This window comes from Nocardiopsis sp. SBT366 (assembly GCF_001083815.1).
GTDB lineage: Bacteria > Actinomycetota > Actinomycetes > Streptosporangiales > Streptosporangiaceae > Nocardiopsis > Nocardiopsis prasina.
Genome location: NZ_LAVM01000029.1, coordinates 1 through 57,671, shown reverse-complemented (window position 1 = coordinate 57,671; position 57,671 = coordinate 1). Strand labels below are relative to the sequence as shown.

47 protein-coding genes and 2 riboswitches (1 of these 49 running past the window's edge) are annotated in these 57,671 nt (G+C 72.4%); of the genes, 22 read left to right on the top strand and 25 right to left on the bottom strand.

The genetic code is table 11. From position 1 onward, the window contains the following. A protein-coding gene (locus ADX84_RS11275; protein WP_049571809.1) for a BTAD domain-containing putative transcriptional regulator crosses the window boundary here: on the bottom strand, positions 1 to 654 show its beginning. The gene continues 1,407 nt to the left of window position 1, outside the view; only the first 654 of its 2,061 coding nucleotides appear in the window; the start codon lies at positions 652 to 654; its stop codon lies off the left edge, out of view. A 310-nt stretch (positions 655 to 964) separates the two neighbouring features. Here ADX84_RS11275 and ADX84_RS11270 point away from each other — a divergent pair, with 310 nt between their 5' ends. Further along, positions 965 to 1,843: an alpha/beta fold hydrolase gene (locus tag ADX84_RS11270; protein WP_049571807.1), complete on the top strand. Its 879-nt coding sequence runs from the start codon at positions 965 to 967 to the stop codon at positions 1,841 to 1,843. A gap of 40 nt (positions 1,844 to 1,883) precedes the next feature. On the opposite strand, the gene ADX84_RS11265 is transcribed toward ADX84_RS11270, so the two are convergent. From ADX84_RS11265 to ADX84_RS11255, 3 genes are all read right to left on the bottom strand, one after another. Then, a complete protein-coding gene (locus ADX84_RS11265) occupies positions 1,884 to 2,702 on the bottom strand; it encodes an ABC transporter ATP-binding protein (protein WP_049571805.1) in 819 nt (272 codons plus the stop codon). A gap of 62 nt (positions 2,703 to 2,764) precedes the next feature. Continuing rightward, positions 2,765 to 3,859, bottom strand: coding sequence for an iron chelate uptake ABC transporter family permease subunit (locus ADX84_RS11260; RefSeq protein WP_049571802.1), 1,095 nt, complete (start codon positions 3,857 to 3,859; stop codon positions 2,765 to 2,767). Further along, positions 3,856 to 4,890: an iron ABC transporter permease gene (locus ADX84_RS11255; protein ID WP_049571799.1), complete on the bottom strand. Its 1,035-nt coding sequence runs from the start codon at positions 4,888 to 4,890 to the stop codon at positions 3,856 to 3,858. The genes ADX84_RS11260 and ADX84_RS11255 overlap by 4 nt, the downstream gene beginning before the upstream one ends. Positions 4,891 to 5,053: 163 nt before the next feature. Between ADX84_RS11255 and ADX84_RS11250 the strand changes: the two genes are divergently transcribed. Next, entirely contained in the window at positions 5,054 to 6,073 is a 1,020-nt protein-coding gene (locus ADX84_RS11250) for an iron-siderophore ABC transporter substrate-binding protein (RefSeq protein WP_049571794.1), read from the top strand. Between the two features lie 56 nt (positions 6,074 to 6,129). Here the strand turns inward: ADX84_RS11250 and ADX84_RS11245 are convergent, their stop codons facing one another. From ADX84_RS11245 to ADX84_RS11235, 3 genes are all read right to left on the bottom strand, one after another. Continuing rightward, positions 6,130 to 6,897 carry a TSUP family transporter gene (locus tag ADX84_RS11245; protein WP_049571791.1) on the bottom strand — a complete coding sequence of 256 codons (768 nt, stop codon included), beginning with the start codon at positions 6,895 to 6,897 and terminating at the stop codon, positions 6,130 to 6,132. 318 nt (positions 6,898 to 7,215) lie between these two features. Further along, a complete protein-coding gene (locus tag ADX84_RS11240; protein WP_049571788.1) occupies positions 7,216 to 7,860 on the bottom strand; it encodes an alpha/beta hydrolase in 645 nt (214 codons plus the stop codon). After that, complete coding sequence (locus ADX84_RS11235) at positions 7,857 to 8,807, bottom strand: ring-cleaving dioxygenase (RefSeq protein ID WP_049571840.1); 951 nt, start codon at positions 8,805 to 8,807, stop codon at positions 7,857 to 7,859. Before ADX84_RS11235 ends, ADX84_RS11240 begins: the two co-directional genes overlap by 4 nt. 257 nt (positions 8,808 to 9,064) lie before the next feature. On the opposite strand from ADX84_RS11235, the gene ADX84_RS11230 reads away from it, so the two are divergent. Continuing rightward, on the top strand, positions 9,065 to 9,268 hold the full coding sequence (locus tag ADX84_RS11230; protein ID WP_049571784.1) for a hypothetical protein: 204 nt from the start codon (positions 9,065 to 9,067) through the stop codon (positions 9,266 to 9,268). A gap of 150 nt (positions 9,269 to 9,418) precedes the next feature. Here the strand turns inward: ADX84_RS11230 and ADX84_RS11225 are convergent, their stop codons facing one another. Both ADX84_RS11225 and ADX84_RS11220 read right to left on the bottom strand, forming a co-directional pair. Then, entirely contained in the window at positions 9,419 to 9,922 is a 504-nt protein-coding gene (locus ADX84_RS11225; RefSeq protein ID WP_234003924.1) for a hypothetical protein, read from the bottom strand. 119 nt (positions 9,923 to 10,041) lie between these two features. Further along, positions 10,042 to 10,578, bottom strand: coding sequence for an NUDIX hydrolase (locus ADX84_RS11220; protein WP_049571781.1), 537 nt, complete (start codon positions 10,576 to 10,578; stop codon positions 10,042 to 10,044). A gap of 135 nt (positions 10,579 to 10,713) precedes the next feature. Then, positions 10,714 to 10,821, top strand: a riboswitch (SAM riboswitch). 170 nt (positions 10,822 to 10,991) lie between these two features. On the opposite strand from ADX84_RS11220, the gene ADX84_RS11215 reads away from it, so the two are divergent. Continuing rightward, positions 10,992 to 12,983, top strand: coding sequence for an FAD/NAD(P)-binding protein (locus ADX84_RS11215; protein WP_082206398.1), 1,992 nt, complete (start codon positions 10,992 to 10,994; stop codon positions 12,981 to 12,983). 46 nt (positions 12,984 to 13,029) lie between these two features. Here the strand turns inward: ADX84_RS11215 and ADX84_RS11210 are convergent, their stop codons facing one another. The 7 genes from ADX84_RS11210 to ADX84_RS11180 are packed head-to-tail and all read right to left on the bottom strand — an operon-like array spanning position 13,030 to position 22,295. Next, positions 13,030 to 14,304 carry an amidohydrolase gene (locus tag ADX84_RS11210; RefSeq protein WP_199776555.1) on the bottom strand — a complete coding sequence of 425 codons (1,275 nt, stop codon included), beginning with the start codon at positions 14,302 to 14,304 and terminating at the stop codon, positions 13,030 to 13,032. Beyond that, entirely contained in the window at positions 14,301 to 16,325 is a 2,025-nt protein-coding gene (locus ADX84_RS11205) for a hydantoinase B/oxoprolinase family protein (RefSeq protein WP_049571777.1), read from the bottom strand. The genes ADX84_RS11210 and ADX84_RS11205 overlap by 4 nt, the downstream gene beginning before the upstream one ends. After that, entirely contained in the window at positions 16,322 to 18,436 is a 2,115-nt protein-coding gene (locus ADX84_RS26595) for a hydantoinase/oxoprolinase family protein (protein WP_049571773.1), read from the bottom strand. Before ADX84_RS26595 ends, ADX84_RS11205 begins: the two co-directional genes overlap by 4 nt. Then, positions 18,433 to 19,266 (bottom strand): ABC transporter permease, encoded by an 834-nt coding sequence (locus ADX84_RS11195; RefSeq protein WP_049571770.1) that lies wholly within the window; start codon positions 19,264 to 19,266, stop codon positions 18,433 to 18,435. Before ADX84_RS11195 ends, ADX84_RS26595 begins: the two co-directional genes overlap by 4 nt. After that, positions 19,259 to 20,125 carry an ABC transporter permease gene (locus tag ADX84_RS11190; RefSeq protein WP_049571766.1) on the bottom strand — a complete coding sequence of 289 codons (867 nt, stop codon included), beginning with the start codon at positions 20,123 to 20,125 and terminating at the stop codon, positions 19,259 to 19,261. Before ADX84_RS11190 ends, ADX84_RS11195 begins: the two co-directional genes overlap by 8 nt. Next, complete coding sequence (locus tag ADX84_RS11185; RefSeq protein ID WP_053107284.1) at positions 20,125 to 21,201, bottom strand: ABC transporter ATP-binding protein; 1,077 nt, start codon at positions 21,199 to 21,201, stop codon at positions 20,125 to 20,127. The genes ADX84_RS11190 and ADX84_RS11185 overlap by 1 nt, the downstream gene beginning before the upstream one ends. After that, positions 21,198 to 22,295: a PotD/PotF family extracellular solute-binding protein gene (locus ADX84_RS11180; RefSeq protein ID WP_049571759.1), complete on the bottom strand. Its 1,098-nt coding sequence runs from the start codon at positions 22,293 to 22,295 to the stop codon at positions 21,198 to 21,200. Before ADX84_RS11180 ends, ADX84_RS11185 begins: the two co-directional genes overlap by 4 nt. A 58-nt stretch (positions 22,296 to 22,353) precedes the next feature. Beyond that, positions 22,354 to 22,472: riboswitch (SAM riboswitch) on the bottom strand. A 162-nt stretch (positions 22,473 to 22,634) separates the two neighbouring features. On the opposite strand from ADX84_RS11180, the gene ADX84_RS11175 reads away from it, so the two are divergent. Then, complete coding sequence (locus ADX84_RS11175; RefSeq protein ID WP_049571756.1) at positions 22,635 to 23,411, top strand: thioesterase family protein; 777 nt, start codon at positions 22,635 to 22,637, stop codon at positions 23,409 to 23,411. Between the two features lie 188 nt (positions 23,412 to 23,599). Here ADX84_RS11175 and ADX84_RS11170 read toward each other — a convergent pair whose 3' ends face one another. Further along, positions 23,600 to 24,829: an MFS transporter gene (locus ADX84_RS11170; RefSeq protein WP_049571753.1), complete on the bottom strand. Its 1,230-nt coding sequence runs from the start codon at positions 24,827 to 24,829 to the stop codon at positions 23,600 to 23,602. A 69-nt stretch (positions 24,830 to 24,898) separates the two neighbouring features. Between ADX84_RS11170 and ADX84_RS11165 the strand changes: the two genes are divergently transcribed. Next, a complete protein-coding gene (locus ADX84_RS11165) occupies positions 24,899 to 25,831 on the top strand; it encodes a LysR family transcriptional regulator (protein WP_049571751.1) in 933 nt (310 codons plus the stop codon). Between the two features lie 73 nt (positions 25,832 to 25,904). After that, the gene (locus tag ADX84_RS11160) at positions 25,905 to 26,702 is read left to right on the top strand and encodes an SDR family oxidoreductase (protein ID WP_049571748.1); all 798 of its coding nucleotides are present in this window, start codon (positions 25,905 to 25,907) and stop codon (positions 26,700 to 26,702) included. On the opposite strand, the gene ADX84_RS11155 is transcribed toward ADX84_RS11160, so the two are convergent. Next, positions 26,699 to 28,159: an aldehyde dehydrogenase family protein gene (locus ADX84_RS11155; protein WP_049571745.1), complete on the bottom strand. Its 1,461-nt coding sequence runs from the start codon at positions 28,157 to 28,159 to the stop codon at positions 26,699 to 26,701. The genes ADX84_RS11160 and ADX84_RS11155 overlap by 4 nt on opposite strands. A gap of 11 nt (positions 28,160 to 28,170) precedes the next feature. Next, a complete protein-coding gene (locus ADX84_RS26000; protein ID WP_156208062.1) occupies positions 28,171 to 28,329 on the bottom strand; it encodes a hypothetical protein in 159 nt (52 codons plus the stop codon). A 391-nt stretch (positions 28,330 to 28,720) separates the two neighbouring features. Between ADX84_RS26000 and ADX84_RS11150 the strand changes: the two genes are divergently transcribed. Beyond that, positions 28,721 to 29,662 carry a sucrase ferredoxin gene (locus tag ADX84_RS11150; RefSeq protein ID WP_049571742.1) on the top strand — a complete coding sequence of 314 codons (942 nt, stop codon included), beginning with the start codon at positions 28,721 to 28,723 and terminating at the stop codon, positions 29,660 to 29,662. Between the two features lie 80 nt (positions 29,663 to 29,742). On the opposite strand, the gene ADX84_RS11145 is transcribed toward ADX84_RS11150, so the two are convergent. Beyond that, entirely contained in the window at positions 29,743 to 30,789 is a 1,047-nt protein-coding gene (locus ADX84_RS11145; RefSeq protein WP_082206394.1) for a hypothetical protein, read from the bottom strand. Positions 30,790 to 31,001: 212 nt separating this feature from the next. Here ADX84_RS11145 and ADX84_RS11140 point away from each other — a divergent pair, with 212 nt between their 5' ends. From ADX84_RS11140 to ADX84_RS11120, 5 genes are read left to right on the top strand one after another with little or no spacing between them, the layout of a single operon-like run. Beyond that, positions 31,002 to 32,084 carry a LacI family DNA-binding transcriptional regulator gene (locus ADX84_RS11140; protein ID WP_049571739.1) on the top strand — a complete coding sequence of 361 codons (1,083 nt, stop codon included), beginning with the start codon at positions 31,002 to 31,004 and terminating at the stop codon, positions 32,082 to 32,084. Between the two features lies 1 nt (position 32,085). Then, on the top strand, positions 32,086 to 33,708 hold the full coding sequence (locus ADX84_RS11135) for an FAD-dependent oxidoreductase (protein WP_049571736.1): 1,623 nt from the start codon (positions 32,086 to 32,088) through the stop codon (positions 33,706 to 33,708). A 50-nt stretch (positions 33,709 to 33,758) separates the two neighbouring features. Further along, positions 33,759 to 35,939 carry a hydantoinase/oxoprolinase family protein gene (locus ADX84_RS11130; RefSeq protein ID WP_049571733.1) on the top strand — a complete coding sequence of 727 codons (2,181 nt, stop codon included), beginning with the start codon at positions 33,759 to 33,761 and terminating at the stop codon, positions 35,937 to 35,939. Next, a complete protein-coding gene (locus ADX84_RS11125) occupies positions 35,936 to 36,622 on the top strand; it encodes a hypothetical protein (protein ID WP_199776554.1) in 687 nt (228 codons plus the stop codon). The genes ADX84_RS11130 and ADX84_RS11125 overlap by 4 nt, the downstream gene beginning before the upstream one ends. Next, positions 36,619 to 37,950, top strand: a complete 1,332-nt coding sequence (locus ADX84_RS11120) for a transporter (protein ID WP_049571730.1) — start codon at positions 36,619 to 36,621, stop codon at positions 37,948 to 37,950. Before ADX84_RS11125 ends, ADX84_RS11120 begins: the two co-directional genes overlap by 4 nt. Positions 37,951 to 38,020: 70 nt before the next feature. On the opposite strand, the gene ADX84_RS11115 is transcribed toward ADX84_RS11120, so the two are convergent. Continuing rightward, entirely contained in the window at positions 38,021 to 39,859 is a 1,839-nt protein-coding gene (locus ADX84_RS11115) for a serine/threonine-protein kinase (protein WP_049571727.1), read from the bottom strand. Between the two features lie 296 nt (positions 39,860 to 40,155). On the opposite strand from ADX84_RS11115, the gene ADX84_RS11110 reads away from it, so the two are divergent. From ADX84_RS11110 to ADX84_RS11100, 3 genes are all read left to right on the top strand, one after another. Then, the gene (locus ADX84_RS11110) at positions 40,156 to 41,409 is read left to right on the top strand and encodes a cytochrome P450 (protein ID WP_049571724.1); all 1,254 of its coding nucleotides are present in this window, start codon (positions 40,156 to 40,158) and stop codon (positions 41,407 to 41,409) included. Positions 41,410 to 41,505: 96 nt separating this feature from the next. Next, positions 41,506 to 42,576 (top strand): endo-1,4-beta-xylanase, encoded by a 1,071-nt coding sequence (locus ADX84_RS11105; RefSeq protein WP_234003923.1) that lies wholly within the window; start codon positions 41,506 to 41,508, stop codon positions 42,574 to 42,576. A 62-nt stretch (positions 42,577 to 42,638) separates the two neighbouring features. After that, positions 42,639 to 43,565, top strand: coding sequence for an aminoglycoside phosphotransferase family protein (locus tag ADX84_RS11100; RefSeq protein WP_049571721.1), 927 nt, complete (start codon positions 42,639 to 42,641; stop codon positions 43,563 to 43,565). 196 nt (positions 43,566 to 43,761) lie between these two features. Here the strand turns inward: ADX84_RS11100 and ADX84_RS11095 are convergent, their stop codons facing one another. After that, positions 43,762 to 44,769, bottom strand: a complete 1,008-nt coding sequence (locus tag ADX84_RS11095) for an AraC family transcriptional regulator (protein ID WP_049571718.1) — start codon at positions 44,767 to 44,769, stop codon at positions 43,762 to 43,764. Between the two features lie 82 nt (positions 44,770 to 44,851). Here ADX84_RS11095 and ADX84_RS11090 point away from each other — a divergent pair, with 82 nt between their 5' ends. Next, the gene (locus ADX84_RS11090) at positions 44,852 to 45,715 is read left to right on the top strand and encodes an NAD(P)H-binding protein (RefSeq protein ID WP_049571820.1); all 864 of its coding nucleotides are present in this window, start codon (positions 44,852 to 44,854) and stop codon (positions 45,713 to 45,715) included. 375 nt (positions 45,716 to 46,090) lie between these two features. Here the strand turns inward: ADX84_RS11090 and ADX84_RS11085 are convergent, their stop codons facing one another. Together ADX84_RS11085 and ADX84_RS11080 are read right to left on the bottom strand one after the other, a co-directional pair. After that, positions 46,091 to 46,795 carry a pentapeptide repeat-containing protein gene (locus ADX84_RS11085; RefSeq protein WP_049571714.1) on the bottom strand — a complete coding sequence of 235 codons (705 nt, stop codon included), beginning with the start codon at positions 46,793 to 46,795 and terminating at the stop codon, positions 46,091 to 46,093. A gap of 51 nt (positions 46,796 to 46,846) precedes the next feature. Continuing rightward, complete coding sequence (locus ADX84_RS11080) at positions 46,847 to 48,430, bottom strand: PucR family transcriptional regulator (protein WP_049571711.1); 1,584 nt, start codon at positions 48,428 to 48,430, stop codon at positions 46,847 to 46,849. Between the two features lie 293 nt (positions 48,431 to 48,723). Between ADX84_RS11080 and ADX84_RS11075 the strand changes: the two genes are divergently transcribed. From ADX84_RS11075 to ADX84_RS11055, 5 genes are all read left to right on the top strand, one after another. Then, entirely contained in the window at positions 48,724 to 49,593 is an 870-nt protein-coding gene (locus ADX84_RS11075; protein WP_049571708.1) for a xanthine dehydrogenase family protein subunit M, read from the top strand. Continuing rightward, positions 49,584 to 50,102, top strand: a complete 519-nt coding sequence (locus tag ADX84_RS11070) for a (2Fe-2S)-binding protein (RefSeq protein WP_049571705.1) — start codon at positions 49,584 to 49,586, stop codon at positions 50,100 to 50,102. Before ADX84_RS11075 ends, ADX84_RS11070 begins: the two co-directional genes overlap by 10 nt. After that, positions 50,099 to 51,457, top strand: coding sequence for an 8-oxoguanine deaminase (locus tag ADX84_RS11065; protein WP_049571701.1), 1,359 nt, complete (start codon positions 50,099 to 50,101; stop codon positions 51,455 to 51,457). Before ADX84_RS11070 ends, ADX84_RS11065 begins: the two co-directional genes overlap by 4 nt. Beyond that, positions 51,457 to 53,892: a xanthine dehydrogenase subunit D gene (gene pucD / locus ADX84_RS11060; protein ID WP_049571698.1), complete on the top strand. Its 2,436-nt coding sequence runs from the start codon at positions 51,457 to 51,459 to the stop codon at positions 53,890 to 53,892. Before ADX84_RS11065 ends, pucD begins: the two co-directional genes overlap by 1 nt. A gap of 212 nt (positions 53,893 to 54,104) precedes the next feature. Then, positions 54,105 to 55,547: an NCS2 family permease gene (locus ADX84_RS11055; protein ID WP_049571696.1), complete on the top strand. Its 1,443-nt coding sequence runs from the start codon at positions 54,105 to 54,107 to the stop codon at positions 55,545 to 55,547. A gap of 385 nt (positions 55,548 to 55,932) precedes the next feature. Here the strand turns inward: ADX84_RS11055 and dctA are convergent, their stop codons facing one another. Further along, the gene (gene dctA / locus ADX84_RS11050) at positions 55,933 to 57,351 is read right to left on the bottom strand and encodes a C4-dicarboxylate transporter DctA (protein ID WP_049571817.1); all 1,419 of its coding nucleotides are present in this window, start codon (positions 57,349 to 57,351) and stop codon (positions 55,933 to 55,935) included. Positions 57,352 to 57,671 lie beyond the last annotated feature (320 nt).

Genomic DNA, 57,671 nt, shown 5'->3' with positions numbered 1-57,671 from the left:
CACTCCCAGGGCGTCCCCTTGGCGGCCGGTGCGGTACAGGGCCAGGGCCAGCAGTCGCCAGGCGTCCTCGCGCCAGGGGTGTTCGGCCACGTGGGCGTCCAGGTCGGGGACGGTCCGGGCGGCCAGTCCCAGGTCCAGTCGGGTGCGGGCGAGGTGTTCGAGGGCTCCCAGGCGCAGTTCGGCCAGGCGGGCGCGTTCGGTGCGGGCCCAGGGGGCTTCGGGGAAGTCGGCGTAGGCGGGGCCGCGCCAGGGGTCCAGGGCCTGCTGGAGTCGGGGCAGGGCCTGTTCGGGAGGCAGGGCGGCGGCGTGCTGGAGGCGTTGTTCGAACAACCAGGAATCGACGGTGTCGGGGGCGGCGTCGAGGGCGTAGCCGGGGCCCCGGGTGGTGAGCAGGGTGGCAGGGGTGCGCGGTGGCCGGTCGGGTTCCAGTGCGCGGCGGAGCGCGGCGACGAAGGTGCGCACGGCGCTGATGGCCCCGGGGGGCGGGGCTCCCTCCCACAGGTCGTCGACGAGGAGGTCGACGGGCACGACGCGGCGGCGGGCGAGGATCAGTCGTGCCAGGACCGCGCGGTGGCGCGGTCCGCGCAGCGCGAGTTCCTCCCCGGTCCCGTCCCAGGCGGTGACGGGGCCGAGCACCCCGAAGCCGACCCGCACCGGCACCCCTCCCCCGTGTTGGTCGTGTGCGTCGTGGTCAAGGTACCGGCTGGTCAGCGATGACGCGGTCCGGTGTGCGGCGGCTGCGCGGGTCCGTGGCGCGCTCCGGCCGGGTCCGGGGGTGTCGATCGTGACTGTTGACGGCCGGTGGGTGCGGCCTCCGACCGTGGGCGGCACGGGACGGTCCGGGGGGGGGTGGTCCCACGGCCGAGCGCACCCGTGCGCCAGCCCGTGCGGTCGCTCATCGGTTGCTCATCGGGGGGCGAAAGGCTGGGTTCGACCCCGGAAGGAACGAGTGAGAGGCGGACGTATGGCTCCGGTCATCGAGGGATTCGAGTACGAGCGGGTGCGGGTGGCGCCCGAGGTGTCGCTGAACGTGGCTGTCGGAGGGTCGGGGCCGCCCCTGGTGCTTCTGCACGGGTTTCCGCAGACCCACCTGATGTGGCGGCACGTGGCCGCCGACCTGGCGGCCGACCACACGGTGATCTGCCCTGACCTGCGCGGATACGGGGACAGCGACAAGCCCGAGGCAATCGGGCCCGAGGTCTACTCCAAACGGACCATGGGCGCGGACGTGGTGGAGCTGGCCCGGGCCCTGGGCCACGACAGGTTCGCGCTGGCCGGTCACGACCGCGGGGCGCTGGTGGCCGTGCGCACCGGCCTGGACCACCCCGACGTGGTCACGCACCTGGCCAGCCTGGACGTGCTGCCGACCCTGGACATGTGGGAGGCGCTGAGCGGGGTGCGCGGCGCGGTCGGCTTCCACCTGTACCTGATGGCCCAGCCTCCGGGTCTGCCAGAGCGGATGATCTCCGCCAGCGCGGAGGAGTTCTTCGGATACTTCCTGGACGCGTGGGCCACCGAGCCGGGCGCGATCCCGGGCCAGGTGCGCCGGGCCTACCTGGACGCCAGTGCCGGGGCGGTGGACTCGATCGTGGCCGACTACCGTGCCTCGGCCGGGATCGACGTCGAGCACGACGAGGCCGACCGGGCCGCCGGGCGGCGGCTTCGGATGCCGGTGACGGTGCTCCAGCAGGACTGGGGCGCGGCCCTGGGGTACGACGCCGCCGCGCTGTGGGGCGCGTGGGCCAGCGACCTGCGGCACGCCACGGTGAGCAGCGGACACTTCATGGCCGAGCAGGACCCGGCCGGGGTGGTGGCGCACCTGCGCGGTCTCCTGGAGCGCTGAGCGGGGACGGCGTCCGGTCCGACCGGACCGGACGCACTCCTCAGTGGCCCTCGCGGCCCCTGCCCCTGCGGTCGACCGGGACGATCATCGGCGTGTGGGTCTCGGGGTCGGGGATGATCCGCACCGGCAGCCCGAACACCTTCTCCACCAGGTCGGCGGTGACCACCGTGGCGGGTTCGCCCTCGGCCACGATCTCACCGTCCTTCATCACGATCAGGTGGGTGGCGTAGCGGCACGCGTGGTTGAGGTCGTGCAGGACCGCGACCAGGGTGTGCCCCTGCTCGGCGTGCAGGTCGGCGCACAGGTCGAGCATGTCCATCTGATGGGCGATGTCCAGATACGTGGTGGGCTCGTCCAGCAGCAGCAGCGGGGTCTGCTGGGCCAGGACCATGGCCAGCCACACCCGCTGGCGCTGGCCACCGGACAGCTCGTCCACGGACCGGTCGGCCAGCGCGCTGATCCCGGTGGCCGCCATCGCCTCGGCGACCACGGCCTCGTCCTGGGAGGACCACTGGCGCAGGAAGCTCTGGTGCGGGAACCGGCCCCGGGCCACCAGGTCGGCCACACCGATGCCGTCCGGGGCGATGGAGGACTGCGGCAGCAGGCCCAACCGGCGGGCCACCTCCTTGGCCGGGTAGGAGCTGATGACCTGCCCGTCCAGGAGCACGTTGCCCTGCGCGGGCTTGAGCGTGCGCGACAGCGCGCGCAACAGCGTCGACTTGCCGCACGCGTTGGGCCCGACGATGACCGTGAAGGAGTTGTCGGGGATGCGCACGGCCAGGTCGCGGGAGATGACGCGCTGGTCGTAGGACAGGGTGAGGTCCTGGCCCGAGAGGCGGTTGCTGGCGTCGTCGGTCATCGTTCTCTTTCGGGTGCGGCTCGGCGGTGGCGGCTTGGGAACAGGATGCGGGGCGCGGACGGTCAGGCCCGGCCACCGCGCCATTCGGTGTAAAGCAGCCAGATGAGGTAGCTGCCGCCGATGACGGCGGTGACGACCCCCACCGGCAGCTGGGTGGGAGCCAACAGGCGCATGGCGACGAGGTCGGCCAGGACCAGCAACGCGGCACCCATGAGCGCGGCCCCGACCAGGGTGGTGCCGCCGGTGCGGGTCAGGCGCCGGGCCAGCTGGGGCGCGGCCAGGGCCACGAAGCCGATCGGCCCGGCCACGGCGATGGCCGCACCGGTCAGGGCGCTGGCGGCGGCCAGGGCGATGATCTGCGTGGACTGCGCGTTCACGCCCAGGCCCCGGGCGGTGTCCTCGCCCAGCTCCAGGAAGCGCAGGCGTTGCCCCACGGCGAAGATGACCGGGGCCAACACCACCAGGCCGATCCACACGGCGGCGGTCTCGCTCCACCCCCGGCCGTTGAGGCTGCCGATCATCCAGATCTGCGCGCCCAGGGCGTCGGTGAGTTCGGCGCGGGTCATGAGGTAGTCGCGTACCGAGGCCAGCATGGCGCTGATACCGATGCCGACCAGGACCAGCCGGTACCCCTGGACACCGTTCTTCATGGCCAGCAGGTACACGACACCGGCGGTGATCAGACCGCCCGCGACGGCCCCCAGTGAGACCACCACCCGTCCGGCGCCCAGGATGAGGATGGCGGCCACGGCACCGGTGGCGGCACCGGAGGTGAACCCGATGATGTCGGGACTGCCCAGGACGTTGCGGGACAGGCTCTGGAAGACGGCCCCGGCGATGCCCAGGGCGGCTCCCACACCGATGGCGGTCAGCGCCCGGGGCAGGCGCACCCCCTGCACGAAGAACACGTCGAGCCGTTCGCCGTACCCCATGAGGGCGGCGGGGACCGCCGAGAGCGGGATCTCGTAGTCGCCGACCGCCACCGACACGACCAGGGTCGCCAGCGTGAGGGCGATCAGGGTCAGGCTGATCACGAGGGTGCGCGGGCGCATCAGGAAGGAGACCCGGCCGCCGCGGGAGCGCCAGGCGCGGGTGCCGCGAGGGGTGAGGCGCTCGGGCCCGCCGGTGCGGGGTGGATGTGTCAGGGTGTCGCTCACAGCTGGGCCATCTTTCTGCTGCGGACCAGGGCGATGAACAGGGGCGCCCCGACGAGTGCGGTGATGATGCCGACCTCCAGTTCGGAGCTGGGCAGGATGACACGTCCGACGGTGTCGGCGGCGGTGAGCAGGATGGCGCCCAGGACGGCCGCGTAGGGCAGGAGCCAGCGCTGGTCGGGGCCGGTGATCACGCGGGCGGCGTGGGGGATGATCAGGCCCACGAACCAGATGGGTCCGGCCGCGGCGGTGGCGGCTCCGCACAGCAGGATGACGCCCACGGCCGTTCCGGCTCGGATCAGGGGGATCCTGGCGCCCAGGGTGGCGGCGAGGTCGTCGCCCAGGGCCATGGCGTTCAGGGAGGGGCCCAGGGCCAGGGTCACCAGGATGCCGACGATGAGGAAGGGCGCGACCTGGAGGAAGAGGTCGAGGTCGCGTCCGGTCAGCGAGCCGACCTGCCAGAACCGGATGCGGTCGAAGACGAAGTCGTTGAGGACGATGACGCCGTGGATGATCCCCTGGAGGACGGCGGCCAGCGCCGTTCCGGCCAGCGCCAGGCGCACGGGGGTGGCGCTGGCGCGGCCGCGTGAGCCCAGGGCGTAGACGGCGATCGCGGCGATGGCCGCGCCGAGGAAGGCGGGCCAGACCAGGGAGGAGCCGCTGGCGCCGAAGACGAAGGCGGCCACGACCACGGCCGCCGCGGCACCGGAGTTGATTCCGAGGATGCCGGGTTCGGCCAGGGGGTTACGGGTCAGGGCCTGCATGAGGGCACCGGCCAGCCCCAGCGCGGCGCCGACGAAGATCCCGATGATCGTGCGGGGGACGCGCAGGGTGCGGATGACGTCGTGGTCGTAGGAGCCGTCGTAGTTGGTCAGGGCGGCCCACACGTCGGCACCGGGGATGGGTTTGGCCCCGACAGTGATGCTGAGGAGCGCGCAGACGGCGAGAACGCCCAGGGCGATGATGAGGCCGATGGGGCGGATGACGCGTCTGGTGAGGGTGGGGCGCGTTGGCGCGGGCGCGCGCAGGGCCACGGGTTCCCCGTTCATCTTACTGGGTGTGCTGGGTGTGTTGTGGAGAGGCTCGCCCGTGGTGGGACCGGCGGAGCGTCGCGGAGGTCCTGGTCGGAATCGGCCAAAACCCACCCGGACAGGTTAGCCTTACCTACATCCTGTTCGCACGGAAGGGTCCCCTCAGATGCCCGAACTCACACGCCCGTCGCGCTCTCTGAGCGTGTTCGCCCTGGCCGGGGCCCTGACGCTGACCGCCTGCGGCTCCGAAGGCGTGGGTTCCGACGTCGGTGCCGACGGTGGGTCCGGCGGCACCCGGACGGTCGAGGGCGCCAACGGGAGCGTGGAGATCCCCGACTCCCCCGAGCGGATCGCCGTACTGTGGCGCCCCACCCTTGCGGCCCTGACCCTGTTGGGCCACGACGCGGTCGCAACCATGGGCACCCCCGGTGAGGCCGACCAGGGCCTGGCTCCCTTCCTACCCGAAGACGCGGACGGCGCCGAACTGACCCTGGTGACCAGCTCGCCCGTGGAGGACGACGTCAACATCGAGGAGCTGGCCAACGCCGCGCCCGACCTCATCATCGGGGTGAGCACGCCGAACGGCACCCAGGCCCAGATGGTGGACCACCTGGAGGCGATCGCGCCCACGGTCCTTGTGGAGTGGGAGGGGACCGGTTCCTGGCGCGGTCATCTGGAGGAGGTCGCACGGATCCTGGACGCGCAGGACGGGGCCCAGGAGGCGGTGGCCTCCTATGACGCGGCGATCGAACGGGCCCGGACCGACCTGGCCGGGGCCGGGGTGGATCCGGCCGGGACCGAGTTGTCCCTGGTGCGTCTGCAGAGCGACACCGAGATCCGGTTGGAGACACCGGAGTCGTTCCCGGGGCAGATCGTGGCGGACCTGGGCTTCGCCCGCCCGGACACCCAGGTGGAGGGCGGGGGCGACACCGACTTCATCCCGCACAGCTACGAGGACCTCGAGCGGGCGGACGGTGACGCGGTGTTCGTCCTGGCCGGTTCCGGGTATCCGGACGCGCCCACCACCTTCTCCGGCGGACTGTGGGCGAACCTGGGGGCTGTCGAGAACGAACGGGTGTACCGGGTGGACCACGACTTCTGGGGGTCGGCCAACTACCACGGGGCCCACCGGATCATCGAGGACGTCACCGCGGCGCTGACGGGCGGGGCCGACCCGGCGGTGTAGGGGCCGGTACGGCCGGGCCCGGTTGCCTCGGTGGTGGGCAGCCGGGACCCGTGCGCTCAGGCGAAGACGTCCCAGCCCATGCGGGCGAGCAGGGCGAGCACCACCACGAGCAGGACCCCGCGGACGAACCCCGATCCCCGCTGGAGGGCCATGCGGGCGCCGACCTGGGCTCCCAGGATCGTGCAGACCGCCAGCCCGAGGCCCAGCAGCCAGTCCACGTGGCCGCCGAGCCCGAAGACCACCAGGGCGCCGAGGTTGGTGCACACGTTGACGATCTTGGCCGAGGCGGAGGCCTGGAGGAAGTCCATGCCCAGCACCGCGGTGAAGGCGATGATCAGGAACACGCCCGTGCCGGGGCCGATGATGCCGTCGTAGAAGCTCACGCCGACCCCGGCCAGGGCCAGGGCCGCCAGGATCCGGTTGCGGGTGCGCAGGGCCGGGTCGGGTGAGGTGCCCATGGCGGGTCGGAACACCACCAGCAGGGCGACCCCGGCCAGGACGACCATGATGATCGGTTTGAGCACGTCGGCGGTGAGCGCCGTGGCCAGGGCGGCGCCCAGCCCGGAACCGAGCAGGGCCAGCCCGGCGGTGGGGACCACAACACGGCGGTCGATCCTCACCTTGCGGGCGTAGGCGATGGCCGCGGAGGTGGTGCCGAAGACGGCGCCGAGCTTGTTGGTGCCCAGCAGCGTGGCCAGGGGCGCGTTGGGGGCGGCGACCATGAGGGCCGGGAGCAGGAGCAGGCCCCCTCCCCCGACGACGGCGTCGATCCAGCCCGCGGCGACGGCTGCGAGCAACAGCAGTCCGAGGATTTCGGGGTCCATCACCGGAGCCGTGCGGTGTGAGAAGAGAGGATCATCGGGTGTCTTCCATGACGGGGAACGGGGCGCGAGCCAATCTAGCCACTGACGCGTACCGCTTTGTCACGGGACCGGAGCGGTGGTCCCCTTACACAGGTTGGAATGGTTTCGTCCGTTGCTGCCTCGTTGCTTCCAGGGGCGCACACCCCTTGGAACGGCCAGCTTTACGACGTAGATTCACTTTTGGCCGAAGAGAAGCGGTGACGCCCGGGTGCAGGGGGCGTCACCGCGGCTGGGCGGTCCCCGAGGGCCAGGCCCCCGTGCCTGTCCCTCGGGGCGAGCTCAGAACTCCTCGTGGGCGAACCAGTCCCGGGCCTCGGCCAGCACCTCCGGCGTCAGCTGGTGTCCCCCGGCGTGCTCCCGGACCAGGACCCGCGCGCCCCGCTCCCCCAGCTGGGAGGCGAGCAGGCGGGACTGGTCGATGGTCGTGATGGGGTCGGCCACGCCGTTGCCGAGGAACACCCGCGTCCCCGACAGGTCCACCGGAGCGGGTTCGCGCCCCTGGAGCGGGGCGCCGCCCGCGAACAGCGCGGCGCCCGCGACCAGTCCGGGGTGGAGCAGCAGCAGCCCGGCACCCGTGTTGGCACCGTTCGAGAACCCGCTCACCACGATCCGCGCGGGGTCGAGGTCATAGGCCTCGGTGGCGGCCTCGACGAAAGCGGCCAGCTCGGCGGTGCGCCCGATGAGGTCCTCGACGTCGAAGACCCCCTCCCGCAGACGACGGAACCAGCGGTTCATGCCGTTCTCGTCGACCCTGCCGCGCGGGGACAGCAGCGCGGCGCCCGGCGCCAGGGCACGGCCCAGGGGCAGCAGGTCGTGTTCGTCGGCGCCGGTCCCGTGCAGGAGAAGCAGGGTCGGCGCGTCCGGCGCGGTGGCCGGTTCGAAGACGTGGACGAAGTCCTCGACCGAGGTCGCGGGTGTGGTCACTGGTCGACCTCCACACGCGGCAGGCGGGCGGCGATCTGTTCGTGGCTGGGCTCCAGCCACGGCGGCAGCTTCAGCGAGCGACCCAGTTCGAGCAGGGGTTCGTCGTAGTCGAACCCCGGGCCGTCGGTGGCGATCTCCAGCAGCACGCCGCCGGGCTCGCGGAAGTAGATCGACGTGAAGTACGTCCGGTCGCGGATCTCGGTGACCCCCACGCCGTCGTCCTCCAGGCGCTGGCGCCAGGACTCCTGCACGGGTGTGTCCGGGGCACGGTAGGCGACGTGGTGGACGGTTCCGGCGGCGACCACGCCCCGCTCGGCCCGGGGGTCGGCCACGACGTCGACGATGGTGCCGACGCCGTCGCCGGTGTCGTTGGTCCGGAACCGCATCCGGTTGCCGTTCTCGCTCTGCAGGTGGAAACCGAGCTGGTCACCGAGCATCAGGGCGGTGCCGTCCGCGTCGTGTTCGGTGAGGGTGACGGCGCGGATACCCCGGATGGCGTGGTCGACGGGGACCGCTCCCCCGTCCCAGGGCTCGGTGTCGTGGTGGTCGGCGCTGGCGGCAAGCTCGATGACGAGTCCGTCCGGGTCCCGCAGGGTGAGGACGTCCTCCTCACCGCGTTCGGTCGGGCGGGAGGCCGGCACGTTCAGCGCGGCCAGGTGCCCGGCCCACCAGCCCAGGGAGCCCTCGGGGACGGAGAAGGTCGTGGTGGTGGCCTGACCTGCGCCGATCCTGCCCTTGGGCGCGTCGGGCCAGGGGAAGAAGGTCATGATGGTGCCGGGATTGCCCGCGCGGTCCCCGTAGTAGAAGTGGTAGGTCTCCGGGGCGTCGAAGTTCACCGTCCGCTTGACCATGCGCATGCCCAGCGCGTTCAGGTAGAAGTCGGCGTTGGCCTGTGGGTCGCTCGCGATCGCTGTCACGTGGTGAATCCCCGAGGGACGCACGTCCATGTCCTTCACCCTTTCTCGTCCGGCTGGCCACTCAGTGCAACAAGTTGAATCTTAAACTACTTGTGGTCCGCTGTCTCCCCCATCCCTTCCCACACGGGTTCCCCCTCCATCACGGCGCGGGGGAACCTTCTCCGGCCCGGGTGCCGGACGCGCGTCCGACGGTCGGGCACTTCTCCCCAACCGTCGGATGCGGCGCATTCGGTGACGTTCCGGAGGCACCCTTCCCCGTCCGTGTACTCCACGGTTACGGTGTCCTCATGAGCACGAGCGACCCCACCCGCATCCTCCCCTCGGGGATCTGCCGCCGCGGCCATCACGAGTGGCGTCACGACCCACCGGGTGGCAGGCGTCTGGTGTGCGTCCGCTGCAAGTCCATGAGCATGAACAACTTCGGCGCCCCGTGCCGGACCGACTGCGCGGACTGCGACCGCGTGGCCGTTCGGGCCGTGGAGACTCAGTAGTTCCGGGACCGAATGGCCCCGCAGTTCGAGCACTGCTCCGTTCCGCCGTTGGGACCTGAGGTCCAGTCGTGATCGCATGCGGCCATAGATCCTCCTCGTTTCACGGGAGGACCTACCCACACCGGCGGCGTGCCGCCACCGGAGGCGCCGTCAGTACACGGGACAGATCGCGGTCTCGCGAAGCACGGATCCGGAAAGCAGCTTGTCGCAGACCGCCCGCCAGCCGGGATGGTCGTCGACCAGGACATGACCCTCGGGCGGATGGAAGCCGTCGAGCATCCGGTCCAGCTCCGGGTCGGAGAAACCGGAGAACTCCCGCACCCGCCGGACGGGCATCGCGTACCCCACCTCACCGCCCCCGGCCAGGTACTCCTCCACGAGGGCCCCCTCACCCGGGCTCTCGCGCTCGGCGATCCGCGCGATCTCGCGCGGGGTGTCCACGATCGCCGCCCCCAGGTCGATCACCGCGCACAGCCGCCCCTCGGGGCGGGTGAGGTACACGAACCACTGGGCGGGCGCCCCGGTGAGGAAGCGGCGCCGGAACTCGTGGGTCCTGTCGCCACTCCACATCCGCTCGTACCGCTGGGCGTCCAGGCTCATCACCACCGGCACCGGGGAGAGTTCGGGGAGACCGAACAACGACTCGTGAACCAACGGGCCACCTCACGATCGCAGGGACGAGTGGGGCCACAGTAGCCATTGGAATCCTGACCTCGCAGGCGGTTGCCCAAGTTCTCACCTTCGCCCGCCAGGCCACCGCACGGCCCGCGGGTTCACGGGGTCGGGCGCCCCACCCCGTACAGGTACAGCAGGGCCGTCATCGAGGTTCCCGCCACCAGACTCCTCCCCGCCACGAGTCCGGGCACGTCGGCGAGCGGCACCCACTCGACACGCTCCGACTCCCAGTCCTGCGCGGGATCGCCCACGTACTCGGCGGTGTCGGCGAAGAAGACGTGGTGGGCGGAGTCCGAGATCCCCGGGGTGGGCTGGACGTACACCAGCGGACACAACGGTCCCGGCCGCCAGCCCGTCTCCTCCAGCACCTCACGCGCCGCCGCGTCCTGGGGACTCTCACCGGACTCGACGCCGCCCATGGGGATCTCGTAGGCCCACGTGTCGGTGATGAACCGGTGGCGCCACTCCAGGAGCACCCGGTCCTCCTCGTCCATGACGACCGCGCCCGCCCCGGGCGACGTCCGGATCAGCCGGTGCTCCAGGTGCCGCCCGCCGGTGATCTCCACGTCCGCGATCCGGACGTCCAACCACTGGTCGGTGTACAGCGGCTTCTCGGAGTGAACGGTCCAGCGCACGGTTCTCCCCCGGTGTCGTGTCGGCGCACAGCGGACCCACCCAATCACGGCCCGGCCTGGAGCGGAGCTCTGTAGCCTTCCTCACTCACCCGATCCCTTGTAGCGAATATTTCCTATCGCCTAAGTTGATTTTCAGGTCAAGAGTTCCAGCGCGAAGTTCCGGCTCGCTGGACGGCAACCCTCCTGCACGGTGGGGTGCCCCGGAGACGACGACCCGGCTGCGTGAGGCGGCAAGCGTGCGACACCCACTACATCGTCGCCGACGGTCCCCCCTCGCAGGCCTACGACCCGCGGGTGCTGAGCTCGGTGTACGGGTTGGACGTGCGGGTGACCAGCGGCGATGGTGGAGTGGTGGAGGTACGGCCGTCCGTGCTGGAGCCCTCCCCTGCCGGAGCGAACGGAACGGACGGGCCATGAGCGGTACACAGGACACCGGCGCACCGGCGCGCGACGACCTCGCCCGGATCGCCGGGCACGGTGCGCACGAGCGCTACGACGCGGTCGTGGTGGGCGGCGGCCCCCGAGCCGTCGCGGTGGTGGTACGGCTCGCCGCCCGGCTGGGCGGGGGCGAGCGGCCCGTGCGTGTGGCCGTGGTCGACCGGGTGGAGGTCGGTCCTGGCGCCACCTGGCGCACCGACCAGTCGCCCCTGCTGCTGAACAACACCTACAGCGCGCACACCACGATCCACGCTGACGAGAGCACCCCCATGGACGGGCCCGTCGTGCCCGGCCCCGACCTGGTGCGGTGGGCCTCGGACGACCGTGTCCGGGCCGACCGCCCGGCGTGGGCGGCGCGGGAGATCGCGGAGCTGCGTCCCTGGACCTACCCCTCCCGGCGTCTCCAGGGCGTCTACTACGACGAGCAGCTGGCGGACGCGGTGGCGACCGGCCGGGTCGAACTGACCCCCGTCCTCGGCACGGCCGTGGACCTGGAGTCCGCCGGGAGCGGTTGGCGCACCGTGGTGCTGGAGGACGGCCGCAGGCTGGCGGCGCCCTCGGTGGTCCTGGCCCAGGGCATGGTGCAGACGCGTCGTTCGCCCCGGGTCCGGTCCCTGTCGACGTCAGCGGAGCGGCACGGACTGGTGTACGTGGAGCCGGGCATGCCCGCCGAACGTGACTGGGACCGTGTGCCGGGCGGTGAGACCGTGCTGGTCACGGGGCTGGGCGCGAACTTCTTCGACGTGGTGGCGCTGCTGACACAGGGTCGGGGCGGACGCTTCGTCCCGGCCGGGGATCCCGCGCGTCCGGCCCGGCTGCGCTACCTGCCCGGCGGGGACGAACCGCTGCTGGTCGCGGGGTCGCGCCGCGGGCTCCCCTACCGCGCCAAGGCCGCCTACGCCGACAGTTTCCCACCACGCTACGAGCCGGTGCTGGCGACGCGGGAGTGGTTCGCGCGGGTGGCCACCGGGTCCTCGCAGGACTTCCGGACGGCGGTGTGGCCGCAGCTGGCCCGCGAGTTCGCCTGGGCCCATCTGTCGGTGCTGTTGGAGCACCGGCCGGAGGCCGTGCGCGATGGCCTGGGGCGCGGTGAGCTGCTGTCCGCGCTGGAGGAGGCCGACGCCGACGGCGTGGACGCGGTGGTGGCGGAGGCGGTGACCGACCCTCGGCTGCGTCTGTGGACGGGACGGCTGGACCGGCCCTCACCGTCGTCCCCCGGAGGGGCGGCGATGTCGGAGGCGAAGTGGCGTGCGGAGGTCGCGCGCTTCGCGGAGGAGGAACTGGAGACCATCGACGACCCCGAGAGGAGTCCGCGCAACGCCGTGAACCGGGCGATGGCGGCGCTGCGTGGGCCGGTGCAGCGCCTGGTGAAGCTCGGCGCGCTGGACGGCGTGAGTGTGGCGCGCGACGTCGCGGGCTGGTTCACGCCGCTGGGACTGGCCCTGGCGTCGGGGCCGCCTCCGCACCGGGCCGCCCAGGTGCTGGCGCTGATCGACGCGGGCGTGGTGGAACTCCTGGGCGAGGGCTCCTCCGTGGAGTTCGAGGACGGGCTGTTCGTCGGCCGCTCCACGTCGGTGCGGCGCGCACCCGTGCGGGCGCGGGCCTTCGTGGAGACGCGCATGTCCAAGGGGGTGGTCACCGACACCGACGATCCGCTCTTGCGGACACTGCTGGGTTCGGGGCGGGCGCGTCTGCACCGGTGGCCCGGCTCGGGCGGCGCCGCGGTCTCCAGCGGCACACTCGACGTGACCTCTGAGGGGTTCCACCTCGTCGGTGACGACGGCGCGGCGGACGAGCGCGTGACGGTGCTCGGCATCCCGGCCGGCGCCGTGCAGCCCGGGTCGGCCATCGGGGCCACGCCCGGTGTGCCCTCGCCGCTCCTGGCCGGGGCGGACGTGGCCGCCGCCGGGATCCTGGCCGCCCGTGCCTCCCTCGGAGCGGGCGAGGCGGTGGCGGCGCGGGGCTGACGCGAGGGGCCTTCGGTCCGGTTCGTCCGCGACCGAAGGCCCGACCTCACGCTCCCGGGGGCGGACCCAGGCCGCTGAGCGCCGCGAGCGTCATCGCCCGCACCCCCGTGGACAGGGTCGGCTCCACCGCCGGGGCGAAGTAGGGCGAGTGGTTGCCCGCCCCGGCGCTCTCGGGTGCGGGCGCGGTGCCCGGGGCGAGGGCCCCCAGACCCCAGAAGACCGACGGCGCCCCCGCGTCGGCCCCGAAGTGGCCCACGTCCTCGCTGCCGATCATGCGGTCCAGGGGCACCACCCGGTCCGTGCCCAGCACCTCGCCGAAGACGTCCTCGAGTGCCGCGGTGGAGGCGGGGTCGTTGACGGTGACAGGAAAGGCGCCCAGGCGTTGGTAGGTCGGAGGCACCGGTGCTCCGGAGACCGCCGCCTCGCCGTCCAGGACGCGGCGCGCGGCCGTCAGCACCCGGTCGAGCACGTCGCGGTCGAAGGCGCGCGCGTTGAGGGTGAGCACCGCCTCGTCGGGGATGACGTTCTCGGCGTGCCCGGCCCGCAGGCGCGCCACGGTCAGCACCGCCTGTTCCTCCGGGTCCAGTTCCCGCGCCACCACCCCTTGGAGGCGCATGACCGAGGCGGCCGCCATCACGACGGGGTCGACGGTGCGGTGCGGCTGCGAGCCGTGCCCGCCGCGGCCGGTCAGCGTCACTTCCAGGTTCTCGGTGGCGCCCAGCACCAGGCCGGGGCGCAGGGCGAGAACCCCTGCCGGGAGGGGGAACACGTGCTGGGCGAACACCGCGGACGGGGTGCCGAAACGGCGGTAGAGGTCGTCGTCGAGCATCGCCCGCGCCCCGGCCCCGTTCTCCTCCGAGGGCTGGAGGACGGCCATGACCGTCCCGCTCCAGTTCCCCCGCGCGGCGGCCAGGACGGAGGCCGCGCCGACCAGGCAGGTGACGTGCATGTCGTGCCCGCAGGCGTGCATGAGGGGGGTGCGGGGGTCGCCGGGGGCGCCCACACGCGAGGCGTAGGGCAGCCCCGTCAGCTCGCGGACCGGCAGGGCGTCCATGTCGGCGCGAATCAGCACCGTGGGACCGGGGCCCGAGCGGAGCACGCCCACCACGCCGGTTCCGCCCACGCCGGTGGTGACCTGGTAACCCGCGTCCGCCAGGGCGGCGGCGCCCACGGCGGCGGTCCGCTCCTCGCCGAAACCCGGTTCGGGGTGGGCGTGCAGGTCCCTGTACAGGTCGGCCAGCGCCGCGGGGTCGGTTCCGGGTGCACCCGAGCCGTAGCGGGAGAGCACGGCGCGGGCGCGCGCCCCCTCCACTGCGGTCACGGCAGCTCTCCCTCGCCACGGGCCGCGTCGTCCTCCACGGCCGCCACCGCGTCCAGCAGAGCGGCGCGGGCGCCCGTCAGCTCACGGTCCGTGGCCGGGACCGAGGGGAAGCCGTCCGGCAGCAGGTCCAGGGCCTCGCCGAGCACGCGCACGCGGCGCCCGTGCCGGGCGGGTGCGGGCAGGCGGAACAGGGCCGCGATCAGCCGGTCTGCGGTGGTCTCGTCATAGAGGGCGTCCCACCGGTCCCGTTCGGGACCAAGGACGTGGGCTCCGTTCGCGGGGGTTCCCGCGGCCCTCAACTCGACGGTGCCCTCGGGGTCCACGGCGGCCCTGGTGCCCTGGCCGGTCACCGCGACCCCGTAGTCGCGGGCCGCGGCGCCGGGGCTGACAACACCGCTCACGACGTCGCGCAGGACCTCGGACTCGGGTCGCTCGAAGGGGTCGCCGTAGCCTCCGGCACCCGAGGTGCGCAGCGTCACGGTGTCGCCCCGGCGCAGGGCCAGGACGTCGATCTTGCCCACCCGTCGCTCGACGCCCTCGGCGGAGGCGACGACCAGTTCGGCGGGTGCTCCGGCGCCGCCGCCCTCGCGTCCCCAGGGGCGGAAGCGGAGCCGTTCCAGTCCGCGGGCCAGCAGCCGCGAGTCGTCCCGGGTGACGCGGAAGGAAAGCTCCAGCCCGCTGCCGCCGCGCCAGCGTCCCGCGCCGCCGGAGTCGGGGCGCAGACCGTAGCGGAGGATCTCCACGCCGATCTCGGTCTCGACGGTCTCCACGGGGTTGTTGGACAGGTTGGAGATACCGCTGTCGCGCCCGTCCACGCCGTCGGCGCCCTCCCGAGCGCCGGTGCCGCCCACCATGGGTTCGAGGACCTGGACGTTCTGGCCCCCCGCGTGCCGCTCGGCGACCACGACCGGGACGACCAGGCCGCTGCTGGCCGCGGGCATGACGTCGGGCGCGGCCAGGGCCAGCGCCCCGCCGAGCGCGTCGTTGACCCGGGAGGCGGTGGCGTGGCGGATGCCGACGGCGGCCGGGTGGAGCGCGTTGACGACCGAGCCCTCGGGGGCGGTGACCCCGACCGGGGCGATGAGCCCGGCGTTGAGCGGGGCCCGCGGGTCCAGGGTGCAGATCAGTGCCAGGACCCGGGTGGTGATCCACGCGTGCGCGGTGCCGTGGCTGGCGATGTTGAAGGCCGCCTCGACCTGGGGGTCGGAGCCGGTGAAGTCCAGGTGCAGGCTGTCGGCGGAGACGGTCACCGCGACGCTCACTCGCACGGGGACCGGGGTGAGCGCGTCGTCGTCGAGGTAGTCGGTGAAGCGGTAGGTGCCCTCGCGCAGACGGGACAGGGCCGCGCGCGCCCGCCGGGCGGTGTACTCGACGAGGTCGCCGTGGGCGGCCAGGACGTCGGCGGACCCGTGTGTGTCCACGACCGCCGCCAGGCGTTCGCCGCCGGTGCGCAGCGCGGCCAGCATGGCCTGGAGGTCGCCCTCGTTGGCCTCCGGGGACCGGCTGTTGGCGGCCAGGAGCGCGGCCACGTCACGGGCGGGCTCTCCCGCACGGACCAGTTTGACCGGGGGGATCTGGAGTCCCTCCTGGTAGATCTCCTGGTTGGTGGGCGACAGACTGCTGGGCACACGGCCGCCGATGTCGGAGCAGTGGATGAACGCCCATCCGTAGCCGATGACCGCGCCGTCGTGGAAGTAGGGGCGGATGAGCTGGATGTCGGTGAGGTGCGTGGCCAGGCCGCCGGACCGGTAGGGGTCGTTGGTGACGATGACGTCGCCGTCCTCCAGCGGCCCGACCGCCTCGATGGCGGCGGTCAGGTCGAGGCCGACGAAGCCCGAGACGCCGATGCCGCGCGGGTAGGCGGAGAAGCGGCCGTCGGGGCCCGCGAGTGCGCAGCAGAAGTCGGCGGTCTCCTTGACGTACAGGGAACGGCTGGTGCGCTGGAGCGTCAGGCACATCTCCTCGGCGAGGGCCGTGAGCTTGTTGCCGATGATCTCCAGGGTGATCGGCGGGAGTTTCATGATCGGCTCCTCAGGCGCAGGTGACCGGACGGTTCGACCTGGGCCGACCATCCGGGTGGGACGAGGACGGTGCTGTCGTCCTGGACGATGACGGCCGGTCCGGCGAGGCTGTGGCCGGAGCCGAGGGCGGCGCGGTCGTGGACGGCGGCCCGCACGTCGCGGCCGTGCACGGTGACGGTGCGGTGGCCGCGTGGTTCGACCGCACCGGTCGCGGCCACGGCCCGGTCGCCTCCCGGGTCGGGGCGGGGGGCGACGACCGCGAGGCGGACGGTGCCCACGCGGATCGCGGCGCCGGTGTCGCGGAACCCGTAGAGGCGCTCGTGCTCGGTGTGCAGGGCCTCGGCCAGGACGGCGGCGTCCAGGTCGGAGAGGTCGTCCCCCTCGCCCAGGGCGACGCGCAGCTCGTGGGCCTGCCCCAGGTAGCTGAGGTCGGCGGAGGCCTCCAGCCGGACCGGTCCGGCCTCGTGGCCGCCCTGGTCGGCGAGCCAGGATCGGGCCCGCTCGGCGAGGTCGTCGAGGACGGAGCGGACCGCGACGGCGGACTCGGGGTCGAGGGGTCGGCGCAGACTCCGGGCGAAGTCGCGGCGCAGGTCCGCGCCGACCGCGCCGAGGGCGCACAGGGTGGCGGCCGAGGCGGGCACGAGGATGTCGGTGATGCCGACCTCCTCCGCGAGGAGGGCCGCGTGCGTGGGTCCGGCGCCGCCGTAGGGCACGAGCGTGAAGTCCGCGGGGTCCAGTCCCCGGCGGGCCAGGGTCTTGTGCAGTTCCACGGCCATCCCGGCGGTGGCGATGCGCAGGGCGCCGTCCGCGATGGCGCGGGCCGTCCGGTTCCCCTCGACGCCGTCGAGAGCGCGGGCGAGTTCGGCCAGGGCGGCCTCGGCGGAGTCCCGGTCCAGCGCCATGCGCCCGCCCAGGAACTCCTCGGGATCGATGACTCCGGTGACCAGGTAGCAGTCCGTGATGGTGGGGCGCAGGCCACCGCGACCGTAGGCGATGGGGCCGGGGTCGGCTCCGGCGCTGTCCGGTCCGGTCTTGAGCAGGCCGAAGTCGTCGACCCGCACCACGGAGCCGCCGCCCGCGCCGATCGCGCCGACCGCCACCACCGGCAGGATGAGCGGCATGCCCCCGATGGTGGTGTTGACGGCGAACTCGGGCGCGCCCCCGACGGTGACCGCGATGTCGCTGCTGGTTCCGCCCATGTCGAACGTCACGACGTCGGTGGTCCCGGCCGCCTGGGCCAGGCGGGCCGCCGCGGTCACCCCCGCCGCGGGGCCGGACAGCACCGTCTCGATGGGCCGCGCCCTGGCCGAGGCCAGGCTGAGCGAGCCGCCGTTGGAGGCGGTGATGAAGATCGGGGCGCGCACGTCCAGGTCGGCCAGGAGTTCCTCGAGCCGGTCGAAGTAACCGCTCATCAGGGGCTGGATGTAGGCGTTCATGCAGGCCACGAGTGTGCGTTCGTACTCGCGGACCTCGGGCCAGACCGCGGCGGAGGACACCAGCGGCACGTCGGGGGCCAGGGCGGCCAGGCGCGCGGTGAGGTCGGCCTCGTAGTCGGGCGCGGTGTGTCCGTGGAGCACCACCACCGCGGCGGCGTCGGCTCCGGTGGCGGAGAGTTCCTCGGCGGCGCGGGCGAGGTCGGCGTCGCCCGGGTCGCGCAGGACGCGCCCGTTCGCGTCCAGGCGGGCGTCCACCTCGATGACGCGTTCACGCGGGACGAGTGGTTCCTCCTTGGCGGCGTGCAGGTCGAAGGAGGACGGCATCCGGCTGCGACCGATCTCCAGGATGTCGCGGTGGCCCCGGGAGACGATCAGCGCGATGCGGGCCCCGCGCCGCTGGATGATGGCGTTGAGGCCGATGGTGGTCCCGTGCGCGATGTCCACGACGTCGGAGGGGGACAGCCCGGCGGCCGCGGTGGCCGCGCTCAGTCCGCGCGCCACCGCCAGGGCGGGGTCGGAGGGCGTGCTCGGCTCCTTGTGGTGGGCGGTGCCGCCGCCAGGGAGGGTCAGCACGACGTCGGTGAAGGTGCCGCCCACGTCGATGCCGACCCGGGGTCCCCGGGGTGGGTCGGTCCCCGCGCCGGTTCGGGTTCCGGTCGCCGCGTCGTCGTTCACACTGCCTCCGTGAGTCGGGTCATCCGGTCGACGACCACCATCACCGCGACGCTCGCGAGCATGAGCAGCGTGGAGACCGCGGCGACCGAGGGGTCGAGTTCGAACTTCACCGCCGAGAAGACGCGCACCGGGACGGTGGTGGTGTTGGCTCCCGAGATCAGGACCGACACCGCGACCTCCCCGAGCGAGGTGACCGCGGCGAACACCGCGCCGGCGAGGATTCCGGGGCGCAGGAGCGGCAGCGTCACGGTGAGGAAGACACGGACGGGTCCGGCCCCCAGGGTGGCGGCGGCGCGTTCCAGGGCGGGGTCCAGGCGTGCGGCACTGATCATGATGGTGCGGACGGTGAAGGGGAGCGCGACCAGGGAGTGCGCCAGCCACAGCCCCGGAACGCTGTTGAGCAGTCCCAGCCCCTGGAAGTAGTAGAGGAGCCCCAGGGCGATGATGATCTCCGGGACCATGAGGGGGGCGAGCGCGGTGGCCTCCACGAGCCGCCGCCCGGGGAAGGTCCCGCGGGCGAGTCCGTAGGCGGCCAGCGTGCCCAGCACCGTGGTGGTCGCCACGACCATGAGCACCAGCAGTCCGCTGAGGCGGAACGAGACCGCCCAGTCCGGTGAGGACAGCACGGAGGCGTACCAGCGCAGGGACACGCCCTGCGGCGGGAACTGGAGTGAGGCGGTCGGGTTGAGCGAGCTGACGGCCAGCACGACCAGCGGGGCCGCCAGGAAGAACAGGATCAGTCCGACGGGCAGGCCGAGCGCGGCCCGCCCCGCGATCCGGGCCGGGGAGCCGCGTCGGCGCGCGCGGGGCGCGGCGGTGGACTCAGCCATCGTGCCTCCTCTCCCAGAAGCGGAATCCGGCGCCCATGGCGGCGACGCACACCAGGGTCAGCGCCAACAGGGTCAGGCTGAGCGCGGCCGCGACGGGGTAGTCGTAGACGCTGGTGATCTGGCTGTAGACACGCAGTCCGGCCAGCGGCTGGTTGGCGCCGCCCACCAGGAGCGGGGTGATGTAGATGCCCATGGCCAGCGGGAAGACCACCATGCACGCGGCGGCCACGCCGGGCAGGCTCAGCGGCAGAGTGACCCGCGCGAAGGTTCGGGCGGCGCCCGCTCCCAGGCTCTGCGAGGCACGCCGCAGGTGGGGGTCGATACTGCCCAGGGCGGTGGTGAGCGGAATGATCGCGAAGGGCAGCAGCACGTGGGTCACCGAGACGACGACCGCCGTGTAGCTGGTGAGCAGGGGCAGCGGCTGGTCGGTGATCCCCGTTCCCACGAGGAGGCGGTTGACCGCGCCGTTGGCCGAGAGCAGCACCACCCAGCCGTAGCTGCGCACCACGACGCTGGTGAGCAGCGGAGAGAGGACGATGACGAACATCAGGGTGCGCGTCAACCCCGTGCGGGTCCGGGACAGGGCGTAGGCGACCGGGTAGCCGAGCACCAGGCACAGCGTGGTGACCAGGAACGAGGTCTGGAGGCTGCGCACGAGCGCCTGGGAGAAGAAGGTCTCGGTGAACACCCGCTCGTACTGGACGAGTGAGAACTCGGGGAGCGGGTTGCCGCTCCCGTCGACCGGATGCAGGCTCAACGACAGCACCCGTACCAGGGGCACCAGGAACACCAGGAGCAGGAACACCGCCACGGGCAGTACGAACCCCACACCGGACAGGCGTTCCCGGGTCGCCCTCATCAGGCGCCGCCCGTGTCGCGGAGCCGGATCACGCTCTCGGCGTCCCAGTGCGCGGTCACGCGCGCCCCCACGGCGGGGGGCTCGGTGTCGGTACGGGCTCCCAGGGACAGGGACTCCCCCACCCGCACCCGCGTCTCCCAGCCGTCGCCGAGGAAGGCCCGGTGGACCACCTCGCCGTAGGCGCCGCCGTGTCCGGCGGCCCCCAGGGGTCCCTCTCCCCCGGAGACACGGACGCGCTCCGGCCGAAGGGCCAGGGACACCTCGCCGGTGGGCGGCTCCGCCAGGCCGGTGCGGACCAGTGCCCCGTCGACGCGGACGCCCTCGTCCCCGGCGGCGCCCTCGATGACGTTCGCGGCGCCCACGAACTCGGCCACGAAGCGGCTCACCGGGGCCGCGTAGACCTCCTGTGGTGTGCCCTCCTGCTCGACGCGCCCGCCGTTGAGGACCACGATGTGGTCCGACAGCGACATGGCCTCCTCCTGGTCGTGGGTCACGAACACCATGGTGATGCCGAGCCGCTGTTGGAGGGCCCGCAGGTCGACGCGCATCTCGCGGCGCAGCTGCGCGTCGAGGTTGGACAGCGGCTCGTCCAGAAGCAGGACGTCGGGCCGGGTGGCCAGTGCCCGGGCCACGGCCACCCGCTGCTGTTGACCGCCGGACAGCTGCCGGGGGCGGCGCCGCGCGAACGCGGCCAGGCCCACCAGGTCCAGTGCCTCCGCCACGCGCCGGTCCCGCTCCGGACGCGGCGTACGGCGCGCCCGGAGACCGTAGGCGACGTTGTCGGCCACCGACATGTGCGGGAAGAGGGCGTAGTTCTGGAAGACCATGCCCAGGCCGCGGCGGTGCGGAGGCACCGCGGTGACGTCGCGGCCGTCGATCGTGATGGAGCCGCCGTCGGGCTCGACGAACCCGGCGAGGGCGTGCAGCAGGGTGGTCTTGCCGCAGCCGCTGGGCCCGAGGATGGACAGGAACCGGCCCCGGTGGAACGCCAACCGGTCGATGTCCAGGATCCGTGTCCCGCCGTAGGCCGTGGTGAGCGACTCGACGACGATGTGTTCGGCGTGGGGGTCGGTCACTGGAAGATCTCGTTCCATCGCTGCTGCCAGTCGTTGAGGTTGGGTGTGGCGGCGCCGTAGTCCACCCAGGTGAAGCCCTCGTAGACGTCGGTGCCGTAGCTGATGCGCTCGTCGAACTCGGCGGAGTGGTCGATGCCGGTGTTGCCGCCGCCGTAGAAGGTGCCCTCGGCGAACGGCTTCTGGTGTTCGGCGGAGGTCAGGTAGTCGAGGAACGCGTAGACGTTCTCGCGGTTCTGGGTGCCCTCGGCCACGTAGTAGGAGGTCAGGGCGCCCACAGCACCGGACTCGGGGTAGGTGAAGCCGATCGGCTGCCCCTCCTGCTCCATGGCGGTCGCGCGCCCGTCCCAGAACGGGACGATCCAGGCGTCGCCGTTCTGGAGCACGGTGCCGACGTTGCCGGCGTCGGAGGGGTAGGCGGACACGCAGTCCTGGAGCTCCTCCAGGCGCTCGAAGGCGCGATCCACGGCCGCGGGGTCGGACAGGTCCCCGCCTTCGGAGGCCACCAGGCCGGAGAAGAACTGGAGGCCGATGTTGTAGGTCAGCGGGGGCAGGGCCACGTGGCCGCAGTACTGCTCGTCGAAGATGTCCTCCCAGTCCTGCGGGGGTTCCTCGACGAGGTCGGTGCGGTAGACCAGCCCGGCCGAGCCGGTGGTGAGGGGAGCCCCGTAGGAGGTACCGTCCACGGTGGACTGCTCCACCAGCACCGGGTCGAGTTCGGACCAGTGCGCCAGGGCGTCGGGGTCCAGGGGCTGGACGAGGTCGTTGGTGACGGCCTGGTGGAAGGTCTCCGAGGTGAGCGCGACCAGGTCGAAGGGGGGATTCTCGCCCCCGGCGGCACGCATCTGGGTGACCCACTCGCCGTCGGCGCCGGTGACCACGTTGACCTTGATCCCGGTCTCCTCCTCGAAGGGCTCGACGAAGGAGGAGGTGAAGAGTTCGCCCCAGGGACCGGCGAACGCGGTGACGGTGATCTCGCCGCCTCCGGAGCCGTCCTGGGCGGAGGTGTCGATCCCGCCGCAGGCGGTGGCACCGACGAGCAGCAGGGCGCCGCCCGCGGCGTGGAGAGGGAGTCCCAGTCCTCGGGGTACTCGCATCGTTCTTCCTTTCACCGTTTCGGGATCGAGGTACACGGCGGGGCGAGTGGAGGAGGGACTCCTGCGCTTGCCGTCGGAGCGCCGATGCTCCGAGGACCGTGTCCTCACCCGGGGCACCCCACCGCAGCGGAGGGTTGCCGTCCAGCCAGCCGGGGCTTGTCGCTGGAACTCATGACCAGCAGGAACGTACCACGAAAACCACTTTTCCTACCAAAAAGGTTACAAGCACCACTTTTCCCAGGGGCACCACTGGCCCCAATCGGCGGCCTCCGGCGGCGGGACGGTTCGAACGGTGGTGGATGATGCTGGAGGCACGAAACCGTCGGACAGGAGGGCACCTTGGGCCAGAACGCGTACTTCGTCCGGGCCGGCACCGACCGATACCTGCCCACCGAACACGTCAGTGGCGCCTGGAACACGGCCGAACAGCACTTCAGCCCCCTGGGCGGGCTGATCGCCCACGTGATCGAGTCCCACTCCGCCGGGAGGGGGCTGCTGCTCTCGCGGATCTCCTTCGACATCCTGGGCCGACTCCCGATGGTCGAGTGCCGCGTTGAGGTGGAGACCCTCCGCCCCGGGCGCACCATCGAACTGGTGGAGGCCCGCGTCTTCGCCGAGGACCGCATGGTGGTGCGGGCCCGGGCCTGGCTCCTGGCCCCGGGAGACACCAGCGAGGTCGCGGGCGGCGCCGCCGGTCCGCTGCCGGCCCCGGAGGGACTCAAGCAGCGCCAGATGAGCTCGCTCTGGCCGGGCGGCTACATCGCCTCGCTGGACGTGCGACCCGTCGGCGAACCCGGACGAGGCCGCGGCACGGCCTGGCTCACGACCGGCGTGGAGCTGGTCCAAGGCGAACAGACCGGTCCGGTGGCCTCCTACGTCGCCTTGGTGGACACCGCCAACGGCGTCGCCGTGCGACAGGCGCCGACGGAGTGGATGTTCCCGAACGTGGACCTGACCGTGCACCTGCACCGCCGACCGGAGGGCCCCTGGGTGGGGCTGGACACCCGGGTGGTGTTCGGGCCCGAGGGTCTGGGGCTGACCAGCACGGTGCTGCACGACCGGCTCGGCGAGGTCGGGACCGCCGAGCAGTGCCTCACGGTGCGCCCGCTGAGCTGAGGGAGCCCGTGTCGGCGCGCGCCTGTCGGCCGTCCGGGTGGCTGGTTGCGGGGCACGGCTCGAACACGCGGACTGGCCGGTGGGGAGATCGGCGAACGCCTCCGTGAGTCGTTCGTCCTGGTACCGGTGTCGGGCATGGCGCTCTTCGCCCACCGGACGCGTTCGGACGTCCGGGCCGTGCGGGGCACTCAGACGGGGTCGGGGGTGGACAGGCGGCGCAGGCGCAGGCCGATCAGCCCCGCGAGGGCGGTGAGGGTCAGGGCCAGCGTCACGGTGCCGTTCCAACCGACCGCGTCGTAGACCACTCCGCCGAGCCAGCCGAAAAGGCTGGCGCCCAGGTAGTAGGCGAGGGTGTAGACGGCCGCCGCCTGAGCACGCCCCGCGACCGCGTGCGAGCCCACCCAGGCGGAGGCCGTCGCGTGGGCGCAGAAGAACGCGAAGGTCAGCACGAGCAGGGCCACCAGCAGCAGGAGCACCGAGGTGGTGAAGAGCCCGCCCAGGCCGAGCAGGAGCATCAGGGTGGCCGTGGTCAGGACCCCGTACCTGCCCCAGCGCTGGGTGGCCGAGCCCGCCATGCCCGAGCCGAGCATCCCGGCCGTGTAGGACAGGAAGAGCAGGGACGCGACCGCCTGGGACAGGCCGAAGGGCTGGTCCGTGAGGCGGAAGCCGAGGACGTTGTACACGGCCATGAACGCGCCCATGAGCAGGAGCGCCTGGGCGTACATGGGGATCAGTCCCCGCGTGGTCAGGGCCGCCTTGAGGCGTCCCCCCAAGCGGTCGCCGGTGCCTGTGGGACGGGCGCGCGGACCGGACTGTCCGCGCGGCAGGACCAGGACGAACACCAGGAGGGCTGCCAGGCCGAGGAGGGTGTTCGCGGCGATCCCCCACTGCCAGCCGCCGTGTTCGGCGGCGAACCCGGCGAGCAGGCGGCCGCCCATACCGCCGAGCGGATTCCCTGCGATGTACAGGCCGGTGGCCCTCGGTGCGTCGCGCGGGTGGATCTCTTCGGCGAGGTAGGCCACGGCTGCCGCGGAGACCCCGCCGAGGGCGGCGCCCTGGAGGGTGCGCAGGAGCAGCAGCATCCAGATGTCGGTGGAGAAGGGCACGACGGCGCCCAGGATGGTGGCCAGCAGCAGGGAGAGCACGATGACGCGGGCGCGGCCGACGCGGTCGGCGACGCCGCTCCAGATCAGGGTGAACCCGGCCAGGCCTCCGGTGGACAGCGAGACGGCGAGGGCGGTCTGCCCGGCGGAGGTGCCGAAGCCGTCGGCGATGGCGGGCAGGATCGGTTGGACCGACCACAGTTGGGCGAAGGTCGCCACGGCGGCCGCCACGAGGGCGATGACCGTGCGCCGGTAGGCGGCCGTGCCCGCGCGGGGGCGCGGGTCGAGGTTCGTGGGGGAACTGGTCACGGTCATGCTTCAACGCTAGGAAGGCCGCTTTCATACGTCCAATGCATGCTTTCACGTTGTTGCATACTGATGTGTATGAATGACCCGGATGTGGACGCGCTGACCCGAACCCTGGCGCCCCGTTTGCGGATGGTCGCGGCGATCGCCCGGACCGAGCACATCACCCACGCGGCCGAGGCGCTGAACATGCCCCAGCCCACGCTGAGCAGGGCTTTGGCCCGCTTGCAGGAGGAGTTGGGGATCGCTCTGGTGGAGCGCACGGGGCGGGGCGTCCGGTTGACGCGCGCCGGTCGGTTGCTGTTGCCGCACGTGGAGCGAGCACTGGACGATCTACGGCAGGGAGTGGCCGAACTCACGGGCGCCGAGGAGGGGCGGGTGGCGCTGACCTTCCTGCCCACGTTGGGGGTGGAGGTGGTGCCCGTGCTGTTGCGGGGGTATCGCGCCGAGCATCCGGGCGTGCGGTTCACCCTGACCCAGGAGGCGTGGGCGGAGTCGTTGCGCCGGGTGGCCTCCGGCGGCGCGGACCTGGCGCTGACCTCACCGTTGCCGTCGGGTCCGGGGCTGGCCTCGGCAGTGCTGCACACGCAGTACCTGCGGTTGGTGGTGCCCGAGCACCATGTGTTGGCGGGTGCCGGGGACGTGTCCCTGGCCGACGTGCGCGACGAGTTCATCCTGCTCAAGCCGGGGCGCGGTGTGCGGCACCTGACGGACCGGCTCGGTGACCGGGCGGGGTTCACGCCCAGGGTGGCCTTCGAGGCCGACGACATCGCGACGGCCAGGGGGCTGGTGGCCGCGGGACTGGGAGTGTCCGTGCTGCCCGCGCGGCCGAAGGGGGCGTTGGGCGGGACCGTGGAGCTGGCGATCCGGGACGGGCAGGCCGAACGGCCGGTGGGGGTGGTCTGGCCCGAGGAGGGATCCGGCGGAGGGTACGAACCCCCTGCGGTGGCGTCGTTCCGCGACTACGTGCGGCGGGTGGGCCCGAGGGTCATCCCCGATCTCACGGGATGACGGCGCCGCCACCCCTGAAGGCACGGCGAAAACCCTTTGTGGGGGCGTCGTTCCGGGCCCAGGATGGGGCAGCATGAACGTGCACCGCAGCCCCGCCGAGGCCACCGCCCCGCCCGCCGCCCGTCCCGTCGCCCTGGTCACCGGGGTGGGCCGCACCGTGGGCATCGGCGCGGCCATCGCCCGGCGTCTGGCCGCCTCCGGCTGGGACGTGGCCCGCACCCAGTGGACCCCCTACGACGACCGCATGCCCTGGGGTGTGGAGAGCGGCGCCACCGACACGGTCGACGCCGACCTCTCCGCGCTCGGGGCGGCCACGGTCGCGGTCGAGGCCGACCTCTCCGACCCCGAGACGCCCGCGCACGTCCTCGACGAGGTCGAACGACGACTGGGACCGGTACGCGCACTGGTGATGTGCCACTGCGAATCGGTGGACTCGGGGTTGCTCGACACCACCGTGGAGAGCTTCGACCGCCACTTCGCGGTGAACGCCCGCGCCTCCTGGCTGCTGGTGCGCGAGTTCGGGCGGCGGTTTCGCGACGAGCACGGCAGTGGCCGGATCATCGCCCTGACCAGCGACCACGTGGTGCACAACCTCCCCTACGGGGCGAGCAAGGGCGCTTTGGACCGGATCGTGCTGGCCTCGGCGCGCGAACTCGCCTCGCTCGGGGTGACGGCCAACGTGGTCAATCCGGGACCGGTGGACACCGGGTGGATGCCCGACCGGGTGCGCGAGGAGTGCGCCGCCCACACCCCGTTGGGGCGCCTTGGCACCCCGCGCGACACCGCGCACCTGGTCGACTTCCTGTGTTCACCGCAGGGCGGCTGGGTCAACGGCCAGCTCCTGCACAGCGACGGCGGGATCTCGGCCTAGAACGGGTGGCGGGCGGGGTCGGCCCGCATGGTGATCCACTGGGTCTCGGTGAAGGCCTCCAGATTGGCTCTGGTACCGCCGAAGCGCGCTCCCGTGCCGGAGAACCCGACCCCGCCGAAGGGCGCCACCGCCTCGTCGTCGACGGTCTGGTCGTTGATATGCACGATTCCGCTGGGGATGCGGTCGGCGATCTCCATGCCGCGCATCGGGTTGGTGGTGACCACCCCCAGGGACAGGCCGTACTCGGTGGCGGTGGCCAGTCCCACCAGTTCGTCCACCGTGGAGAAGCGCACCACCGGGGCGACCGGGCCGAACACCTCCTCCGCGTAGGCGGGGGTGTCCGGACCCACCCGGTCCAGGACGGTGGGCCGGTAGTACAGGTCCTGGTAGGTGCCGCCCGCACGCAGTCGGGCCCCGGCCTCGACGCTGCCGGTGACCAGGTGGTGGATCCTGTCGCGCTGGGCGGAGTCGATCACGGGTCCCAACGCCGCGCCGTCCACCTCGGTACTGCCCACGACCAGGGCGTCGGCCCTGGCCGCGAGACGCTCCACGTAGGCGTCGGCGATCGACTCGTGCACCAGGTGGCGGCCGGTGGTCATGCAGATCTGCCCCTGGTGCAGGAAGGACCCCCACGCGCCGATGGACGCGGCCTGCTCCACGTCGGCGTCGTCGAGGACGACCAGCGGGGAGTTGCCGCCCAGTTCCAGGTGGACGCGCTTGAGGTGGCGGGCCGCCGCCTCGCCCACTCTGCGTCCGGCCGGAGTGGAGCCGGTGAAGGAGATGACGCGCACGTGGGGGTCGGCGACCAGGGCCTCTCCGGCGCTGGCCCCGCCCGGCAGGACCTGGAACACGCCCTCGGGGACGCCCGCGCGGCGGAAGACCTCGGCCAGGACGGCGCCGCCGCAGATCGCGGTGCGCGGGTCGGGTTTGAGGATGACGGCGTTGCCCAGGGCCAGTGCCGGGGCGACCGATCGGACACCCAGGATGAGCGGGACGTTGAAGGGGGCGATGACTCCGACCACGCCCGCGGGGACCTGGCGGGAGAAGCTGAGGCGGGGCTTGGCGGTGCGCAGGATCTCGCCGTGCGGTTGGGAGGCCAGTGCGGCCGCCTCGAAGCACTCACCCGAGGCGACGTGCACCTGGAACCCGGCCATCCCGGCGGCGGCCCCGCCCTCGCGGCGCAGCCAGCCGGTGATCTCCTCCTTGTGGGCCTCCAGCAGGTCACCCGCGCGGCGCAGGGCGGCGGCGCGACGCTCGTAGGAGGTGGTGGCCCAGTCGGCCTGGGCTCGGGCGGCGCGCGCGGCGGCTTCCCGGACGTCATCCACGTCGGCGAGGCCGGTGCGGCCCAGCACGGTGCCGGTGGAGGGTGAGACGACCTCGGCGTCCCCGCCCCTGGCCGGGGTCCACGCCCCGGTGAAGACGGCGGACGTGTGGTCCTCGGCGACGAGCAGGCTCACGGTGGTACTCCCTACGGATTTCGGGTTCGGGCGGCGGTGAGGTCGGGGGAGAGCTCGGAGTGCTCGGCTCGGATGGGGCGGACCTCGTCGGGGTCGCCCTGTTCGACGCCGGGGTGGATGGGGTCCACGACCGGGCCGGGGCGCATCGCGGCTCCAACTGCGAAGGGCACGACCTTCCGAGTTCGCTCGCATACCGAACATGTGTTCTGAACGTGAACATAGGTGTTCCGCGTCACGGGGTCAATGCGCCCGCCACGCAGGGGGACACGGGAACAGCACGGGATCGGACGGACACACCGGACCAGGGCCCCTTCGGAGCCCGGAACCTCCGATTCCCGCGCGCCTCTCCTCATGCGGAGCGGGAGACGGGGCGAGGGATACGGGCGGACGCGAGGGTGCGGAGGGCGAAGTGGGCGAAGGTGCTGGCGACGACACCCACCCCGACCACGGGCGCAGGGCAGGATAGGGTAGCCTAACCAAACAGCCACACGGCGGGGCGCTCCCCTGACGCGGACCCTGTGTGCGCGCAGCAGTGAGCACCATCCGATTGGACGTGGACCCGTGCGGCTACCCACCGCCCCGGACGGCCGACGAGGCTGTTCGGCCCTGGCCCGCTACACCGACGAGCAGATCGCGGGCACCGCCGGCCGTACCGGCGGATGGCTGTTGATCGAGCACGACGGACCCTGGCGCCACCCGGCCTTGGCCAGTGAGGGCCTGGACAGGGAAGTCGTCTCGGAGCTCTCGCGACGCATCGCCGGGCGCGACGTCCGCCCCCAGCTCATCAAACGCCCCGGCGTCCGGGACCGCGCCCGTACCGGCCGCCCGCTGCGCGCCTACCTCGTCCACACCAGCCGCACCCACCCCTGGGTGCGCAGGGTGGACTTCCACGACCTCGCGGAGCTCCTGGCCATCGACGTCACCGCGGCCGAACGCCCCGAACCGCCCACGTTCGGCCGCCCCGTGGACCACTCCCTCTACCTGGTCTGCACCCACGCCAAGAAGGATCCCTGCTGCGCGATGCTGGGCCGCCCGGTCGCCGCCGCCCTGGCCGGTGGGGAGGCCGAGGTCTGGGAGACCACCCACGTGGGCGGTGACCGCTTCGCCGCCAACCTCGTGGCCCTGCCCCAGGGTGTCTACTTCGGTCGGCTGACCCCGGAGGGGGCCCAGGACACGGTCGCCGCCTTCGAGCGCGGGCTGGTCCTGCCCGAGAACTACCGGGGCCGCTGCACCGACTCCTCCCCCGCTCAGGCCGCCGAGGCCGCGCTGCGCGCGCGTCTCGGATTCCCCGTGGGCGTCGACGCGCTCACCCACCTCACCGAGGAGGCGACCGAGACGGGCGCCCGGATCACCCTGGGCCACGACGGCGGCCTGTACTCGGTCGAGGTGGAGACCGAGGAGGGCACGGAGTGCCCCAGCACGTGCTCGGCGCTCTCCCCCACGCGTCCGGTCTTCCACCGGGTGCGCAACATCAGCGGGGAGCGCAGCGGCGCCCCGGTCTGAGCCGGGGACCGGGAGCTGGGGAACGCGAGCCGGGGACCGGCCCCGTGGCGCGGGGCCGGTCCCCCGTCACGTCGGGATCCTCACCCCGAGCGCGCGATGGCGATGGTCGCCCCGAGGCGGTGCCCCGCCTCGTAGAACATGTACTCCCTGCCGCCGTCGATCGCGTAGGAGGGCGCGGCCGAGCGCCCCGAGTCCGGCGGACCGGACAGCGGGGTGTGCACCACGCCCATGTGGCGGCGCGTCCCGAAGTCCCGGCCCACCTCCGTCATCCGGATGTCGCCCCGGTCGGTGTGGTAGACGACGTAGGTGCTGCCGCCCCTGATGACCAGGTGCGGGCCGGACAGGTTGGCAAGCCCGACGTCGGCGTGGCTGACCAGCGGTTCGGGGTCGAAGTCGAACGTGATGCCGTCCGCCGACCACCCCCAGCCGATGGACCGGTTGTCCCCGGTGCTGTTGCGCATGAACACCATGACGTAGCGCGCGCCCCGGTCGGGCAGGGGGTGGTCGAAGACGCGCGCGTAGGAGGCCTCGGTGGTGCCCGGGACCATGCTCGTGGTCAGGACCTCGCCCTCGTAGGAGAAGTTCACGCCGTCGCTCGAACGGGCCAGGCGGGTGGTGTGGTTCTCCCCGTGGAAGTACAGCCACATCTCCCGGTGTTCGGCGTTCCACAGCGCGTGGGGTGAGGACACGTGGCTGACCCTGTAGTGCGGCTCCCACACGTTGGAGACGATCGGGTTGCCCGGGTGTTCGGTGAAGGGGCCCTCCAGGTCGTCGCCGTAGGCGAGGCAGAGGCCGCCGGGGTTCTCGTGCGGGGCGTAGTAGAGCAGGAAGCGGCCGGGGGCGTCGGGCAGACGTCCGCCGGTCCCCCGGACGCAGGGGAAGATCAGCTCACCGGTCGGGTTGTAGGCCAGCGACGAGGTGTCCAGCGCCTCGCGCAGGAACGTGAACGGGGGCAGGACGTCGGCGGCGGTGGTCGAGGCGTGGGCCGTGGTCACCGGGACCGCCCCCGTGGCGAGGAGGGCGGCGGCGCCGGTCCCGAGCAGCGCCGTGCGGCGGTCGACGCGGCCACTGGCGGACGACGGGCGTGGCGGGGGCTGGTTCTCAGGGTTCGCGCGGGCGTCGGGCATGACGGATCCCTTCCGGAGCGGGGGTCGGGGGACGCGCTCCAGGGCCCCGAGTGTTCACCAGCGCCGATACGCCGGTCAAGGGCCTAATACGTATTAGTGAAACCCTGCGGTCACCTCCCGGAAATCGGCGTTCCTCCCCTTGACACCGAGCATGTGCCAGCTCACAGTCATGGACTAATGCGCATTAGCACGTCCCCTCGGAGGAGTGACAGGTGAACCATCCCAGGCCGACCGGACGGCGCAGACCCCGCCAGTCCGACATCGCCAGGCTGGCGGGTGTCTCCCAGGCCACCGTCTCCCTGGTCCTGCGCGGCACACCCGCCGGCATGGCCCTGGCCAGGCCCACACGGCAGAGCGTCCTGGACGCGGCCGAGGAGCTCGGGTACGTGCCCGACCCCGTCGCCACCCGGCTGGCCTCGGCCACCAACGCCATGCTCGGCCTGTACACCTTCAGCTCGACCTTCCCCACGGACGTGGCGCACTCCTACTACCCGATCCTGGTCGGGGTGGAGGAGGAGGCCGCAGCCCAGGGACAGGACCTGATCCTGTTCACCGGGTCGGCCCGTGCCGCCGAGCGCGCCGACGACCCCGCAGCCGTCCGTCGCGTCCGGGTGGCCGACGGCTGTCTGTTCTTCGGTCGGCACGTGCCGGAGGAACCCGTTCGGCGACTGGTCGAGGACGGATTCCCCTTCGTCTACATCGGCCGCCGCGACGAACCCGGCGTGCCCTACGTCGGGGCGGACTACGTGTCGGCCTCGGCCGGGGTGGTGGCCCGGCTCGCCGCCCTGGGCCACCGCACCCTGCGCTACCTGCGCGAACACGACCAGGCCCCGGCGTCGACGGACCGCGAGGAGGGGGTCCTGAAGGGGGCCCGGGAGGCAGGGCTGGACACCGCCGACCTGGTGGTGCGCACTGACGGCAGCGACCTGGACACCCTGCTGCGGGAATGGCGCGCGGCGGGCGTCACCGCGGTGGTGGTCGAGCAGACCGACACCGGGGCCGCCCTGGACGGGCTGGGCGCCGCCGTCGACCGCGCGGGACTGCGCTGCCCCGAGGACCTCTCCCTGGCCCTGCTCGGCGCGCCCACCGGAACCCGGGGCACTGCCCCGGGAGGAGGGGCGGACTTCGGTGGCTTCGTCGTACCGATGCGCGCGATGGGACGTGACGCGGTCCGCCTGCTCCTGCGCCTGATCGAGGGTGACCGCTCCGGGCCCACCCGGCGACTCCTGCCCTGCGAACCGGTCGAGGGCGCCACCCTCGCCCGGCCCCCGATGACCCACCCCCGAAAGGACTGACATGACCCGCAGCAGTACCGAGATCCTCGTGGTCGGCGCCGGACTGGGCGGGGTCGCCGCGGCCCTGGCCGCCGCCGACTCCGGCCGCCGCGTGGTGCTCACCGAGCCGACCGACTGGATCGGCGGCCAGCTCACCTCCCAGGCCGTGCCCCCCGACGAGCACCCGTGGATCGAGCGGTTCGGGTGCACGGCCTCCTACCGACGCCTGCGGGAGGGGATCCGCGACCACTACCGGCGCGTGTACCCCCTGCGCGCGGAGGCCGCAGCCGAACGCGATCTGAACCCCGGCGCGGGCCGGGTGAGCAAGCTCTGCCACGAGCCCCGCGTGGCCCTGGCCGTACTTGAGGAGATGCTGGCCCCACACCGCTCGGCGGGGCGCGTCACCGTCCTGCTCCGCCACCGCCCGGTGGAGGTCAGTGCTGACGGCGACCACGTCCGGTCGGTGGTCCTGGAGGACCACGAGGGCGGGCGGCACACCGTCGAGGCCGCCTACGTCCTGGACGCCACCGAGGACGGGGACCTGCTGCCGATGGCCGGGATCGCGCACGTCACCGGGGCCGAGGCCCGCTCGGAGCACGGCGAGCCGCACGCACCCGAGACCGCCGATCCCGCCAACCTCCAGGGCATCACCTACTGCTTCGCGGTGTCGCACCACGAGGGTGAGGACCACACCATCGAGCGCCCGGCCATGTACGACTTCTGGCGCTCCTACCGGCCGGACTTCTGGCCCGGGCCGCTGGTGGGCTTCTCCGCGCCCGACCCCCGCACCCTGGAACCGGTCGCCCGGACCTTCGTACCCAACCCGGGGACGGATCCGCTCGCGATCGACGCCGACCAGAGCGCCGACGCCGGGGACAAGGAACTGTGGGGGTTCCGCAGGATCCTGGCCCGGGGGCTGCACACGCCCGGCGCCTTCGAATCCGACATCACCCTGGCCAACTGGCCGCTGAACGACTACTGGCTCCTGCCCGCCCTGGAGATCGAGGGGGTGGTGGACGCCGACACCGTGCGCCGGGCCCACGAGGAGGCCCGCCAGCTCTCGCTGTCGGTCCTGTACTGGCTCCAGACGGAGGCTCCCCGGGCGGACGGTGGCACCGGCTTCCCCGGGCTCCGACCCCGCCCCGACGTCACCGGCGCGCCGCACGGACTGGCCAAGGCGGCCTACGTGCGCGAGTCCCGGCGGATCAGGGCCGTCACCACGGTCACCGAGCACGACGTCTCCCTGGACCTGCGCGGACCGCACGGCATCGTGCGGCGCCACGACTCGGTGGGGGTGGGCAGCTACCGCATCGACCTGCATCCCTCCACGGGCGGCGACAACTACGTGGACATCGCCAGCGTGCCCTTCGAGATCCCCATGGGAGCGCTCCTGACCGAACGCGCGACCAACCTCCTGCCCGCCGCCAAGAACATCGGCACCACCCACATCACCAACGGCTGCTTCCGTCTGCACCCCGTGGAGTGGAACGTCGGCGAGGCGGCCGGGCGCCTGGCCGCCTTCGCCCTGGACCACGACACCACGCCGCACGCCGTGCACGACAAGACCGACCTCCTCCGGGACTTCACCGCGCTGCTGGACCGCACCGGCGTGGAGCGCAGCTGGCCCGACGTCCGCGGCTACTGACGTCAGCGGACGCTGAACCCCCCAGGCACCACCGCACAGACAGGCCCCCCATGAGCGACCCGACACCACCCCCGGCCCGCGACCCCGTACGCGTCGGCATCGACGTCGGCGGAACCTTCACCGACGCCGTCGCCGTCAGCGCCACCACCTACGCCCTCCTGGGGCAGGTCAAGGTACCCACCAGCCACGACCACGCCGACGGCGTCGCCGACGGCATCATGACCGCCCTGGAACGGCTGCTCGACGACATCGGTGTGAGCGCCGACGACGTCGGCTTCCTCGCGCACGGCACCACCCAGGCCACCAACGCCCTGTTGGAGGGCGACGTCGCCACCATCGGGATCGTGGGGGTGGGCACCGGGTTCGACGCCCTGGCCAACCGGCGTCTGCGCTCCCTGGGCAAGCTGCGGCTCGACTCCGGCCATGCTCTGCCGGTCCGGTACGCCGCCCTGCGCGAACCCGAGAGCTCGGAGGCCGCGCTGGCCAGCGTCGACGCGGTCATCGCCGAGGGCGCGGAGGTGATCGTGGCGGTCGAGCCCTTCAGCGTCGACGACCCCCGGGGCGAACGCGCCGTCCTGGAGGCCGCCGCCAGCCGCCACCTGCCCGCCACCGCCACCCACGAGATCACCCAGCTCTACGGCCTGGGCAAACGGGCCCGCACGGCGGCGCTCAACGCCGGGGTGATGCCCCGTATGCTCCTGACCGCCGACCTCGTCGAGAGCAGCATCCTCAGGGCAGGGGTGAGCGCCCCGCTGATGGTGATGCGGTGCGACGGCGGCGTGATGTCGCTTCCGGAGATGCGTCACCGCCCCCTGCTCACGGTCCTGTCCGGCCCCGCGGCCGGGGTCGCCGGGGCGCTCATGGGCGAGAAGGTCAGCGAGGGCGTCTTCCTGGAGACCGGCGGCACATCCACCGACATCAGCGTCATCCGGCGCGGTCGCGTCCAGATCCGCCACACCGAACTGGGCGGCAAGGAGACCTACCTCTCCGCCCTGGACGTGCGCACCGTCGGGATCGGCGGCGGCTCCCTGATCCGGATCAGCGGTACCGGGCCCGCCGGGGCCTCCCTGATCGACGTGGGCCCGCGCAGCGCCCACATCTCCGGCCTGCCCTACGCGTGTTTCGCCGAGCCCGCCGAGCTGGAGGGCGCGCGCCTCGTCACGATCAGGCCCCTGGAGGGCGATCCGGCCGACTACGCGGTCCTGGAGAGCGACGGAGGCCGGTTCGCGCTGACCGTCACCTGCGCCGCCAACGCCGCCGGACTGGTCCCCGAGGGCGACTACGCGCGTGCCGAGTCCGCCACCGCCCGTACTGCCCTGGAACCGCTGGCCGAGGCCCTGGGCACGGATGTCGAGGGCGCTGCCCGCCAGGTCCTGCACCGGGCGACCGACCGCGTGTCCGAGGTCGTGGACGCCCTCGTGGACGACTACGGCCTGGACCGCGACGTGTGCTCGATGGTCGGCGGTGGCGGAGGTGCGGCCACCGTCACCCCCTACCTGGGCGAACGCATGAGACTGAACGCACGCATCGCCGCGCACAGCGAGGTCATCAGCCCGCTGGGGGTGGCCCTGGCACTGGTCCGCGAATCGGTGGAGCGCATCATCCCCGGCGCCACCCACGCCGACGTCCTGGCGGTACGGGCCGAGGCCGAGCAGGCCGTCCTGGACCAGGGCGCCGACCCGAGCGCCATCGAGGTGGACGTCACCGTCGACCCCCAGCGCAACCTGGTCACCGCCGTGGCCACCGGCGCCACCGAACTACGCACCAAGGACCGCTCCTCGGTGGCAGGCGAGGCCGCCACCCGCGCCGCCGTCGCCGCCAGCCTGGACGCGCGTCCCGAGGAGCTCACCGAGTACGCCGCCACCGACCAGTACCGGGTCCTGGGCCTGGTCCGTCGCCCCGGTGGCCCGTTCGGCCGCTTCGGCCGGGAACGCACCCACGTGCGCGTGGTCGACTCCGAAGGGGTGGTGCGCCTGCACAGCTCCGACGCCGAGGTGGACACCCTCGTCGCCGGTCAGGCCGAGGGCGGGCTCAAGGACCTGGTGGCCGAACGCACCGTCTACGGCGACGGCGGCGCCGTGCCGCCCGCGGTGTGGCTGCTGCTCGGCCCCAAGCTGGCCGACCTGTCCGGGGTGATGGACTCCGGACACCTGCTGGCGCTGGCCGCGACGGAGATCGCCCGACGCGGCCCGGAGGAGAAGGTCGTCGTCCTCATGGAGCGGCGCCGATGAACACCCCGACGCCACCCACACCACCGCACAGGGGCAGTCTGCGGGAACGCTACGCGCGCATCGCCGACCAGAGCGAGGAGGAGCTGGCGGCCGACCTGCTCTCCCTCACCCCCACGCACGGCGGACGCGACCGCGAACAGCTCCGCGGCTGGGCCGCCACCGCCCTGGAGTTCGGCCGCGCGATGGCCGACTCCCGCGGCGGCACCTGGGCCCCGCCTGAACCGCGGATCACCGAGAGGGAGCGGGGCGGAGTCAGCTCCCGCGAGGTCCTGCTGGCCGAGTACCTCCACCGAGGAGCCCGCTCCCAGGTGGTCGTCTACACCGACGCCCTCACCTTCGCCCAACGCGTCGCCCGGGCCGCGGGGTGGAGCGAGGACTACACCCGCGACACCGTACGGCAGGCCGCACTCGCCCACGAGGAGGCCCACCGCATGCTGCACGGCGAACTCGGCCGGGAGCTGCGCCGCAGGATCGACCACACAGCCCTGCGCTTCGGCCCGCTGCGCCTGCGCGGCCACGTGGTCGGCGCCGACGAGATCACCGCGCACGCCTACGCCCACCGCCGCTGCTCGCTGCGCCGCAGCCCGCTGGCGCTCACCGCGGCCATCGCCGCGGCCCTCACCCACCGGAGTCCGCACCCACCGGGGTCGGGCTCCCGCACCACCCCCGGAGACCGCCCGTGACCGCCTTCGGAATCCTGCTCGCCATGGCGGTGGGTGTCGGCCTGATGCTGACCCGCCGCCTGCCCACCGCATTCGCCCTCGTCCTGCTGTCCGTGGCCATCGCGCTGATCGCCGGAGCGCCGCTCACCGGGGAGGAGGACAGCGTGGTCGGGACCGTCCTGCAAGAGGGCGCCCCGCGACTGTCGGCGACCATGATCGCCATCCTCCTGGGCAGTTGGCTCGGCACCCTGATGTCCGAGACCGGCATCGCCTCCACCCTGGTCCGCAAGATCGTGGAGTTCGGCGGCGAACGCCCCTCGGTCGTGGCCGTCGGGGTCTTCTTCATCGCGATCCTGTGCGGCAGCATCACCGGTTCCGCCCCCGCCGCGATGCTCGCCGGGGTGGTGGGCATCCCGGCGATGATCGCGGTCGGGGTCACCCCCACCGTCGCGGCCGGGACCGTGCTGGTGGGTATCACCGCCGGCGTGCCGCTGGAGCTGATCAACTGGCAGTTCCTCTCCGACGCCATCGGTGTTCCGGTCTCCACCGTCCAGTACTTCCAGCTGCGTCTGTTCCCGATCGCCCTGGCCGGAGGCCTGGCCTACATCCTGATCGAGATGCGCCGCAAGGGTGCCCGGCACACCTGGGCGGTACGCGTTCCAGCTTCGGCAGGAGGCGGCGGCGCGGACCAGCCCGTCAGCCGACGGGAGAAGGCGGCCGAGCGCCGACGCCGTCGCGGTGACGCCCCCTGGTACGCGCTGGTCACTCCGCTCGTGCCGATCGTGCTGGCGCTGGGGTTCGAGATCCCCATCATCCCGTCGCTGCTGGCCGGTGTGGTCTTCGCCCTGTTCACCGCCGTCCCCTGGCGGGAGATGACCGCCACAGCGCTGCGCACCCTCTACCAGGCCTTCGACGTGGCGGCCCCGCCGATCGTGCTGTTCATCGCGATCGGCATGCTCCTGGCAGCAGTGGGCCTGCCCGGCGCGGTCACCGCGCTCAGCCCGGTCGTCACCGCGGTCAGCCCGAGCAACCCCTGGCTGTTCGTCCTGGTCTTCGCGCTGATGGTCCCGCTGAGCCTGTACCGCGGACCGATGAACATCTTCGGCCTGGGCGCGGGCGTGGCAGGCGTGCTCATCTCGGGCAACATCTACCCTGCCGCAGCGGTCCTGGGCCTGATGGCCTCCTACGGGCAGGTGCTGGGCGTCTCCGACCCCACGAGCACACAGACCGTGTGGGCCTCGCAGTACGCGGGGATCCGACCCGAGCGCTCCATGCTCTCCACCCTGCCCTACACCTGGGTGATCGCCGTGGCGGGGCTGGTCCTGGTGGTCTTCCTCTACCTGCTCTGACCCGCGGGAAAGGGCAAGGGGGTGGTGGGACCGCTGCGGTCCCACCACCCCCTCGGGGTCAGCCCGCAGGTCAGCCCCAGAAACCGAAGCTGAACAACAGGAAGTTGGTGGCGGCCATGGCCGCCAGCGCCAACACCGCGCCCACCACGAACGACGTCCGCAGCGAGCGGATCAGGTACTCCAGGGACACCATGTTGTTGAGCAGGAAGTAGCCCAGCATCATCGCGTGGAGGAACCCGTCCACGCTCCACGGCTCGAAGTAGAAGACCGACCCGGTCCACATGTCGGCCTCGGCCGTGAACCACGCCCAGGCCAGCGACGCCCCGTACCCCAGGGGGATCTGGATCAGCGGGATGATCATCAGCGGCAGCAGCTTCACGAAGCCCCACAGCCCCGGCTGGTCGGCGCGGCGCGCCTCGGCCTGGGCCCGGCGGGCGGCGTCCTGCTCGGCCCGCATCCGGTCGCGGTGGGCGCGCTCGGCCTCCTGGCGGCGCCGCTGCTCCTCCTGCTGTTCCTGGGACCGGCGCTGCTGTTCCTGCCGCTGGCGCTGCTGCTCCATCTGTCGCTGACGCTGCTGCTCCGCCTGGCGGTACTGGCCGTCCTGCTGCTGACGGGGGTCGGTGCGCTGGTCGCGGCGCCCGCCGTAGAGGTCCGCGTAGGGGTCCTCCTCGCTCGGTCCGCCCTGGCCACCCTGACCGTACTGCTGGGTCTGCTGGTGCTGCTGCGTCGGCTGGAACTGGGCCGTGGGCGGGACCTGGCCGGGCTGGCCCGGCGCCTGGGTCCCAGGGAAGCCGGCAGTGGGTTGGTGGGGAGCGCCCGGCTGGTTGCCCAGCACCGAGGTCGCGCCCGCCGAGGGGTCCTGGGTCCCGTACCCGCCCGACGGCGCCACCTGCGTGGAATGGTCGTCCCCGAAGGCGCCCGCCGCGGCGGCACCGGCCACCGCTCCGGCCGCGCCGCCCAGCGCGGCGGCCCCGCCCGCGCCGAGGGCCTCGGTCCGCTGGTGGCCGCCGGTCGCGCCGGGATCGCCCGCCGAGGTCGCCAGGGCCTTGTTGACCTTGGCCACCTGCTCCTGCACACCCATCATCACCGCCGGGGGGAGCCAGGAGGACCCGGCGTGCACGTCACCCAGGTAGTCGAGGATCTCGCCCGGTCCCGGCCGCCCCCGCACGTCCTTGGACAGGCAGGCCGCGATCAGGTGGCGCAGCGACTCCGGGACGGCGGACAGGTCCGGTTCCCGGCTGATGATGCGCATGACCATCGTGGGCATGTTGCCCTCGCCGAACGGCCCGGTCCCAGCGGCCGCGAAGGCCAGCACCGCTCCGTAGGCGAACAGGTCGCTGGCGGGGGTGAGTTCGGAGCCCTGCACCTGCTCGGGGCTCATGAACCCCGGCGTGCCGATCACCGACTGGGTCGCGGCGGTGCCGTCGGTGGCCCGCGCGATACCGAAGTCGATCACCCGGGGCCCGTCCTCCGACAGGAGCACGTTGCCGGGCTTGAGGTCGCGGTGGATCAGCCCGACCCGGTGGATCTCCGCCAACGCCTCGGCCAGACCCGCCGCCAGGACCCGTACGCTCGCCTCGGGCAGCGGGCCGTGGGCCTGCACCGCCTCGTCAAGGGGAAGCGAGGGCACGTAGGAGGTCACCAGCCAGGGCACCTCGTCGTCGGGCCCGGCGTCGATGACCGGGGCGGTGAACGCCCCGCTGACCTGACGCGCCGCGGTGACCTCGCGGGCGAACCTCTGCCGGAAGGAGGGGTCGCTGGCCAGGTGCGGGTGGATGCGCTTGATCGCGACCGCGCGGCCGCCGGCCGAGCGCCCGAAGAACACCTGACCCATGCCACCGGCGCCCAGGCGACCGATCAGCCGGTACCGACCGACCCGCTCCGGATCAGAGTTCTCTAGCGGCCCCAACGTCCTCAACCTCCGGCTCTGCGGCGTCTTCCTACCGAACGGGGCCCCAGTCTAGGCCTTGGCCGCCCCCGCCCGACCACCGTCACGATGTGTGATCCGCCCCGGTGCCCCGGGGTTCGCGCGAACCCGCAGGAGGGAGCCGGGGGACCCGCGCGGAGAACGACGGGAACGGAGTGAACGAGCGGCCCCCGGGGCGCGGTTCCCACCTGGCCACAGACGGCCAACTCCCGCGTTCGCCCCGGGTACGGGGGCCGGGAGGCCTAGGCTCGGAGGGTCACCGAGAGGAGCCATCAAGCATGCGGACACTCGACACCCTCCGTATCGACGCCCAGCTCCGCCTGGCCCACGGCGTGTCGTGGCTCACCGCCCAGCGCGGCGACCACCCCAGCCGCCTCCTGCACTGGCCCTGGCGGCAGAACCCCTACCCGACCTACCGCAGGATGCGCGAAGAGGGCCCGGTGGTCTCCAGCAGGCTCGGGTTCAGTGCCGCCACCACCCGGGCCGCCGTGGACGAGATCCTGCGCTCGCGCGACTTCGGCGTGGAGCCGCCCGAGGGCGTCGAGGTACCCGACCAGCACCGCGCCGTCGACCTGTCCTTCCTCCAACTGGACCCGCCGGACCACACCCGACTGCGCAAACTCGCCCGCCCGGCGTTCAGCCCGCGCCGCATGACCGAGTACCGCGCCGAGATCGAGAGGATCACCGCCGACCTCCTCGACGCGGTCCCGGCCCGCGACGGGTTCGACCTCATGCGCGACTTCGCCCAACCCCTGCCCATCAAGGTGATCAGCCGCCTGTTGGGAGTCCCCGAGCGCGACGACGCCGACTTCGTGCGGATCGGCTACGTGATCGGCGGGGCACTCGACGGGGCCAGCTCGGCGCGTCACCTGCGGGAGATCCAGGACGCGACGGCAGAATTGGACCAGTTGTTCGCTCGTCTGATGGCCGACCGCCGAGCCGAACCACGCGAGGACGTGGTCTCCACCCTGGTCAGGCAGACCGACGACGGGGAACTGACCGCCGCCGAGCTGACCGCGATGTGCCGTCTGCTGCTGGTGGCCGGGTTCGAGACCACGGTGAACCTGATCGGGAACGGGGTGATGGCGCTGTTGCGCCACCGGGAGCAGTGGGAGCGGCTGGTCGCCGATCCCGCTCTGGCCACCGGGGCCGTGGAGGAGGTCCTGCGCTTCGACTCGCCGGTCCAGCTCACCGGACGCTGGTCCCGGACGGACACCGAGGTCCAGGGGATCCCGGTAGGGGCCGGAGAACAGATCATGTGCCTGATCGGATCGGCCAACCGGGACCCGGGGCACTTCACCGACCCCGACCGGTTCGGCATCACCCGGGCCGACGCCGCTGAGCACCTGTCCTTCTCCGGTGGGGCCCACTACTGTCTGGGCGCTCCACTGGCCCGGCTGGAGGGCGAGATCGCGCTGCGCGCGCTGGCGGAGCGGGCTCCCGGGCTACGGCCCACCGCGATGCCCACCCGGCGGGGCACGCTGACCGTGCGGGCCCTGTCCGAGTTCCCGGTGTCCACCGGGAGCCGGTAGAGGGTGGGGACCGACGGGGTTCGGGGGGCCGTCCGGAACGGCTGGCGTTCGGCCACGCGCGGAAGGGGTGTCCTGCTTTCGGCGGGAGCGGTCTGCGTGGTGGTCTTCCTGGTGGTCGCGGTTCTGGCGTTGGTCCTCCCCGGCCCCGTCCGGGAGCCGTCGAGTGAACTCCCGGCCCTGGCGGGTTCGCACGGGATCGAGCTGGGCGTGGCCGTGGCCGTGAACCCGCTGACCCACGAAACCGAGTACCGGGACGTGGTGACCGACCACTACACGTCGGTGACGGCCGAGAACACCATGAAGTGGCAGTACGTCCAGCCCGAGCGCGGCACCTTCGACTGGAGCGGGCCCGACGCGGTGGTGGGTTTCGCCGAGGACCACGGGCTGTCGGTGCGGGGGCACACGCTGCTGTGGCACAACCAGCTGCCGGCCTGGCTGGCGCAGGGGTCCTTCGACCCCGACGATCTGCGCGAGGTGATGAGGGAGCACTTCGGCGCGGTGATGGGCCGCTACCAGGGGCGGGTCGCCTCATGGGACGTGGTCAACGAACCCTTCGAGGACGGCTCCCCACAGCTGCGCGAGAACCTCTGGCACCAGACACTGGGCGAGGACTACGTCGCCGAGGCGCTGCGGGCGGCGCACGACGCCGACCCCGAGGCGAAGCTCTACATCAACGAGTTCGGGGTGGAGGGCAGCGGCGCCAAGGCCGACGCCCTGTACGAGCTCGCCTCGGACCTGCTGGACCAGGGCGTGCCGCTGCACGGGATCGGGTTCCAGGGCCACTTCGTGCACGGGGACGTGCCCGAGGACCTGGCCGAGAACATGCGGCGCTTCGCCGACCTGGGCCTGGACGTGGAGATCAGCGAACTGGACGTGCGCGTCCCCGAACCGGCCAGTGACCAGGACCTCTCGGCCCAGGCCGACGAGTACCGGCACGTCCTGGAGTCCTGCCTGGCGGTGTCGCGCTGCGTGGGCGTGACCGTGTGGGGAGTGAGCGACGCGCACTCGTGGATCCCCGAGTGGTTCCCGGGGTACACGGCCGCGCTTCCCTTCGACGACGACCACGCTCCCAAGCCCGCGCTGGCCGGTATGGTCGAGGCCCTCCGCCGAGGCCGTCGGGCCCATGGGCGGGCCCGCGGGAAGGTGACGGTGTTCGGTACGCGCTAGGCACGTGCCCCGCCGACACTCCTTCGTCACAGCCGAACACGACGACGAAGGAGACCGGGACCATGGACGAGACCACTCCCCCGATCCCCGTTCCGCCAGCGCTCGCCGCGACGCTCGACGGGTTCTTCGACCCCGCGTGGGCCCGGGACCTGCCCCGGTTGGCCGCCCGCCAGTGCGACCGGTGGGGGCTGCGACCCACGGGGGCACCCATGCACGGCGCCGTGGCGCTCGTCGTCCCGGTGGAGCGGGCGGACGGTTCCCCGGCCGTGCTCAAGGTACAGCCGGTGGACGAGGAGACCGAGGGCGAACCCGTGGCGCTGCGCGCCTGGGACGGCGACGGCGCGGTGCGGCTGTTGGACCACGACTCCGGCACCGGGGCGATGCTGTTGGAGGCGCTGGACCCCACCCGGCGGCTGGACACCGTGCCCCTGGACGAGGCGCTGGGGGTGATCGGCTCCCTGCTGGGCCGACTCGGTGCCCGACCCGGGCCGCCCGGGACGCGCGACCTGGGGACGATGGCGCTGCGTATGGCGCGCGACGCCGAAGCCGTGGTCGGCTCCGAGCGTGTCCGGGCGCGGACCCGGGCGCGCCTCGGACGGTGGGCGGGGCTCGCCCGGGAGCTGGCCACCGAACCGGGCGACCAGCTGCTCCACTGGGATCTGCACTACGGGAACGTGCTGGCGCCGCTGCCCGGTTCGGGTCGGGGGCCGTGGCTGGCCATCGACCCCAAACCGCTGGTGGGCGACTCGGGCTTCGAGCTGCTGCCCGCGCTGCGCAACCGGTGGGAGGAGGCCGAGGCCACCGGCGACGCGGTCCGGGAGACCCGGCGCCGCTTCGACCTGCTGACCGAGGTGGCGGGGCTGGACCGGGAACGGGCCCGCGCCTGGACGCTGGTGCGGGTCCTGGAGGACACCCTCTGGGAGATCGAGGGCGGCGCGACGCAGATGTCCGGGTTCCAGGTCGCGGTGGCGCGGGCCCTGGACACCTGACCCGCCAGGTTCACGGCCGCCGGAGGTCCACTCCCAGGCGGGAGCCGATCCGCCGGGCCACAGCCCCTCCAGGGGCGCAACGACGTGGGCGCGGCCGAGTTCGCGCCTGCCGCCGAACTCGACCCTGTGGGCCACCGGGCGGAGGGCCTCGATCCCCTCGGTGCACAGCGCGGTGCTGTTCGGACCGTCGAGCGCCTCAACTGGACGGAACGGGGGCGACGCCCACCAGGTCCGCCTCTCCCCTCGGCGCGGACCACTGCGCGGGCGCGCCCGAGGCGGCCCGGCGGTGTTCGGTGGGCGTGGTGCCGCGCAGCCGTTTGAAGGCCGCGCTCAGGGCGAAGGCGTTGGAGTAGCCGACCCTGCGCGCGATCGCCTCCACGGTGGTGTCGGACTCGCGGAGCAGGTCGGCGGCCCGCCCCACCCGCCAGTCGGCCAGGTAGGTCATGGGCGGGACCCCCACCAGCGCGCGGAAGTCGCGGGCCAGGGTGGCGCGGGAGACCCCGCAGTGTTCGGCCAGCAGGGCCACGGTCCAGGGGTTGTCCGGGCGGTTGTGCATCAGGCGCAGCGCCTGGCCCACCACCGGGTCGTCCATCGCGGTGTACCAGGCGGGCGGACGGGCACCGGGGCGGTCGAACCACGCGCGCAGCATGGTGATCAGGGCCAGGTCCAGCAGGCGGTCCAGGACGAGTTGCTGGCCGGGGGCGGGACAGTCGATCTCGGCGGTGATCAGCTCGCGGAGCCAGTCGTGGCACTCGTCGCCCGGGACGACCAGGACCGGCGGCAGGGCGCAGACCAGACGTTGGCTGAGGTCGCCGGAGACCTCGTAGTAGCCGCTGAGCAGCAGGTCCGGGGACTCCGAGGATTCGCCGTAGGTGCGCAGCCCCTGGCTGGCCTCCTCGGTCAGGGCGGCGCCGTCCGGCCCCAGGCAGGTGTCGCGGTCCAGGACCGTGCAGGTGACGGGGGCGTCGGCGGGGTGGGCGTCGGTGTGGGGACCGGGGGCGCGCAGGATGGCGGTGTCCCCGGCGGCCAGTTCGAGCGGCTCACCGTGCTCCGGGACGATCCAGGCCCCTCCTCGCACCATGGTGACCAGTGTGAGCGGTGAGCTGTGGGCGAAGCGCACAGCCCAGGGCGGATTCATGACCGACCTGCTGAAGAGCGCCCCTCGGGCGCGGACCCCGTCCAGGAGGTCCGAGAGTGCGTCCATACTCGCAAGCGTAGACGATGGAATATCCGCTTGAGCTTCTGGACCATGGATCGTCTCAGATCATCGGGGTTGAATCATGGTCATGACAGAGCACACGACACAACAGACGACACGTCCGGTCCTGGTGACCGGAGCGACGGGGATGACCGGCAGTCGGGTCCTGGCCCGGTTGCGGGAACGGGGCGTGGCCGTTCGGGCGGCCTCCCGTTCCTCCGAGTGGGGGTTCGACTGGAGCGATCCGTCGACCTGGGACCGGGTCCTGCGCGGAGCCGGGGCGGTGTACCTGGTGCAGAACGACCTGGACCCGCGCGCTCCGGAGTTCGTTGAGCGCGCGGTCGCGCTCGGGGTGGAGCGGGTCGTCCAGCTGTCGGCGCGTGGCGTCGACGGGCCGAACTACTTCGAGTATCCGAACGACACCCCCGCGCACCTGGTGGGAGAGCGGGCGGTGAGGGCCAGCGGCCTGGAGTGGACGATCCTGCGTCCGGGCTGGTTCTCACAGAACTTCAGCGAGGGACTGCTCTCGGACGGGGTGCGCTCCGGGGTGCTGCGGCTGCCCACCGCCGACGGGGCGACCACCTGGATCGACACCGAGGACATAGCTGCCGTCGCGGTCGCGGCCCTCACCGAGTCGGGCCACCACGGACGTACCTACGAGCTGGGCGGACCCCGGGCGCTGAACCTGTCGGAGGTGGCGGCCGAGATCTCCCAGGCACTGGGCCGCACCATCCGCTACGAACCGGTGTCCGAGAAGGAGTACGCGAGCGGCCTCCTGGCGCAGGGCTGGTCCGAGGCGGGGACCGATGACATGGTCATGGCGCTCTCGGCCATCCGGCGCGGCCTGGAGTCCACGTACGTCCCCGGTGTCCGTGAGGCGCTGGGGCGTGACCCGCGCGGCTTCTCGGACTACGTGGCCCGCACCTTCCACGAGGGCTGGGGGCTCTCCTGACGCGCTCCGCCCATGGGACGCACTCCGGGCGCGGAGTCGCCGATCCCGACCACGTCCCGGTGGAGTCCGGGTCGGACGCGGACGCCTCACCGGCCATCCGGCCTCCGAGACGTCCGTGTGCGACAGCGGGGTGGGGCGGAAGATCCCGCGTCCCGGGTGGTTGTCTCCCCCATCCCGCGCGGCACGGAACGCCCACCTCTCCCCCGGCGCCCGGGAGGCGCTGGGGCGCGAGTCACGTTCTTTCGAGGCGTTCGTGGGGGACGCAGGGCGGGGCATGGGAGAGGTGAGACGAAGCGATAGCTTTACGATGTAGATTCTTCACGGCGCCCTGTTCCGCGGGAGTCCTCCTCGCGGGGCGGGGTCGCCGCTTGGTGCCTAGTCCGTGACGGTGATGCCCAGCGACCCCAGGATCATCCCGGCCTGGGCGGGACCGATGGTGGCGCCGCGCAGGAAACCGGCCTGCTGGAGCTCCAACTCCCCCAGGTCCACCCCGCGCAGGTCCGCCCCGGTGAACCGGGCGTTGACCAGGTTGGCCCCGCGCAGCCGCGACTCCACCCACACCGTCTCGCGCAGGTCCGCCGAGGCCAGGTCCACCTCGTCCATGCGCAGACCCTCCAGGGTCTGACCGCGAAGGACCAGCCCCTTGCAGCGGGCCAGCATCAGGTTGCACTGGGCGAAGGAGTAGCCGATCCCCCGCAGCGAGTTGAGCCCCGCCCCGGTCAGCCTGCACCCCGTGAAGACGGTGTCGGTGAGCAGCGCGCCCTGCCAGCGGGTGTTGGCCAGGTCCATGCGCTCGAAGCGGGTGTCCGTGCACTCGGTGTTCGCGAAGGAGGCACCAGGGGCCCCTCCCCCGGTGAACACCGCCCCCTCCAGGACGGCGCGGTCCAGACGGGCCCCGTCCAGGCGGCAGTCGACGAACCGCGCGTCCACCAGGTGGGCGTCGCGCAGGTCGGCGCCGCTGAGGTCGCAGCGGGTCAGGACGCGCGGGGCGCCCGGGTCCTTGGACAGGGCGTCGCGCAGGTCGTGTTCGGACAGGTCGGCGTCGGTGGTCTCGGACTGCCCGAGAAGGTCGGTGCTCACGCTCCGGACTCTAACGTTCACCACCGACAACGGGCGCCCGTGTCGGAGCACTCAGTCGCGCAGTTTGAGTGCCAGGAACAGGTCGACCCGGTGCTCCAGACTGCTGAGGTCGCGGCCGGTGAGTTCCTCGACCCGGCCGATCCGGTAACGCAGGGTGTTGACGTGGACGTGCATGGAGGCGGCGCAGCGCTGCCAGGAACCCGAGTGGGACAGGAACTGCTCCAGGGTCTCCACCAGCTCGGACCGGTGGTCGCGGTCATACTCCAACAGAGGTCCCAGCAGTCGCTCGCGGTAGGAGGTCTGCACCTCCTCGGGCACCGAGGCCAGCAGGAGTTCGTGTGAGTCGATCTCGGCCCCGGCGATCACCCGGGAGCGCCCGCCCCGCAGCTCCGCGAGGCGGCGGGCGTGGCGGGCCTCCACGGCGGCGCCGCGCAGCTCGGCCACGCCTTGGGAGGCCGAGCTCAGCCCCACGGCCAACCGGTAGTCGAGCAGCCCTCCGTCCAGGACGCGGGCCCGGTGGACCAGTTCGGACCGGATGGCCTCGGCCCTGGCGCGGGCCTGCTCCTCGGGGCCCTCCACGGGGACCACGGCGAGGGCGTCGTTGTCCCCGGTGACCACGGCTCCGGGGTGGTCGGCCACGAGTTCGGCGACCACGCGGCGCGCCAGGTCGGGCACGCGCGGCTCGGGGAGCATCATGGCACTGACCACGACGTGCACGCGGTCGTCGGGCTCGGGGGCCCTCTCCTCACCGGTGCCGCGCATCAGGGCGGTGACCTCGTCGAAGCGCTGGGCCGCCAGGAGCCGGGGCAACCCCTCGAGGTGCCGCGCGGTGGTGAGGGAGCGTTCCTCGTCGCGGCTGCGGGCCAGGACGCTGACGGAGACGAGTTCGGCGACCGCCTCGTGTTCCTCCTCGCTCCAGGACTCGTGGTCGCCGGTGCACACGAGCAGCCAGTTGGAGAGCGGGTGCGACTCCTTGGTCCGGATGGGGACGACTGTCAGGGCGCGGCCCTGCCCGCCCGCGGAGCCCCGGGTGGTGTGCGGGAAGGACGACCAGGTCAGAGCCTTGGCCGCGAGGTCCTCGCGCTCCTCGGATGTCAGGGCCCCACCGGAGGAGGCGACCTGCCGACCGCTCGCGGAGACCACCCACGCGGTGACCCCGGCCTGCCGGGCGGCGGACGCGAAGGCGTCGGGGAAGTCGGCCCCCGAGGCGACCTCGGCCATCAGGCGGCGCTGGCGGTCCCGGGTCTCGGCGATCGTCGTGAAGCGGCGCTGGGTGAGGGAGCGCAGCACCTCCTCGGTGACCACGCCGAAGGAGGTCTCCGGGGGGATCTCCACGAGGGGGACGTCGTGGGCCGCGCAGGCGGCGACCAGGTCGTCGGGGACCTCTCCCAGGGCGGTGCCCGCCCCCACCGCCAGGGCCCCGGCGCCGACCACGGAGGCCACGAAGGTCTCGGAGTCCTCGGGGCGGGTCCGCCACATCATGCCGGTGAGGACGAGTTCCCCGCCACGCAGGTAGCGGGCGGGTTCGAGCAGGTCAGTGGTGTAGGCCCACCGGATGTCGCGGTGGGCGTGCTCGGCACCCGCCAGGAACCGCAGGTGCAGTCGCCTGACGGCGAGCAGCTCACTGATCTGCATGGGCTTCCCTCTGTCGGTCGGGTGGGGCGGCTTCCCCTGATGGTGGCTTCGTACCAGGACAGTGTGCCCCCGAACCAGGGCGTTCGACGACATCACCGGCGGTTCCGGGGCGTGACTCCGACACTGCTTGTAGGAAACGCCCAACTCCGCCCGTTCGTTCCGCGGACTCTTCATGTCATCGACGGCTGGTCGGACGCCGGAACAGGGTGTTCTACTTCACAGCATCGCCCACCAAGGAGAGGTCGCGACAGAATCGACGCGACCGGACCGCACTGCGCAGGACGAGGACGAGCATGGAATTCCTGAGGCCATCCACGCTGGTGGAGGCCCTAGAGGCCAGGAGCGCCCACCCCGACGGTGTGCCCATCATGGGCGGCACCGACGTGATGGTGGAGCTGAACTTCGACAAGCGCCGCCCCTCGGCGCTGATCGACCTGACCCGGGTCCCCGAGCTGACCGAGTGGGGGGTGGACGGCGACCGCACGCGCCTGGGCGCCGGCGTTCCCTACACCCGGATCATCGAACACCTGTCGGGCCGTGCGCCCGCACTGGCCAGGGCCTCGCGGTCGGTGGCCTCCCCCCAGATCCGCAACCGGGGCACCGTCGGCGGCAACCTGGGCGGTGCCTCCCCCGCCGGGGAGGCGCACCCGCCGCTGCTGGCCACCGACGCCGAGATCGAGCTGGCCTCGGTGCGCGGCACGCGGCGTGTCCGGGCCCGCGACTTCTATCTGTCGTTCCGGACCACCGCGCTGCGGCCGGACGAACTGATCACGGCGGTCCTGCTGCCCGAGGCCGCCGGCCCCCAGCAGTTCGCCAAGATCGGCACCCGTAACGCCATGGTGATCGCGGTGACCTCCTTCAGTCTGGCTCTGGACTCCGAGCGGCGGACCGTGGGCACCGGGATCGGTTCGGCCGGCCCGACGCCGCTGCGCTCGGAGGCGGCCGAGGAGTTCCTGGAGGCCGAGTTCGACTGGGAGGACGGCCGTCCCCTCTCTGAGTCCGTGGTCCGCCGCTTCGGCGAGCTCGTGGCCGCGGCCTCCCGTCCCATCGACGACCAGCGCGGCACCGCCGAGTACCGCAGGCACGCCCTGTCAGTCATGGCGCGTCGTGCGCTGAGCTGGTCCGTCACCGACTACCGGAAGGGGTCCGCGCGATGCGCGTGAATCTGAACGTCAACGGTGAGGACGTCACCGCCGACAACGTGTGGCCGGGCGAGAGCCTGCTGTACGTGCTGCGTGAGCGCCTGGGCCTGCCGGGCAGCAAGAACGCCTGTGAGCAGGGCGAGTGCGGTTCCTGCACGGTCTACTTCGACGGTGTGACCGCGTGTTCGTGCATGATCGCCGCCGGACAGGCCGAGGGGCGCGAGGTGCGCACCGTCGAGGGTCTGGCCGAGGGGTCGGGCAAGGGCGGCGACCGGACCCTGGGCGTGGTCCAGGAGGCCTTCGTGGAGGCGGGCGCCGTCCAGTGCGGGTTCTGCACACCGGGTCTGCTGGTGCAGACCGACGACCTGCTGGAGCGCACGGTGGGCGCGGGCGGGCAAGCGCCCGGGGACGCCGAGATCCGTGAGGCGCTGGCGGGCAACCTGTGCCGCTGTACCGGGTACGAGAAGATCATCGACGCCGTGCACCTGGCGGCCGGGCGTCGTGCCGAGGAAGCGGGGAGCGGCTCATGAGCCGGACCGTCATCATCGAGCGCGCACACGTCGTGACGGTGGACGGCGCGGAGTACGCCGACGGGCACGTGGTGTCCCGGGACGGTGTGATCACCGCCGTGGGCGCGGGACCGCCGCCCCGAGTGGAGGGGGAGGTCGAGCGGATCGACGGGCGCGGCTGCGTGGCCACTCCGGGTCTGGTCAACACCCACAACCACCTGTACCAGTGGGCCACCCAGGGCCTGTTCGCTGACGGCACGCTCTTCGAGTGGCTGGTGGGCTCCTACGAGATCTGGCACCGGCTGGACGCCGACGTGGTCTCGGGGACGACCTCGGCCGGTCTGGCCCACCTGGCGCTGTCGGGGTGCACCACCGCCTCCGACCACCACTACATCTACCCGGCGGGGCGCGGCGACATCGTCGCCGCCGAGGTGGAGGCCGCCCGTGAGGTGGGTGTGCGCCTGGACCTGGCGCGCGGTTCGATGGACCGGGGGCACAGCCAGGGCGGCCTGCCCCCGGACAGCGTGGTGGAGACCCTGGAGGGCGCCCTGGCCGGTACGGCCGCGGCGATCGACGCCCACCACGACGCCTCCGCCTCGTCCATGACGCGGGTCGCGGTGGCGCCGTGTTCCCCGTTCTCGGTCTCCCGGGAGCTGATGACCGGCGCCGCCGAACTGGCCCGGGACCGGGGCGTGCGCCTGCACACCCACCTCGCCGAGACCCTCGACGAGGAGGAGCAGTGCCTGGCCGAGTTCGGGTGCACCCCCGTGGAGTACGCCGAGAAGCTCGGTTGGCTGGGCGAGGACGTGTGGTTCGCGCACGCCGTGCACCTGTCGGACGCGGCGATCGGCCGGATCGCGGCCACCGGGACCGGTGTCGCGCACTGCCCGACCTCCAACGCCCGTCTGGGCGCCGGTATCTGCCGGGTTCCGGAGCTGCTGGATGCCGGGGCGAAGGTGGGCCTGGGCGTGGACGGCCCGGCGTCCAGTGAGTTGACGGGGCTGGCCGGTGAGATGCACCAGGCCCTGCTGATGGCCCGTGCCCGCAAGGGCCCCCAGGCGCTGACGGCGCGCCAGTCCCTGGAGCTGGCCACCCTGGGCGGCGCCCGGGTGCTGGGCCGCGACGCGGAACTGGGCTCGCTGACCGTCGGCAAGCAGGCCGACGTCGCCCTGTGGCGGGTGGACGGGTTCGGCCACGACGTGATCGCCGACCCGGTGGTGGCGCTGACCTTCGGCCCCGTGCCGCCCCTGGAGCGGCTCCTGGTCGGCGGGAACACCGTCGTCGACCGCGGTGAGCTGCGCACCCTGTCCGCCGAGACTGCCGCCGCGCGGGGTCGTGCGGCGCACCGATCCCTCATGCAGGAGGCGAACCGCTGATGAAGGCGACGACCGAGACCGTGACCACGGACCTGTCCAGCACCACGAAGGACGGCCTGGGCGCGAGCCCCCGCCGACCCGACGGCACGCTGAAGGTCACCGGAGAGTTCGCCTACTCCTCGGACCTGTGGATGGAGGGCATGCTGTGGGGCGCGACCCTGCGCAGCCCGCACCCGCACGCCCGCATCCTGGGCATCGACGTCACCGAGGCCCTGCGGCTGCCGGGTGTGGAGGCGGTGCTCACCCACGAGGACGTGCCCGGCGCCAAGCGCTACGGCCTGGAGTACCAGGACCAGCCGGTGCTCGCCTTCGACAAGGTGCGCTACAAGGGCGAGGCGGTGGCCGTGGTGGCCGCCGACCACCCCGAGACCGCGCGCCGGGCCATGGAGCGCGTCCGGGTGGACTACGAGGTGCTGCCCCCGGTGAGCGACTCGGTGCGGGCCGCCCACGACCCCGAGTACCCGCTCGTGCACGAGGAGGGCACCCTCCCGGTCCACGAGGAGTACCGCCAGAGCGGCAACCGGGTGCGCCACCAGCCCATCCGCAGCGGCGACTTCGCCGCGGCCGCGGAGTCGGAGCAGGAGCGGCTCCGGGTCCTGGAGCGCCTGCGCGCCGAGGCCGACGCGGTCGTGGAGACCGAGTACGAGGTGGGCATGCAGGACCAGGCCTTCCTCGGCCCGGAGTCCGGCATGGCGGTGCCCGCCGAGGACGGCGGCGTGGACCTGTACGTGGCCACGCAGTGGCTGCACGTGGACCAGAAGCAGATCGCCCCGGCCCTGGGCCTGCCCCAGGACAAGGTGCGGCTCACACTGGCCGGTGTGGGCGGCGCCTTCGGTGCCCGTGAGGACCTGTCCATGCAGATCCACGCGGCCATGCTGGCGCTGCGCACCGGCAAGCCCGTGAAGTTCGTGTACAACCGCGAGGAGTCCTTCTACGGCCACGTGCACCGGCACCCGGCCAAGATGCGCTTCGAACACGGGGCCAGGGCCGACGGCACGCTCGTGTACGCCACCCTGGAGATCATCGTGGACGGCGGCGCGTACGCGTCGGCGACCCCGGCGGTGGTGGGTGTGGCCTCCTCACTGGGCATCGGCCCCTACGAGGTCCCGCACGTGATGGTGGACGCCTACGGCGTGTACACCACCAACCCGCCGTGCGGCGCCATGCGCGGGTTCGGCGCGGTGCAGGCCTGCTTCGGCTACGAGTCGCAGATGGACAAGCTCGCGGCGGAGCTGGGCATGCACCCGGTGGCGCTGCGGGTCAAGAACGCGATGGCGCAGGGCTCCCGGATCATCACCGGCCAGGAGATCGACATGCCGCTGCCCATGGTGGAGATGCTGGAACGCGCCCGCGACCTGCCGATGCCCGTGGAACGGGCCTCGTTGGAGGACCCCTCCGACCAGCGCACCCTGCCCGGCGGCGTGGCCGGAACCACCCGCGGCGAGGGGGTGGTGCGCGGCGTGGGGTACGGGGTCGGCCTGAAGAACCTGTGCTTCTCGGAGGGCTTCGACGACTACTCCACGGCGCGGGTGCGCATGGAGATCGTGGGCGGCGAGCCGGTGGTGCTGGTGCACACGGCGGCCGCCGAGGTCGGCCAGGGGCTGGTGACGATCAAGGGACAGATCGCTCGGACCGAACTGGGGGTGGAGAAGGTGGCGATCGCCCCCTCCGACACCCAGGTGGGTTCGGCGGGTTCGTCCTCGGCCTCCCGGCAGTCGTACATGACCGGCGGCGCTGTGAAGATGGCCTGCGAGGCGGTCCGGGGGGCCGTGTTCGCGCTGGCGCGGGAGCGCGGGATCGTTCCGGCGGAGGTGGCCGACTCCGAGCTGTCGCTGGTCGGCGGCAAGGTCGTCTCGGAGAGCGCCGGGGTCCTGGTGTCCCTGGCCGACCTCCTGGGCGAGTCCGCCAGCGGCGGGACGGTCGTGGAGGAGACCCGCGAGCACCACCACCGGCCCACCGAGGTGCTCGACCCGACCCTGGGGCAGGGGGACTCGCACACGCAGTTCGGGATGTGCGTGCACCGTGCCGTGGTGGACGTGGACGTCGATCTGGGCCTGGTGAAGGTGGTGGCCCTGGACGCGGTCCAGGATGTGGGCAAGGTGCTCCACCCGCAGCAGCTGGCCGGTCAGATCCAGGGCGGCTCCGCCCAGGGGCTGGGGTTGGCGCTGATGGAGGAGATCCAGGTCAAGGACAGCGAGATCCGCAACCCGTCCTTCACCGACTACCTCATCCCGACCATCCTGGACATGCCCCCGATGCGCATCGACGTGCTGGAGCACCCGGACCCGCACGCCCCGTACGGACTGCGTGGAGCGGGCGAGCCGCCGACGCTGTCGTCGACCCCCGCGATCGTGGCCGCCGTGCGCGCCGCCACCGGACGTCCGCTGACGCACGCGCCGGTGCGGCCGGAGGACATCGTGGGCATCGAGCTGTGACCCGTGGCCGCCGCGCGCGGCGGCCACCTCGGGCGGGGTGACGTCGTCGCCCCGTCCCCTCAGTCGCCCGCCCCGGATCTCCGACGCCCTCGGCCCCGGGGCGGGTCGTCAGGAAGGAAACGACCTGACGCCACCCAAGGTTGACTACGCGAAGTAGCGAACCCCCCACCCATGGTGCTATCCACCGTGCTCATATCCCTCCAGGAGGGGACGTGACCAAATCCAACGACACCGGCGCGCGGCCGGGCCCGCGCGCCGGTACGGATCGATCCTGGCTCGACCGGTTCTTCTTCGTCTCCGAGCGGAACTCCACGTTCGGGCAGGAGGTCCGCGGCGGACTGACCACGTTCATGGCGATGGCCTACATCATCGTCCTGAACCCGATCATCCTCGGCGGCGTGGCCGACGTGAACGGCGACCACCTGTCCGCCGCGCAGCTGACCACCATGACCGCTCTGGCCGCGGGGCTGGTCACCATCATGATGGGCGTGGTCGGCCGCGCGCCGATCGCCTGCGCGGCCGCTCTGGGCGTGATGGCGGTCGTCGCCTACCAGGCGGCACCGCAGATGGCCTGGCCCGAGGTGATGGGCCTGGTCGTGTGGCAGGGCGTCGCCATCATCCTGATGGTCGTCACCGGTGTGCGCACCGCCGTGATGAACGCGCTCCCGCACGACCTCAAGCTGGCCATCGGGGTCGGCATCGGGCTCTTCGTGTCGCTGATCGGCCTGACCAACGCGGGGTTCGTCAGCGCGAGCGACGGCGGCAGCCTGCTCCAGATCGGGGCCGCGGGCGGTGGCGGACACCTGGACGGGTGGCCCGTCATGGTGTTCGTGGTCGGGCTCGTCCTGGCCAGCGTACTGCTGGCAAGGAAGGTGCCCGGGGCGATCTTCTACGGGATCGTCGGCGCGACCGTCCTCGCCGTGGTCCTGCACTCCGCGCTGCGGCTGGACCCCGGCTCCTGGGGCGGCGGCGTTCCCGCGCTGCCCTCCAGCCCGGTGTCCACGCCCGACTTCGGCCTGCTCTTCCAGGTGGACATGTTCGGCGCGTGGACCACGGCCGGGCCCACCACCGCCGGGGTCATCCTCTTCACGCTGGTGCTGGCCGGGTTCTTCGACGCCCTGGGCACCATCCTGGCGATCGGCACCAAGGCCAACATCGCCGACGCGGACGGGCAGATGCCCCGGGTGAACCAGATCCTGGTCACCGACGGCGCCGGTGCCGTGACGGGTGGTCTGACCAGCTCGTCGGCGACCCTGGTGTTCGTGGAGTCCACGGCGGGCGTGAGCGAGGGGGCGCGGACCGGCCTGGCCAGCGTGGTGACGGGTCTGCTGTTCCTGAGCGCGGTCTTCTTCGCCCCGGTGTTCGGCATGGTGCCCGCCGAGGCGGCGTCCGTGGCGATGGTGCTGGTCGGCGCCATGATGATGATGCACGTGGGACAGATCGCGTGGACGGACGTCTCGGTGGCCATCCCGGCGTTCCTCACCATCGCGATCATGCCGTTCGCCTACGACATCGCGAGCGGGATCGGGATCGGGATCATCGCGCACACCGTGATCAAGTCGGCGCAGGGCCGGTTCGGCGAGGTCGGCTGGCTGATGTGGATCCTCAGCGCGGTGTTCGCCTTCCACTTCGCGATGCACGCCCTGGGGCTCTAGGGCCTGTTTTTCTGGATGCTTTCGCTCGTGTCGGCGGAGCCGACATCGATGCGAGCGGCCGTCTCCCCTGCTGTGCGCTGCTACGCAAACTCCGCGGCCTCGCACAGCGGCCGCCCAGGCAATCTCTCGCCAGACGATGAGCGAGGTCAGCCCGGGGTTGGCTGTCCGAGTGATGTCGGCGCAGCGAGAGGCCGCCCGGTGGTAACGCGAGGACACCGCGCCGCAGGCGTCCGTCGAGGGTGCTGGCGGGCGACGGGTGGGAGGAATGATCCAAGGAACAGGGCCGGGGCGGGGCCGCGACACGGCGGCCCCGCCCCACCTGCGCGCGGCCGGTCCGCCGTCCACCGACGGCGGCCCGGCCTTCCCCGTTCCGGAGCCCGGAGGGTTACCGTTCCGGCTTCGGCTCGGAGTCGTCCCGGTGCGCCTCGGAGGCGGGCGCGGAGACCGCGACGGTCTCCGCCTCATCGGGACGTTCCCGGTCGTCCTCCGTCTCGGTCTCCACCGGGGCGGGGGGCTCCTTGCCGTCGAGGACGGCGCGCATGCGCTCCATGTCGAGCTGCCCCTCCCACCTGGCGATGACGAAGGTGGCCACGCAGTTGCCGAGCAGGTTGATGGACACGCGCATGGTGTCCATCAGGCGGTCCGCGCCCAGGAGCAGCGCCACGCCTGCGGCCGGGAAGGCGCCCAGCGCGGTGGCGGTCGCCGACAGGGCGAGGAAGGCCGATCCGGGGACCCCTGCCATGCCCTTCGAGGTCAGCAGGAGGATGAGCACCATCATCAGCTGGTCCGCGATGCTCAGGTCCGCGCCGAAGGCCTGGGCGAGGAAGAGCGCGGCGATGGGCAGGTAGATGGCGGCGCCGTCGAGGTTGAAGGAGTACCCGGTGGGAACCACGAGGCCGGTGGTCGCCTTGGAGCAGCCCGCGTTGGTCAGCTTCTGCATGATGCGCGGCATGACCGCCTCGGAGGAGGCGGCGCCGATGGCCAGGGCGAACTCCTCCTTGGTGTAGCGCAGGAACTTCCACAGGTTGACCCCCGCCAGCACACGGGCGATGACCGCGAGGGCGAGCAGGAAGACGGCCGCCGCGGAGTAGCAGGCGATGATGAGCATGCCGAAGCTGCTGAGCGAGGACAGGCCGTAGGCGCCGATGACGAAGGCCATCGCGCCCAGGGCGCCCAGCGGGGCGACGCGCATGATCCAGCCGATGCAGGTGAAGATGACGTCGGTGAAGCGGTCGATGAGGTCGAGGATCGGCTTGCCCCGCTCCCCCAGCTTCGACAGGGCCAGCGCGACGAACACGGCGAAGAACAGCACCTGGAGGAGTGAGTTCTCGGCGAAGGCGCCGACGACGCTCTCGGGGATGACGTCCAGGAGGAACTGGGCGAACCCGGGGATCTCGCCGCCCTGGGTCACCTCCTCCAGCGCGCCGGTGTCGAGGTCGGCGGGGTTGACCTCGAAGCCCACACCGGGCTTGAGGAGGTTGGCCACGACCATGCCGTAGAGCAGCGCGAAGGCGGTCACGACCTGGAAGTACACCAGCGCCTTGATGCCGATCCGGCCCACGGCGCCCAGGTCTCCGACCTTCGCGATACCGGTGACGATCACGCAGAAGATCAGCGGGGCGATGAGCATCTTGATCAGTCGGATGAAGCCGTCGCCAAGCGGGCGCAGGCTCTCACCGAACGAGGGCCACAGGTGTCCGATCAGCACACCCACCACGACGGCGACGATCACCTGGAAGAACAGGGACCGGTAGAAGCGGGGGCGGGGGCGTTCGGGGGCTTCGGCTTCCGTGGCTGCTGCCATGCGGGCCCTCCACAGGGGGTTCATTGAATTTCGGAAACTCTATTCCTCATGGCGGAATAGAGATTCCGCCAGAGTAACGGGCGTCACATAGAACACGCAAGGAACATCGGCACAAACCGGCAGGTAACAACGGTGGCGCCTCCCAGGGCCTTTGACACCGGACTTTTCGCCGCCTTAAGTTGTCAATGTCAACTTCCGTCCCCGGGGAGGGGACGGAAGTTGACATTGACAACTTAAGGCGGCGAAAAGTCCGGGGTCAAAGGCCCTGGGAGGCGCCACCGTTGTTACCTGCCGGTTTGTGCCGATGTTCCTTGCGTGTT

Coding starts and splice junctions, on each gene's coding strand:
- ADX84_RS11270 (WP_049571807.1), top strand. CDS start 965: ATGGCTCCGGTCATCGAGGGATTCGAGTACGAGCGGGTGCGGGTGGCG.
- ADX84_RS11265 (WP_049571805.1), bottom strand. CDS start 2,702: ATGACCGACGACGCCAGCAACCGCCTCTCGGGCCAGGACCTCACCCTG.
- ADX84_RS11250 (WP_049571794.1), top strand. CDS start 5,054: ATGCCCGAACTCACACGCCCGTCGCGCTCTCTGAGCGTGTTCGCCCTG.
- ADX84_RS11245 (WP_049571791.1), bottom strand. CDS start 6,897: ATGGACCCCGAAATCCTCGGACTGCTGTTGCTCGCAGCCGTCGCCGCG.
- ADX84_RS11235 (WP_049571840.1), bottom strand. CDS start 8,807: ATGGACGTGCGTCCCTCGGGGATTCACCACGTGACAGCGATCGCGAGC.
- ADX84_RS11230 (WP_049571784.1), top strand. CDS start 9,065: ATGAGCACGAGCGACCCCACCCGCATCCTCCCCTCGGGGATCTGCCGC.
- ADX84_RS11215 (WP_082206398.1), top strand. CDS start 10,992: ATGAGCGGTACACAGGACACCGGCGCACCGGCGCGCGACGACCTCGCC.
- ADX84_RS11205 (WP_049571777.1), bottom strand. CDS start 16,325: ATGAAACTCCCGCCGATCACCCTGGAGATCATCGGCAACAAGCTCACG.
- ADX84_RS11195 (WP_049571770.1), bottom strand. CDS start 19,266: ATGGCTGAGTCCACCGCCGCGCCCCGCGCGCGCCGACGCGGCTCCCCG.
- ADX84_RS11190 (WP_049571766.1), bottom strand. CDS start 20,125: ATGAGGGCGACCCGGGAACGCCTGTCCGGTGTGGGGTTCGTACTGCCC.
- ADX84_RS11180 (WP_049571759.1), bottom strand. CDS start 22,295: ATGCGAGTACCCCGAGGACTGGGACTCCCTCTCCACGCCGCGGGCGGC.
- ADX84_RS11170 (WP_049571753.1), bottom strand. CDS start 24,829: ATGACCGTGACCAGTTCCCCCACGAACCTCGACCCGCGCCCCCGCGCG.
- ADX84_RS11165 (WP_049571751.1), top strand. CDS start 24,899: ATGAATGACCCGGATGTGGACGCGCTGACCCGAACCCTGGCGCCCCGT.
- ADX84_RS11160 (WP_049571748.1), top strand. CDS start 25,905: ATGAACGTGCACCGCAGCCCCGCCGAGGCCACCGCCCCGCCCGCCGCC.
- ADX84_RS11145 (WP_082206394.1), bottom strand. CDS start 30,789: ATGCCCGACGCCCGCGCGAACCCTGAGAACCAGCCCCCGCCACGCCCG.
- ADX84_RS11135 (WP_049571736.1), top strand. CDS start 32,086: ATGACCCGCAGCAGTACCGAGATCCTCGTGGTCGGCGCCGGACTGGGC.
- ADX84_RS11130 (WP_049571733.1), top strand. CDS start 33,759: ATGAGCGACCCGACACCACCCCCGGCCCGCGACCCCGTACGCGTCGGC.
- ADX84_RS11125 (WP_199776554.1), top strand. CDS start 35,936: ATGAACACCCCGACGCCACCCACACCACCGCACAGGGGCAGTCTGCGG.
- ADX84_RS11110 (WP_049571724.1), top strand. CDS start 40,156: ATGCGGACACTCGACACCCTCCGTATCGACGCCCAGCTCCGCCTGGCC.
- ADX84_RS11100 (WP_049571721.1), top strand. CDS start 42,639: ATGGACGAGACCACTCCCCCGATCCCCGTTCCGCCAGCGCTCGCCGCG.
- ADX84_RS11095 (WP_049571718.1), bottom strand. CDS start 44,769: ATGGACGCACTCTCGGACCTCCTGGACGGGGTCCGCGCCCGAGGGGCG.
- ADX84_RS11090 (WP_049571820.1), top strand. CDS start 44,852: ATGACAGAGCACACGACACAACAGACGACACGTCCGGTCCTGGTGACC.
- ADX84_RS11080 (WP_049571711.1), bottom strand. CDS start 48,430: ATGCAGATCAGTGAGCTGCTCGCCGTCAGGCGACTGCACCTGCGGTTC.
- ADX84_RS11075 (WP_049571708.1), top strand. CDS start 48,724: ATGGAATTCCTGAGGCCATCCACGCTGGTGGAGGCCCTAGAGGCCAGG.
- ADX84_RS11070 (WP_049571705.1), top strand. CDS start 49,584: ATGCGCGTGAATCTGAACGTCAACGGTGAGGACGTCACCGCCGACAAC.
- ADX84_RS11065 (WP_049571701.1), top strand. CDS start 50,099: ATGAGCCGGACCGTCATCATCGAGCGCGCACACGTCGTGACGGTGGAC.
- pucD (WP_049571698.1), top strand. CDS start 51,457: ATGAAGGCGACGACCGAGACCGTGACCACGGACCTGTCCAGCACCACG.
- dctA (WP_049571817.1), bottom strand. CDS start 57,351: ATGGCAGCAGCCACGGAAGCCGAAGCCCCCGAACGCCCCCGCCCCCGC.